At 64.1% G+C, this 54,008-nt stretch carries 64 protein-coding genes (2 of these 64 cut by a window edge); 36 read left to right on the top strand and 28 right to left on the bottom strand.

All coding sequences use genetic code 11. From position 1 onward, the window contains the following. The 4 genes in view from QUG03_RS01655 to QUG03_RS01640 are tightly spaced (at most 2 nt apart) and all read right to left on the bottom strand, a layout consistent with a single transcriptional unit that may run on beyond the window. Positions 1-1,427: the 5' portion of a SulP family inorganic anion transporter gene (locus QUG03_RS01655; protein ID WP_488905440.1), read on the bottom strand. Its footprint begins 298 nt before the window's first position; the window shows 1,427 of its 1,725 coding nt (coding positions 1-1,427); its start codon is at positions 1,425-1,427; its stop codon lies off the left edge, out of view. Then, entirely contained in the window at positions 1,424-1,852 is a 429-nt protein-coding gene (locus tag QUG03_RS01650; protein WP_227105642.1) for a DUF6691 family protein, read from the bottom strand. The genes QUG03_RS01655 and QUG03_RS01650 overlap by 4 nt, the downstream gene beginning before the upstream one ends. 2 nt (positions 1,853-1,854) lie before the next feature. Next, a complete protein-coding gene (locus QUG03_RS01645) occupies positions 1,855-2,286 on the bottom strand; it encodes a YeeE/YedE family protein (protein WP_500819216.1) in 432 nt (143 codons plus the stop codon). Next, positions 2,286-2,600 carry an ArsR/SmtB family transcription factor gene (locus QUG03_RS01640; protein ID WP_043589439.1) on the bottom strand — a complete coding sequence of 105 codons (315 nt, stop codon included), beginning with the start codon at positions 2,598-2,600 and terminating at the stop codon, positions 2,286-2,288. The genes QUG03_RS01645 and QUG03_RS01640 overlap by 1 nt, the downstream gene beginning before the upstream one ends. A 159-nt stretch (positions 2,601-2,759) precedes the next feature. Between QUG03_RS01640 and QUG03_RS01635 the strand changes: the two genes are divergently transcribed. From QUG03_RS01635 to rlmH, 5 genes are all read left to right on the top strand, one after another. Continuing rightward, a complete protein-coding gene (locus tag QUG03_RS01635) occupies positions 2,760-3,797 on the top strand; it encodes a DUF2804 domain-containing protein (protein WP_486636101.1) in 1,038 nt (345 codons plus the stop codon). 255 nt (positions 3,798-4,052) lie between these two features. Further along, entirely contained in the window at positions 4,053-4,631 is a 579-nt protein-coding gene (locus QUG03_RS01630; RefSeq protein ID WP_500819215.1) for a beta-class carbonic anhydrase, read from the top strand. Positions 4,632-4,635: 4 nt separating this feature from the next. Then, positions 4,636-5,274 carry a nicotinate-nucleotide adenylyltransferase gene (gene nadD / locus QUG03_RS01625; RefSeq protein WP_500819214.1) on the top strand — a complete coding sequence of 213 codons (639 nt, stop codon included), beginning with the start codon at positions 4,636-4,638 and terminating at the stop codon, positions 5,272-5,274. A 173-nt stretch (positions 5,275-5,447) separates the two neighbouring features. Further along, on the top strand, positions 5,448-5,816 hold the full coding sequence (gene rsfS, locus QUG03_RS01620; protein WP_019101317.1) for a ribosome silencing factor: 369 nt from the start codon (positions 5,448-5,450) through the stop codon (positions 5,814-5,816). A gap of 75 nt (positions 5,817-5,891) precedes the next feature. Further along, positions 5,892-6,362 carry a 23S rRNA (pseudouridine(1915)-N(3))-methyltransferase RlmH gene (gene rlmH, locus QUG03_RS01615; RefSeq protein ID WP_227105648.1) on the top strand — a complete coding sequence of 157 codons (471 nt, stop codon included), beginning with the start codon at positions 5,892-5,894 and terminating at the stop codon, positions 6,360-6,362. Between the two features lie 15 nt (positions 6,363-6,377). Here rlmH and QUG03_RS01610 read toward each other — a convergent pair whose 3' ends face one another. Then, positions 6,378-6,536, bottom strand: a complete 159-nt coding sequence (locus QUG03_RS01610; protein WP_158274379.1) for a hypothetical protein — start codon at positions 6,534-6,536, stop codon at positions 6,378-6,380. Further along, a complete protein-coding gene (locus QUG03_RS01605) occupies positions 6,533-6,829 on the bottom strand; it encodes a DUF2325 domain-containing protein (RefSeq protein WP_107801047.1) in 297 nt (98 codons plus the stop codon). The genes QUG03_RS01610 and QUG03_RS01605 overlap by 4 nt, the downstream gene beginning before the upstream one ends. Positions 6,830-7,165: 336 nt before the next feature. Between QUG03_RS01605 and QUG03_RS01600 the strand changes: the two genes are divergently transcribed. Together QUG03_RS01600 and QUG03_RS01595 are read left to right on the top strand one after the other, a co-directional pair. Further along, positions 7,166-8,479 (top strand): Na+/H+ antiporter family protein, encoded by a 1,314-nt coding sequence (locus QUG03_RS01600; protein ID WP_500819213.1) that lies wholly within the window; start codon positions 7,166-7,168, stop codon positions 8,477-8,479. Positions 8,480-8,489: 10 nt separating this feature from the next. Further along, positions 8,490-8,711 (top strand): SlyX family protein, encoded by a 222-nt coding sequence (locus tag QUG03_RS01595; protein ID WP_107802046.1) that lies wholly within the window; start codon positions 8,490-8,492, stop codon positions 8,709-8,711. A 165-nt stretch (positions 8,712-8,876) separates the two neighbouring features. Here QUG03_RS01595 and QUG03_RS01590 read toward each other — a convergent pair whose 3' ends face one another. Further along, positions 8,877-9,452: a GNAT family N-acetyltransferase gene (locus QUG03_RS01590; protein WP_500819212.1), complete on the bottom strand. Its 576-nt coding sequence runs from the start codon at positions 9,450-9,452 to the stop codon at positions 8,877-8,879. Beyond that, a complete protein-coding gene (locus tag QUG03_RS01585; RefSeq protein ID WP_019101310.1) occupies positions 9,449-10,363 on the bottom strand; it encodes a DMT family transporter in 915 nt (304 codons plus the stop codon). Before QUG03_RS01585 ends, QUG03_RS01590 begins: the two co-directional genes overlap by 4 nt. A gap of 58 nt (positions 10,364-10,421) precedes the next feature. On the opposite strand from QUG03_RS01585, the gene dapC reads away from it, so the two are divergent. From dapC to QUG03_RS01540, 9 genes are all read left to right on the top strand, one after another. Continuing rightward, a complete protein-coding gene (gene dapC / locus QUG03_RS01580; protein ID WP_235085811.1) occupies positions 10,422-11,624 on the top strand; it encodes a succinyldiaminopimelate transaminase in 1,203 nt (400 codons plus the stop codon). An 84-nt stretch (positions 11,625-11,708) separates the two neighbouring features. Further along, complete coding sequence (dapD, locus tag QUG03_RS01575; protein WP_235089870.1) at positions 11,709-12,530, top strand: 2,3,4,5-tetrahydropyridine-2,6-dicarboxylate N-succinyltransferase; 822 nt, start codon at positions 11,709-11,711, stop codon at positions 12,528-12,530. Between the two features lie 380 nt (positions 12,531-12,910). Further along, on the top strand, positions 12,911-13,729 hold the full coding sequence (locus QUG03_RS01570) for an ABC transporter ATP-binding protein (protein ID WP_199225948.1): 819 nt from the start codon (positions 12,911-12,913) through the stop codon (positions 13,727-13,729). After that, positions 13,722-14,507, top strand: coding sequence for a lipid asymmetry maintenance ABC transporter permease subunit MlaE (gene mlaE, locus QUG03_RS01565; protein ID WP_107801053.1), 786 nt, complete (start codon positions 13,722-13,724; stop codon positions 14,505-14,507). Before QUG03_RS01570 ends, mlaE begins: the two co-directional genes overlap by 8 nt. A gap of 11 nt (positions 14,508-14,518) precedes the next feature. Beyond that, entirely contained in the window at positions 14,519-14,992 is a 474-nt protein-coding gene (gene mlaD, locus QUG03_RS01560; RefSeq protein ID WP_107801054.1) for an outer membrane lipid asymmetry maintenance protein MlaD, read from the top strand. Positions 14,993-15,081: 89 nt separating this feature from the next. Continuing rightward, positions 15,082-15,708 (top strand): MlaC/ttg2D family ABC transporter substrate-binding protein, encoded by a 627-nt coding sequence (locus QUG03_RS01555; protein ID WP_107801055.1) that lies wholly within the window; start codon positions 15,082-15,084, stop codon positions 15,706-15,708. Next, the gene (locus tag QUG03_RS01550; protein WP_107801056.1) at positions 15,708-16,001 is read left to right on the top strand and encodes an STAS domain-containing protein; all 294 of its coding nucleotides are present in this window, start codon (positions 15,708-15,710) and stop codon (positions 15,999-16,001) included. The genes QUG03_RS01555 and QUG03_RS01550 overlap by 1 nt, the downstream gene beginning before the upstream one ends. Positions 16,002-16,017: 16 nt before the next feature. Beyond that, on the top strand, positions 16,018-16,800 hold the full coding sequence (locus QUG03_RS01545) for an MlaA family lipoprotein (RefSeq protein WP_107801057.1): 783 nt from the start codon (positions 16,018-16,020) through the stop codon (positions 16,798-16,800). Between the two features lie 65 nt (positions 16,801-16,865). Beyond that, positions 16,866-17,201, top strand: coding sequence for a zinc ribbon domain-containing protein YjdM (locus tag QUG03_RS01540; protein ID WP_107801058.1), 336 nt, complete (start codon positions 16,866-16,868; stop codon positions 17,199-17,201). Between the two features lie 214 nt (positions 17,202-17,415). Here the strand turns inward: QUG03_RS01540 and murA are convergent, their stop codons facing one another. The 5 genes from murA to QUG03_RS01515 form a co-directional block, all read right to left on the bottom strand. After that, positions 17,416-18,669 carry a UDP-N-acetylglucosamine 1-carboxyvinyltransferase gene (gene murA / locus QUG03_RS01535; protein ID WP_253313867.1) on the bottom strand — a complete coding sequence of 418 codons (1,254 nt, stop codon included), beginning with the start codon at positions 18,667-18,669 and terminating at the stop codon, positions 17,416-17,418. A gap of 6 nt (positions 18,670-18,675) precedes the next feature. Next, on the bottom strand, positions 18,676-18,924 hold the full coding sequence (locus tag QUG03_RS01530) for a BolA family protein (RefSeq protein ID WP_048407933.1): 249 nt from the start codon (positions 18,922-18,924) through the stop codon (positions 18,676-18,678). A gap of 20 nt (positions 18,925-18,944) precedes the next feature. Beyond that, positions 18,945-19,700, bottom strand: a complete 756-nt coding sequence (locus QUG03_RS01525) for an ABC transporter permease (protein ID WP_107801060.1) — start codon at positions 19,698-19,700, stop codon at positions 18,945-18,947. Beyond that, complete coding sequence (locus tag QUG03_RS01520; RefSeq protein WP_107801061.1) at positions 19,697-20,602, bottom strand: ABC transporter ATP-binding protein; 906 nt, start codon at positions 20,600-20,602, stop codon at positions 19,697-19,699. The genes QUG03_RS01525 and QUG03_RS01520 overlap by 4 nt, the downstream gene beginning before the upstream one ends. Positions 20,603-20,671: 69 nt before the next feature. Beyond that, a complete protein-coding gene (locus QUG03_RS01515; RefSeq protein ID WP_107801062.1) occupies positions 20,672-21,337 on the bottom strand; it encodes a TetR family transcriptional regulator in 666 nt (221 codons plus the stop codon). A 197-nt stretch (positions 21,338-21,534) separates the two neighbouring features. On the opposite strand from QUG03_RS01515, the gene QUG03_RS01510 reads away from it, so the two are divergent. The 3 genes from QUG03_RS01510 to QUG03_RS01500 are packed head-to-tail and all read left to right on the top strand — an operon-like array spanning position 21,535 to position 27,284. Further along, positions 21,535-22,725 carry an efflux RND transporter periplasmic adaptor subunit gene (locus QUG03_RS01510; RefSeq protein WP_227105658.1) on the top strand — a complete coding sequence of 397 codons (1,191 nt, stop codon included), beginning with the start codon at positions 21,535-21,537 and terminating at the stop codon, positions 22,723-22,725. A 19-nt stretch (positions 22,726-22,744) separates the two neighbouring features. After that, a complete protein-coding gene (locus tag QUG03_RS01505; protein ID WP_107801063.1) occupies positions 22,745-25,891 on the top strand; it encodes an efflux RND transporter permease subunit in 3,147 nt (1,048 codons plus the stop codon). Then, positions 25,884-27,284, top strand: a complete 1,401-nt coding sequence (locus tag QUG03_RS01500; RefSeq protein WP_500819211.1) for an efflux transporter outer membrane subunit — start codon at positions 25,884-25,886, stop codon at positions 27,282-27,284. The genes QUG03_RS01505 and QUG03_RS01500 overlap by 8 nt, the downstream gene beginning before the upstream one ends. A gap of 43 nt (positions 27,285-27,327) precedes the next feature. Here the strand turns inward: QUG03_RS01500 and QUG03_RS01495 are convergent, their stop codons facing one another. The 11 genes from QUG03_RS01495 to QUG03_RS01445 all read right to left on the bottom strand — a co-directional run bounded on the left by QUG03_RS01495 (position 27,328) and on the right by QUG03_RS01445 (position 36,050). After that, positions 27,328-27,555 (bottom strand): hypothetical protein, encoded by a 228-nt coding sequence (locus tag QUG03_RS01495; RefSeq protein WP_500819210.1) that lies wholly within the window; start codon positions 27,553-27,555, stop codon positions 27,328-27,330. A gap of 10 nt (positions 27,556-27,565) precedes the next feature. After that, positions 27,566-28,285 (bottom strand): hypothetical protein, encoded by a 720-nt coding sequence (locus QUG03_RS01490; protein ID WP_500819209.1) that lies wholly within the window; start codon positions 28,283-28,285, stop codon positions 27,566-27,568. Positions 28,286-28,487: 202 nt separating this feature from the next. Then, a complete protein-coding gene (locus QUG03_RS01485; RefSeq protein WP_500819208.1) occupies positions 28,488-28,787 on the bottom strand; it encodes a hypothetical protein in 300 nt (99 codons plus the stop codon). Positions 28,788-28,798: 11 nt separating this feature from the next. Then, positions 28,799-30,022 carry a right-handed parallel beta-helix repeat-containing protein gene (locus QUG03_RS01480; protein ID WP_500819207.1) on the bottom strand — a complete coding sequence of 408 codons (1,224 nt, stop codon included), beginning with the start codon at positions 30,020-30,022 and terminating at the stop codon, positions 28,799-28,801. Between the two features lie 308 nt (positions 30,023-30,330). Continuing rightward, on the bottom strand, positions 30,331-31,017 hold the full coding sequence (locus QUG03_RS01475; protein ID WP_500819206.1) for a phage tail-collar fiber domain-containing protein: 687 nt from the start codon (positions 31,015-31,017) through the stop codon (positions 30,331-30,333). Then, positions 31,014-31,670, bottom strand: coding sequence for a phage tail protein I (locus QUG03_RS01470; protein WP_500819205.1), 657 nt, complete (start codon positions 31,668-31,670; stop codon positions 31,014-31,016). Before QUG03_RS01470 ends, QUG03_RS01475 begins: the two co-directional genes overlap by 4 nt. Further along, positions 31,663-32,808, bottom strand: coding sequence for a baseplate assembly protein (locus QUG03_RS01465; RefSeq protein ID WP_107801561.1), 1,146 nt, complete (start codon positions 32,806-32,808; stop codon positions 31,663-31,665). The genes QUG03_RS01470 and QUG03_RS01465 overlap by 8 nt, the downstream gene beginning before the upstream one ends. A gap of 109 nt (positions 32,809-32,917) precedes the next feature. Continuing rightward, positions 32,918-33,490 carry a hypothetical protein gene (locus tag QUG03_RS01460; protein ID WP_500819204.1) on the bottom strand — a complete coding sequence of 191 codons (573 nt, stop codon included), beginning with the start codon at positions 33,488-33,490 and terminating at the stop codon, positions 32,918-32,920. Then, on the bottom strand, positions 33,487-34,908 hold the full coding sequence (locus QUG03_RS01455; protein WP_500819203.1) for a phage tail protein: 1,422 nt from the start codon (positions 34,906-34,908) through the stop codon (positions 33,487-33,489). The genes QUG03_RS01460 and QUG03_RS01455 overlap by 4 nt, the downstream gene beginning before the upstream one ends. A 30-nt stretch (positions 34,909-34,938) precedes the next feature. Beyond that, complete coding sequence (locus QUG03_RS01450) at positions 34,939-35,670, bottom strand: phage tail protein I (RefSeq protein ID WP_500819202.1); 732 nt, start codon at positions 35,668-35,670, stop codon at positions 34,939-34,941. Next, positions 35,667-36,050: a GPW/gp25 family protein gene (locus QUG03_RS01445; RefSeq protein ID WP_107801567.1), complete on the bottom strand. Its 384-nt coding sequence runs from the start codon at positions 36,048-36,050 to the stop codon at positions 35,667-35,669. Before QUG03_RS01445 ends, QUG03_RS01450 begins: the two co-directional genes overlap by 4 nt. Positions 36,051-36,423: 373 nt before the next feature. Here QUG03_RS01445 and QUG03_RS01440 point away from each other — a divergent pair, with 373 nt between their 5' ends. Further along, positions 36,424-36,873 (top strand): hypothetical protein, encoded by a 450-nt coding sequence (locus QUG03_RS01440; protein ID WP_227106316.1) that lies wholly within the window; start codon positions 36,424-36,426, stop codon positions 36,871-36,873. A gap of 361 nt (positions 36,874-37,234) precedes the next feature. On the opposite strand, the gene QUG03_RS01435 is transcribed toward QUG03_RS01440, so the two are convergent. Next, on the bottom strand, positions 37,235-38,047 hold the full coding sequence (locus QUG03_RS01435; RefSeq protein WP_488905280.1) for a nucleotidyltransferase domain-containing protein: 813 nt from the start codon (positions 38,045-38,047) through the stop codon (positions 37,235-37,237). Between the two features lie 224 nt (positions 38,048-38,271). Here QUG03_RS01435 and QUG03_RS01430 point away from each other — a divergent pair, with 224 nt between their 5' ends. From QUG03_RS01430 to QUG03_RS01385, 10 genes are all read left to right on the top strand, one after another. After that, entirely contained in the window at positions 38,272-40,254 is a 1,983-nt protein-coding gene (locus QUG03_RS01430) for a methyl-accepting chemotaxis protein (RefSeq protein ID WP_500819201.1), read from the top strand. Positions 40,255-40,402: 148 nt separating this feature from the next. Beyond that, entirely contained in the window at positions 40,403-40,780 is a 378-nt protein-coding gene (locus QUG03_RS01425) for a DoxX family protein (RefSeq protein ID WP_500819200.1), read from the top strand. 165 nt (positions 40,781-40,945) lie between these two features. Further along, positions 40,946-41,596 (top strand): MBL fold metallo-hydrolase, encoded by a 651-nt coding sequence (locus QUG03_RS01420; protein ID WP_227105681.1) that lies wholly within the window; start codon positions 40,946-40,948, stop codon positions 41,594-41,596. 6 nt (positions 41,597-41,602) lie between these two features. After that, a complete protein-coding gene (locus QUG03_RS01415; protein WP_488905279.1) occupies positions 41,603-41,935 on the top strand; it encodes an MGMT family protein in 333 nt (110 codons plus the stop codon). Between the two features lie 191 nt (positions 41,936-42,126). After that, entirely contained in the window at positions 42,127-42,909 is a 783-nt protein-coding gene (locus tag QUG03_RS01410; RefSeq protein WP_227105685.1) for an outer membrane protein OmpK, read from the top strand. Between the two features lie 230 nt (positions 42,910-43,139). Continuing rightward, positions 43,140-45,161 carry a 2,4-dienoyl-CoA reductase FMN-binding domain-containing protein gene (locus QUG03_RS01405; protein ID WP_500819199.1) on the top strand — a complete coding sequence of 674 codons (2,022 nt, stop codon included), beginning with the start codon at positions 43,140-43,142 and terminating at the stop codon, positions 45,159-45,161. A 245-nt stretch (positions 45,162-45,406) separates the two neighbouring features. Beyond that, positions 45,407-46,141, top strand: a complete 735-nt coding sequence (locus tag QUG03_RS01400; protein WP_199225953.1) for a GntR family transcriptional regulator — start codon at positions 45,407-45,409, stop codon at positions 46,139-46,141. Between the two features lie 76 nt (positions 46,142-46,217). Continuing rightward, complete coding sequence (locus tag QUG03_RS01395) at positions 46,218-47,486, top strand: MFS transporter (protein WP_107801180.1); 1,269 nt, start codon at positions 46,218-46,220, stop codon at positions 47,484-47,486. A gap of 39 nt (positions 47,487-47,525) precedes the next feature. Next, positions 47,526-47,789, top strand: coding sequence for a hypothetical protein (locus QUG03_RS01390; RefSeq protein WP_107801181.1), 264 nt, complete (start codon positions 47,526-47,528; stop codon positions 47,787-47,789). Positions 47,790-47,800: 11 nt separating this feature from the next. Continuing rightward, the gene (locus tag QUG03_RS01385) at positions 47,801-48,649 is read left to right on the top strand and encodes an amidohydrolase family protein (RefSeq protein ID WP_500819198.1); all 849 of its coding nucleotides are present in this window, start codon (positions 47,801-47,803) and stop codon (positions 48,647-48,649) included. Here the strand turns inward: QUG03_RS01385 and QUG03_RS01380 are convergent. After that, a complete protein-coding gene (locus QUG03_RS01380; protein WP_107801183.1) occupies positions 48,603-48,974 on the bottom strand; it encodes a cupin domain-containing protein in 372 nt (123 codons plus the stop codon). The two genes, QUG03_RS01385 and QUG03_RS01380, sit on opposite strands and share 47 nt — an antisense overlap. 391 nt (positions 48,975-49,365) lie before the next feature. Between QUG03_RS01380 and QUG03_RS01375 the strand changes: the two genes are divergently transcribed. After that, a complete protein-coding gene (locus QUG03_RS01375) occupies positions 49,366-50,163 on the top strand; it encodes a hypothetical protein (RefSeq protein ID WP_107801184.1) in 798 nt (265 codons plus the stop codon). Positions 50,164-50,549: 386 nt separating this feature from the next. After that, positions 50,550-50,834, top strand: coding sequence for a hypothetical protein (locus QUG03_RS01370; protein WP_146176757.1), 285 nt, complete (start codon positions 50,550-50,552; stop codon positions 50,832-50,834). Between the two features lie 71 nt (positions 50,835-50,905). Here QUG03_RS01370 and thiE read toward each other — a convergent pair whose 3' ends face one another. Then, the gene (thiE, locus tag QUG03_RS01365) at positions 50,906-51,532 is read right to left on the bottom strand and encodes a thiamine phosphate synthase (RefSeq protein WP_500819197.1); all 627 of its coding nucleotides are present in this window, start codon (positions 51,530-51,532) and stop codon (positions 50,906-50,908) included. After that, positions 51,516-52,358, bottom strand: a complete 843-nt coding sequence (gene thiD, locus QUG03_RS01360; RefSeq protein WP_107802057.1) for a bifunctional hydroxymethylpyrimidine kinase/phosphomethylpyrimidine kinase — start codon at positions 52,356-52,358, stop codon at positions 51,516-51,518. Before thiD ends, thiE begins: the two co-directional genes overlap by 17 nt. 108 nt (positions 52,359-52,466) lie before the next feature. Between thiD and QUG03_RS01355 the strand changes: the two genes are divergently transcribed. The 4 genes from QUG03_RS01355 to QUG03_RS01340 all read left to right on the top strand — a co-directional run. Next, positions 52,467-52,631 carry a rubredoxin gene (locus QUG03_RS01355; protein WP_039756174.1) on the top strand — a complete coding sequence of 55 codons (165 nt, stop codon included), beginning with the start codon at positions 52,467-52,469 and terminating at the stop codon, positions 52,629-52,631. Between the two features lie 88 nt (positions 52,632-52,719). Further along, on the top strand, positions 52,720-53,538 hold the full coding sequence (locus tag QUG03_RS01350; RefSeq protein ID WP_227105698.1) for a M48 family metallopeptidase: 819 nt from the start codon (positions 52,720-52,722) through the stop codon (positions 53,536-53,538). Between the two features lie 2 nt (positions 53,539-53,540). Continuing rightward, a complete protein-coding gene (locus QUG03_RS01345) occupies positions 53,541-53,897 on the top strand; it encodes an MmcQ/YjbR family DNA-binding protein (RefSeq protein ID WP_107801188.1) in 357 nt (118 codons plus the stop codon). Next, a protein-coding gene (locus tag QUG03_RS01340; RefSeq protein ID WP_107801189.1) for a VOC family protein crosses the window boundary here: on the top strand, positions 53,894-54,008 show its start. Its footprint extends 275 nt past the window's final position; the window shows 115 of its 390 coding nt (coding positions 1-115); it begins with the start codon at positions 53,894-53,896; its stop codon lies off the right edge, out of view. The genes QUG03_RS01345 and QUG03_RS01340 overlap by 4 nt, the downstream gene beginning before the upstream one ends.

The raw sequence follows: 54,008 nt of genomic DNA, 5'->3' as shown, positions 1-54,008 counted from the left end.
CGCACTTGGCGGGCATTGCCGAAGAACAGGCTTTCGTCCACGCGCAGAAACAGCGCGCCGGGCAGGCGCTCCACCGCGAAACGCAGCCGATTGCGGAAATGATGACTGCCCGGCAGCCGGCCCAGTTCGGCGATATGCGGCCGGCTGCTGCGCCACAACATGGCCGCCAGCGACATCAGCACGCCGGCGACGATGCCGGAGTCCACCCCCAGCCACAGCACCAGAACAAAGGTCAGCGCGAACGCCGCCGCATCGGCGCGATCGACGCGCCAGGCCAGGCGCAGGCTGTCGAAACGTATCATGGCGCTGACCGAAGCGATGATCATCGCCGCCAATACCGATAGCGGCAGCAAGGCCAGCGCCGCGGCGGCGAAGCCGGCCAGCAGCATGAGACCCAGGGCGGCGATCACCGAGGCCAGTTGAGTCTGGGCCCCGGCCTCGGCGTTGACCATGGAGCGGGTCAGCCCGCCGGTGACCGGGAAGCCGCCGGACAGGCCGGCGCCGATATTGCACAGGCCCAGCGCCAACAGCTCCCGGTCCGGATCCACCTCGTCGCCGCGGCGCTGCGCCAGCGCCTGGGCCACCGCCAGGCTCTGCACGTAATTGATCAGCGCGATGAAAAAAGCCGGCAGCGCCAGCTGCGACCACTGCTCCAGGCTCAGCCCCGGCCAGGTCGGCGCAGGCAGGCCCGGCGGGATCTCGCCCACCACCGGCAAGGCGGAGCGCAAATCCAGGCCGGCCACCAGCCCCATGCCCAGCAGCACCGCCAATAGCGGCGCCAGCCGCAGCCATAATTGCCGCGCCGGCGCGCTCAGGCCGCAGCGGCGCAGCAGCGGTTCGCCCAGCCAACGCGCCAGCAGCAGCAAGGCCAAGGCCGGAGCGCCGAGCAAGAGCGCGGCGGAATTGAACCCTTCGGCCGCTCGCCACAGCCCGGCCAGCAGCTGCGGCAAGGACGCGCCGCCGGCCTGCACGCCCAGCAAGGGCGCCAGCTGCGACAACACGATCAGCAAGGCCGACGCCGAAGTGAAGGCCGCCAGCACCGGCTCCGACAAGAGGTCGGCGACGAAGCCCAGCCTCAGCAGGCCCAGCGCCGCCAGCATCGCGCCGGACAACAGCGCCAGGCCGATGGCCAGCGCCAGATAATCTCCTGAACCCGGCTCGGCCAGCCGCGACAGCGTGGCCGCCACCAATAAGGAAGTCATCGCCATCGGCCCCACCGACTGCGCGTGGCTGCGGCCGGCCAGCGCGTAAATCAGCAAGGGCGCGATGCTGGCGTACAAACCCGCCTGCGCCGGCAAGCCGGCCACCAGCGCGTAAGCCAGCCCTTGCGGCGCCAGCAGCAGGGTCACCACCAGGCCCGCGCCCAGATCGCCCGGCAAGTAGGCGCGCCGGTAGCCGCGCAGCCAGGCAGGCAGCCAGAGCCTCATCCGCGCCGCTCCAGTCGTCCCGCCAGCCACAGGCCGGCCGCCATCGCCGGCAGGAAGGACGCGCTCTGCGGCGACAACATGCCGCCCAGCAACAAGGCCGGCCCCGGACAGATGCCGGCCAGACCCCAGCCAATGCCGAACAACAGGCTGCCGCCTATCAGCCGGCGCGTCAGCGGCGTCTTGGCCGGCCAAGACGCCGGCTCGCCCAAGAACGCGCGCGGGCGGCGCTCGGCCAGACGGAAGGCCGGCCAGGCCGCGACGACGGCGCCGGCCATCACCAACGCCAGGCTGGGGTCCCAAGCGCCGCCCAGATCCAGAAAGGCCAGCACCTTGGCCGGATTGGCCATGCCGGACAGCAACAGCCCCAGGCCGAACAACAGGCCCGCGCCCGCCATCGACAATAAGCGCTTCCACTCCGCCGCCATCTTCACGCCCCCCAATGTCTGAACACGGCCACCGCCACGAAGCCGGCGAACATAAAGGCCGCCGTCGCCGCCAAGGAGCGCGGCGACATGCGCGCCAGCCCGCAAACGCCGTGGCCGCTGGTGCAGCCGGAGCCCAGGCCCGCGCCGAGGCCCACCAGCAAGCCGGCGGCCAGCAAGCGCATGCCGCCGGCCTCGATCTTGACGACGGGCAATTCGCCCGCCGCCAGCCACCACAGCGCCGGCGCGGCCGTCAGGCCCAGAAGAAAGGCCAAGCGCGCGCGCCAGTCCGCCCGCCGTCCCAGCAGGCCGGCCACCATGCCGCTGATGCCGGCGACGCGGCCGTGCGACAGAGCCAGCCAGCCCGCCGCCGCGCCTATCAGCACCCCACCCGACAGGGCGGACCACGGCGTGAACGCCGCCCAATCCACGGCCATCACGCCGCCCCTGCCGGCTGGTCGGCGCAGAACAGCGCATGCAAGGCGTTCAGCAAGGCCAGGGCGTCGGCGCTGGCCACGCTGTAATACACCCATTTGCCTTCGCGCCGCGTCGCCACCAGACCCTCATTGCGCAATACGCCCAACTGCTGCGACAAGGAGGGCTGACGGATGCCGGTCAGACGCTCCAGCTCCGACACCGATTTCTCGCCGTCCACCAGCTGGCACAGCAGCAGCAGCCTGTCCTCGTTGGCCAGGCCCTTCAACAATAAGGCGGCGCGGCCGGCATTGGCGCGCAGCATGTTCAAATCCATATTCGTTCTCCCGCCGCCGCGATCCGGCGTCGCAAACATTATGTTTTATAATATAATGTAAATCAACTAACTGTTACCGCCTCGCCACACTGTCCGCCCGTCGCCACATGGCCTATCAGTCACCATCGCACCGGGAAAAACTGTTGTAGACTCAAGGCCATGAACCTATTTCCAGCCGCGGCGCCGGCCCGGCCCAGCACCGCCATGGCCTCCACCCTCCTCCCGCCCGCCCCCAGGCAACTGGTGCACGAGCGCGGCATTCCCGCCTTCGGCGTGTACCAGGGCATCATCGAGCGGCTGGACTGGCGCGCGCTGAAAACCACGCCTTACCAAAGGCTGACGCGCCGGCTGCATCACAAGCGCTGGCAATACGCGGCCATCGCCCATCCGGCCTTTTTCATCGGCGTCGCCATCGTCGACGTCGGCTGGACCGGCACCGCCTTCGCCTATCTGTTCGACCGCAAGAGCGGCGAAGTCATCGCCGCCGCCAGCGCCAACGGCCTGCCCGGCCTGTCCACGCGAATCGAAGACCGCGCCTTTGGCGACGCCGCCTTCCAGGCCGGCCGCTGCCGGCTGAGCTTCCACCGCGACGGCGAGCGGCTGGAACTGGCGGTGGACTCGCCGCAGTTGAAGCTGGCCGCGCACATTCAATTGACGGACATGCCGCCGGTGCTGGCGGTGATCGCGCCGGCCAACTGGCTGGCCCACTCCACCCATAAAAGCGGCGGCCTCAGGATCAGCGGCTTCGCCGACTGCCAGGACCGGCGCTACTCGCTGGACGGCGCGGTGGCGGCGCTCGACTATTCCAACGGCCTGCTGGCGCGGGAAACCCGCTGGCGCTGGGCCAGCGCGCATTCGCTGGAACTGGGCTTCAATCTGCAGCAAGGCTATATGGGCGACACCGAGAACGCCGCCTGGCTGCGCGGCAAACTGATCCGGCTGGGGCCGGTGCGCTTCGACTATCAGCCGGAGGATCCGCTGCTGGGCTGGCGCATGCAGAGCGACAACGGCTTGCTGGACCTGAGCTTCGCCCCTGAGGGGGCGCGCCGCGAAGACAAGAATCTGCTGATCGCCGCCAGCCGCTATGTGCAGCCTATCGGCCGCTTCAACGGCCAGATCCGCGACCCGGACAACGGCGCCGTCCATGTGGTCGACGACTTGCTCGGCGTGACCGAGGACCATCTGTCGCGTTGGTGAGCGTAGCCCGCTCGATGCGGCGCGCCAGCGCCCATTCGCCGCCATTGTCTGGAGTTCATCGAAATTCCCTGCTGTAGTCAGGGAAATCCCTGGTTTGCGAAAACACAAGACCGGCCGGAACAACAGTGGTAGGATGCGCCCGCAACCGAGTATTTTCTCTAAACGACCCAATGCAGCTTCAGAGCCTGTCCATGATCCTTTTGCGTCTCCGCGCCAGAACGCTCATGAACAGACTCTCAGTAGGAGATTGCCATCATGGATAGATTAAGCGCTCTGCTCGAACACAACCGCCACTTCGTGGAAAACCGCGAATACGAGCAGTTCAAGACCGACAAATTCCCCGGCAAAGGCCTGGCCGTCCTGGCCTGTATGGACGCCCGGCTGGTGGAACTGCTGCCCAAGGCCATGGGCCTGAAGAACGGCGACGCCAAGCTGATCAAGAACGCCGGCGCGCTGATCACCCACCCGTGGGGTTCGGTGATGCGCAGCCTGATCATGGCCGTATACGAACTGCGCGCCGACGAGATCTGCGTGGTCGCTCACCGCGACTGCGGCATGCGCGCGGTCGATCCGCAGCGCGTGCTGGACCATGCGTTGGAACGCGGCGTGTCGGAAGACACCATCGCCACGCTGCGCGCGGCCGGCATCGACCTGGACGGCTGGCTGAAGGGCTTCGACAACGTGTCCGACAGCGTGCGCCACACCGTGCACACCATCCGCAACCATCCGCTGATGCCCAAGGACGTTCCGGTGCACGGCATGGTGATCCATCCGTCCACCGGCCGGCTGGAAGTCATCGTCGACGGCTACCAGAACGACGACGCTCCGGAGTAAGCCGGTGCGTCTGGGCCTGTTCGGCGGCACCTTCGACCCCATCCACAACGCCCACCTGCGCATGGCCGACGCCTTCGCCGCGGAGCTGGCGCTGGACGAGGTCAGGCTGATTCCGGCCGGCCGGCCCTATCATCGCAGCCACGGCCCGTACGCCGCGCCGGCCCAGCGCCTCGCCATGGCAGAGCTGGCGGCGGCGGATCATCCGCGGCTGACGGTGGACGAGCGCGAAGTGCGCCGCCCCGGCGCGGCCTACACCATAGACACCCTGGAAGAACTGCGCGCCGAGCTGGGCCCCGCCGCCGAATTGTGGTTTTTGATCGGCGGCGACTCGCTGGCCACGCTGCACACCTGGAAGCGCTGGGACGAACTGTTGCGTTTCGCCAACCTGGCCGTAGCCTTGCGCCCCGGCTTCGATCCCGCCTCGCTGCCCGCGCCGGTGCGGCCCTTGTGGCGCGCCCGGCAAGTCTCTGATTTTTCAAATCGAACCGCATCCGGTACAATCCGCCCCTTGGCCTTGCCGCCGGTGGACATCGCGGCCACCGACATCCGCCAGCGCCTGGCGCGCGGCGACGCGGTGGACGATGTGCTGCCGCCCGCGGTACTGGCCTATATCCGCCAACACCGGCTATACCAGACAGTGTAGCCGCCGTGTCCGGCCACTTTCCGCCAGGCCGTCAGCAGACGGCCGGCAGCGATTCACTTTAAAAGCAATACGGCGGGTCTGCCGGCCGCTTGCGCGCGCCGGCCCGCCCGCCATTTTGCGGCCGCTTTGCGCCGGCTCTGGCCGACGCGGACCCCGCATAGGAAAAGGACATTATGGAAGTGCAAGACATTGCCAAGCTGGCGATCGAAGCCCTGGAAGACGTCAAGGGCAAGGACATCATCGAACTGGACACCAGCAAGCTGACCTCGCTGTTCCAGTGCATGATCGTGGCCACCGGCGACTCCAACCGCCAGGTCAAGGCGCTGGCCAACAGCGTGCACGTGAAGCTGAAGGAAGCCGGCGTGGACATCGTCGGCAGCGAAGGCCACGAAAGCGGCGAATGGGTGCTGGTGGACGCCGGCGACGTGGTGGTGCACGTGATGCTGCCCGCGGTGCGCGACTACTACGACATCGAAGCGCTGTGGGGCGGTCAGAAGCCCAGCTTCCTGCCGGCCGGCGGCCGTCCGTGGTCGGCGACCTGATCCGGCTGCGCTAAGCCGCCATCAAGAACGGGGACGCAAGTCCCCGTTTGCGTTTTACTTCCTGGCTCACACACGATGAAAATCACTATTCTCGCCGTCGGCACCAAGATGCCGCGCTGGGTCGACGAAGCCTACGGCGATTACGCCAAGCGGTTTGGCCGCGACATCACGCTGGAACTGAAGGAAATCAAGCCGGAGAAACGCGGCGGCGGCGTCACCGCCGAAAAAGGCATTGCCGCCGAACACGAGCGGCTGCTCGCCGCCCTTCCGCCGCGCGCGCGGCTGGTGGTGATGGACGAGCGCGGCAAGAACTGGACCTCGGTGCGGCTGGCCGAAGGCCTGAAGGAATGGATGGCCGGCGGCGACGATGTGGCCTTCATCATCGGCGGCGCCGACGGCCTGGCCGCGGAATTGAAACAACGCGCCGACGTGCTGCTGCAACTGTCCGCGATGACGCTGCCCCACGGCATGGTCCGGGTGATGCTGGCCGAGCAGATCTACCGCGCCTATTCCATTCTCAACAACCACCCCTACCATCGCGAATAGACGGACGCTGGCGGATCAAGCCGGCGGCGAGGCCTGGGCCGCCAAGGGCGGCGGCAAGGGCGGCGGCGCCAATCCGGCCCACTCCACCGTGACGGAATCCTCGCGCAGCGGCAGCGCCGAGCCCTCGGCGCGCGCCAGGCTGTCCAACCAATTTTCATTGCCTGAAAAAATCATGGCAGCTTCCTCCAGCCCTCATATTGCAAACGCCGCTCCACCGCGGTGGCGGATCGGCGGCAGGCCACCACCGGAATGCCCAGCGCGTGGGCGCTGTCCCGGTAATTGCGCATCACATTGTGTCCCAGGAAATCGGTGAGCAGGATCAACAGATCCGGCTTGCCCGGCAGCGGCGCCTTGCGCTGATGCGCGACGTTGCGCCCGCAGATGTGGCGGGAAATCCGGATATCGTAGCTTTGCAGAACCGCCGGAATATTCCCCAAGCTGTCCGCGCCTATCAGCAGAGCGTTCATCAGCCACCTCCTTCTCGCGCGGCGCGGCACGCCGCCTTGACATGTCCTCACTCTAAGCCGATGTAATGGCGCAGTAAAGATATATAAAATTAGTTTTTTATTTCCAATAAATATATAAATGCCGCAGCGGTCCCATCGCGTCATCCTCCGCGACGATGAATCGGCAAACCTTTGAAATCTCTAGGTAAAACAAGACGCCGCCTCCGCCGCCACGGCGGGCCTCATCTCGCGCCCCTCCCCCCGTCCTTGCCAGCAAAACTATCGACAGAAAAACCGAAACCCGCTACGCTGCGCGCCCTCGGCCTATCCGCCCAACCTATTGATCTGTATATACAAATGAACGCAGTTCTTCTGGCCGTCATCGTCATGCTCGGGCTGGCGCTCTTGCGCACCCACGTCGTCATCAGCCTGCTGCTCGGCGCCTTGATCGGCGGCCTTAGCGGCGGCCTGTCCCTGTCCCGCACGCTGGAAGCCTTCAACAACGGCATCACCGGCGGCGCCGCGGTGGCCTTGTCCTACGCCCTGCTGGGCGCCTTCGCGCTGGCCATCGCCAAATCCGGCCTGCCGCACGCGATGGCGGATCTGGCGATCAAGCGGCTGGAACGAGGCGGCGCGCAAGGCAAACTGAAATGGGCCTTGATCCTGTTGCTGGCCCTGGTCAGCGTCGCCAGTCAGAACCTGGTTCCCATCCACATCGCCTTCATCCCGCTGCTGGTGCCGCCGCTGCTCTATGTGATGGCGCGGCTGCATCTGGACCGCCGCCTGGTCGCCTGCGTGATCACCTTCGGCCTGGTCACGCCCTATATGGTGTTCCCGGTGGGCTTCGGCGATATCTTTCTGAAGCAGATCCTGCTCGGCAACATCGCCAAATCCGGCATGGACGTGCGCGGCGTCAATGTGATGCACGCGATGGCGATACCGGCTCTGGGCATGCTGGCCGGCCTGCTGTGGGCGGTGCTGGTCAGCTACCGCAAACCGCGCCAGTACGCGCTGGGCAAGATAGAAAACGCCGAGCGCACCCGCGCCAAGGTCAGCCGCAAATCGCTGGCCACCGCGCTGCTGGCGATCACGCTGGCCTTCGCGGTGCAGCTGTATACCGATTCGATGATCATGGGCGCGCTGGCGGGCTTTCTGCTCTTCCTCGCCACCGGCGTGGTGAAATGGAAGGACGCGGACGGTTTGTTCAACGAGGGAATGAAGATGATGGCGATGATAGGCTTCACCATGATCACCGCCCAGGGCTTCGCGGAAGTGCTGAAGGCCACCGGCCAGGTGGGCGCGCTGGTGACCGCCAGCGCCGGCCTGTTCGCCGGCAATCAGGGCATGGCCGCCTTCGCCATGCTGCTGGTGGGCCTGGTGGTGACCCTGGGCATAGGCTCGTCCTTCTCCACCGTGCCCATTCTCACCGCCATCTACGTGCCCCTGTGCATGCACCTGGGCTTCTCGCCGCTGGCCACCGTGGCCATCATCGGCACCGCCGGCGCGCTGGGCGACGCCGGCTCGCCGGCTTCGGACTCCACGCTGGGCCCGACTTCGGGCCTGAACGTGGACGGCCAGCACGACCATATCCGCGACACCGTGCTGCCCACCTTCCTGCACTACAACCTGCCTGTGCTGGCGGCCGGCTGGATCGCGGCCATGGTGTTGTAGAATGGCCGGCATGGATGATCAAATCGATGCCCGCCTGGCCGAAATGGAAGTGAAGCTCGCCTTCCAGGACGAACTATTGGACGCGCTGAACGCCACCGTGGCGCGCCAGCAAAAAGACATGGAGTTGCTGCAACAGCAGATGCGTCTGCTCTACCAGCAATTCCGTCAGGCCCAGCCGGACGACGCCGCGTCCGGCCTCAGCCTGCGCGACGAGGTTCCGCCGCATTATTGAGCCGGCGGCGGCTTAGAAGCGGTTCAACGTCTCGCGAGCTAAGGCGAGACCAGGCGAAAACCGCTGAGAAAGCGGAATGCGCACGTGGCGCATGAGCATTTCGAAGCGGTTTCAACACCCTGTATCTCATTATCCCGCCGATGCGCAGCAGGCTTGGAACAGGCGCTAGCGGTGGCCCTTGCGACGCGACACCGTCGCCTCGATATTCTTGCGGCCGATCAGCGGCGCCTGTTCCGGCATGTCCGGCGCGGCGTCGCCCAACCATTTGTACATCACCAGACAGTCCACCAGACCCAGCCGCGCGTGACGATAGGCGCGCGGCAAACGCCCCACCTGCTCGTAGCCCAGCTTGCGCCACAAGGCCACCGCCACCTCGTTGCTGGCCACCACGGAATTGAACTGCATCGCCAGGAAGCCGCTGTCGCGCGCCAATTGCTGCGAATGCTCGCACATCAGCCGCGCCACGCCCTTGCCGCGCGCCGCCTCGGCCACCATATAGCCGCAGTTGCAGACATGGCCGCCCGGTCCGGCGGCGTTGGGCTTGAGAAAATACGAGCCCAGCAGCGCGCCGTCCTCCTCCGCCACCAGCGTCTGCAAAGGCAGCCGCAGCCACAGCTCGCGCGCCTGCTCCCGCGTCATCTCCGGATCGAAGGCGTAGGTTTCCCTGGCCGCCACCACCGCGTGGAACACCGGCCAGAAACGCTCGAAATCGTCGTCGTTCATCGGTCTGATCGTAATCATGCTGCCTCCTGTTTCAATTGCGCCGTCCCCGGCTTCCTAGTCATGCGTCCGGACAACAGGCTGGCGCTGGCGATCAAGGCGCCGCCCGCCCATTCGCGCGGCGTCATCGCCTCGCCGGCCAGCAAATAGGCCGACGCCGCCGCGAACAACAACTCCATCAGCATCAACGTCATCGTCTGCGTCGCTGGCAGAATGGAAACCCCGTGCTGCGATATCACGCTGGTGCACAGCAAGGTGACGCCCAGGATGCCCAGCACCAGCCAGCTTTGCGGCGGTATCTGCAAAATGCCGCCCAGCTGCCCGGCCAGCGCCAGCTTGATCGCGCCGATGGACGCCACGCCGAACCAGATCGACGCCGATTTAACCGGCACCGGAATGGACTGGGCGCCGCGGCTGATCACATTGCCCAGCGCGAAGGCCATGCCGCCGGACAAGGCCAGCCATTCGTAGCGATGGCTGAGCGGCAGCTCCCCGGCGAACAGGCCGGGACGATAGATGAAGATGAAGCAGCCGAGCAGCGACAGGGCCACCACCAGCCAGCCGCTGCGGGTCAGGCGCTCCTTCAGGATCAGCCGCGACAGGAACACCGTCCACAGCGGCGACAGGTAGAACAGCAGCAAGACCCGCATCACTTGTCCCTCGGACACGGCCCAGGTATAGCTGTAGTTGCACCAGCCGAACACCGCGGTCAGCACCAGCAACACCGGCTGCAGCCGGAATTGGCGGCGGTAGACGTCGAAAAAGGTGATCACGCCCAGGGTGATGGCCACCAGATAGACCACCAGCGAGGTCATCGCCACGCTGACTCCGCTTTGATTGAGGCTGCGGAAGGGATACCACATCAGCCCCCACACCAGCGCGGTGGTCAGAATGCCGGTGGTGGCCAGAAACTTTTGTTTTACAGGTGTCATTGCTGTTCTTAAGATGTTCGCTGTTCGTTTGCTTGCGCCCGCTTTCCTGGAGATACCCGTGAACCCTCGCCTGGCCCAATTGCAGCCCTATCCGTTTCAACGCCTGCGCGCCCTGCTCGCCGGCGCGACGCCGCCCGCGGACAAGGCGCACATCAACCTGTCGATAGGCGAACCCAAGCACCCGACGCCGGCGCTGGTGGAACAGGCGCTGATAGCCAATCTGGGCGGCTTGTCGCAATACCCGGCCACGCTGGGCAGCGAAGCGCTGCGCCAGGCCTGCGCCGCCTGGATGCGGCGGCGTTATGATCTGAACCTGGATGCGCAAAGCGAGATACTGCCGGTCAACGGCAGCCGTGAAGCCTTGTTTGCTTTTGTGCAGACGGTGATCGACGCAAGCGCGGAGCCGGCGCCGGTAGTGATATCCCCGAATCCTTTTTACCAGATTTACGAAGGCGCGGCACTGTTGGCCGGCGCCGAGCCCCACTATGTCAACTGCCTGGCCGAACAGCGCTTCCAGCCGGACTGGAGCCAGGTGCCGGAATCGGTGTGGGCACGCACCCAGCTGGTGATCGTGTGCAGCCCCGGCAACCCCACCGGCGCGGTGATGTCGCTGGCCGATTGGGAAACCCTGTTTCAGCTGTCCGACCGCTACGGCTTCGTCATCGCCAGCGACGAGTGCTATTCCGAAATCCACTTCGGCCGGCCGCCGCTGGGCGGGCTGGAGGCGGCGAGCAAGCTGGGACGCGGCTTTGAGCGGCTGCTGATGTTCACCAGCCTGTCCAAGCGCTCCAATGTGCCGGGCATGCGCTCGGGCTTCGTCGCCGGCGACGCGGCGCTCCTGGCGAAATTCCTGCTCTACCGCACCTACCACGGCAGCGCGATGAGCCTGACGATACAGGCGGCCAGCGTGGCGGCCTGGAACGACGAGGATCACGTAGAGTCCAACCGGGCGCAATACATCGCCAAGTTCGACGCGGTCACCCCGCGGCTGGCGATGGGGCTGGAAGTGCGCCGCCCGGACGCCGGTTTCTACCTGTGGGCCAAGGTGCCGGACGGGAATGATGTAGACTTCGCCAAGGCGCTGTTCGCCGAAGAACACGTCACCGTGCTGCCCGGCAGCTACCTGGCGCGCGAGGCCCACGGCGTCAATCCCGGCGCCGGCTATGTCCGCGTCGCGCTGGTGGCCACGCTGGAGGAATGCGTGGCCGGCGTCGAGCGCATCGTCGCCTTCGCCGAGCGCCGGCAGCGCCAGACCCCCTGAATCCACGCGGCCCGCCTCCGGCGCGGCCGCTTGAAAGCGAATTGAATGACGACTTCCATCCACATTGCCAAAGGACTGAACACCATGCATCCGATCCAGACCCTGATCGAAGAAGCGTTTGAGAAGCGCGCCGAGATCACGCCCGCCACCGTCTCCGCCGAACTGAAGGCCGCCATCGGCCAGGTGATCGCCGAGCTGGACACCGGCCGCCTGCGCGTGGCGGAAAAACAGGGCGCCGACTGGGTGGTGAACCAATGGGTGAAGAAGGCGGTGCTGCTGTCTTTCCGCATCCGCGACAATGAAATCTCCGACGACGGCGTCAACCGCTACTTCGACAAGGTCGACACCAAGTTCGCCGACTGGAACCCGGCCCGCTTCCAGGAAGCCGGTTTCCGCGTGGTGCCGGGCGCGGTGGCGCGCAAGGGCAGCTTCATCGCCAAGAACACCGTGCTGATGCCGTCCTACGTCAATATCGGCGCCTACGTCGACGAAGGCGCGATGGTGGACACCTGGGCCACCGTCGGCTCCTGCGCCCAGATCGGCAAGAATGTTCACCTGTCCGGCGGCGTCGGCATCGGCGGCGTGCTGGAACCGCTGCAGGCCAACCCCACCATCATCGAAGACAACTGCTTCATCGGCGCGCGTTCAGAAATCGTCGAAGGCGTGATCGTAGGCGAAGGCTCGGTGATCTCCATGGGCGTCTACATCGGCCAATCCACCAAGATCTACGACCGCGAAACCGGCGAAGTCAGCTACGGCCGCGTGCCGCCGGGCTCGGTGGTGGTGTCCGGCAACCTGCCCAGCAAAGACGGCAGCCACAGCCTGTACTGCGCGGTGATCGTCAAGAAAGTGGACGCTCAGACTCGCAGCAAGACCAGCATCAACGAGCTGCTGCGCGGCGTGTAAGGCCCCGCCGTCCGCCGGCTCGGGCGGACGGTCGGCTCGCCCGCCGTCCGCCTTTTCTCCCCTCCGTCGTCGCCTCTCGGCGTCTCCGGCCGCATTGCAATGCAGCATATTTGCATCGCGAATGCTGTTGAAATTTGGCTAGTCCACGACAAGTCTATAAAATCTCCAGTTCGAAAAGAATCGGCAAAAAAGCGGCCGCTCTCCAAGCACCGCTCAGCCCAGGCCGCGAAGCGCCGCCAGCCAAGGCGCAGCGCAACGCCAGGGCTTGGGCGACGGGCTTCAAGAGCCGCTTTGCCTGAACGGCCCGCCATCGCACCGCTCCGGGTCCGCCGTTTCAACCGAAGCCGTCCGCGGCTTCACGCATGCTATCTGGAAAACTTGTGTCTTCTGACAATTTCATCGAGTTCAGAAACGTCAGCTTCGCCTATGGCGAACGGCCCATTCTGAAAAACCTCAACCTCGCGATTCCGCGCGGCAAGCTGGTGGCCGTCATGGGCGGCAGCGGCAGCGGCAAGACCACGCTGCTGCGGCTGATCTCGGGCCAGAACCGGCCGCAAAGCGGCGAGGTGCTGGTGGACGGCAAGAGCGTCGCCAAAATGAGCGCCGCCGAACTTTATCAACACCGCCGCCGCATGGGCATGTTGTTCCAGTTCGGCGCGCTGTTCACCGATCTGTCGGTGTTCGACAACGTCGCCTTTCCCATTCGCGAGCACACCAAGCTGCCGGACAGCATGATCCGCGACCTGGTGACCATGAAGCTGGAAGCGGTTGGCCTGCGCGGCACCCAGCAGCTGATGCCGGCCGAACTGTCCGGCGGCATGGCGCGCCGGGTGGCGCTGGCGCGCGCCATCGCGCTGGACCCGCAGCTGATGCTGTACGACGAGCCCTTCACTGGCCTGGACCCGATCTCGCTGGGCGTGATCGCCCACCTGATCAAGAAGCTCAACCACGCGCTGGGCACCACCGCGGTGATGGTCACCCACGACGTGCACAAATCGCTGGAGATCGTGGACCACGTGCTCTTCGTCGCCGGCGGCGAAATCGTCGCCCAGGGCACGCCGGACCAGGTGCGCAATTCGGATTCGCCATGGGTGCACCAATTCATCTGGGGCGAGGCCGACGGCCCGGTGCATTACGCCTATCCGGCGGAGCGCTCGCTCGCCGACGACCTGGGACTCAACGGAGGCCGCCATGCTTGACCTGATCGCCGCGCCCTTGCGCAGACTAGGCCATCTCGCCATCAACGCCGTCTGGCGGCTGGGCTTCGCCTGCCGCTTTCTGGTGGCCATCCTGCGGGGCAGCGGCCAAAGCCTGCTGCGGCCGCAGCTGACCATACGCGAGGTCTACTTCGCCGGCGTGATGTCCTTGATCATCATCCTGGTGTCCGGCCTCTTCGTCGGCATGGTGCTGGGCCTGCAGGGCTACAGCACCCTCGCCAAATTCGGCTCCTCCGACGCGCTGGGCGCGGTGGTGGCGCTGGCCCTGCTGCGCGAATTGGGCCCGGTGCTGGCCGCGCTCTTGTTCGCCAGCCGCGCCGGCAGCGCGATGACGGCCGAAATCGGCCTGATGAAAACCACGGAGCAACTGGACGCGATGAGCGTGATGGCGGTCGATCCGATCGCCCGCGTCGTGGCGCCGCGCTTCTGGGCCGGCGTGATCTCCATGCCCATCCTGGCCGCGCTGTTCAACGTGGTCGGCATCTTCGGCGGCTACCTGGTGGGCGTGGTGATGATAGGCCTGGACGTCGGCACCTTCTGGTCGCAGATGCAGGCCAACGTCGATCTGCATTTCGATGTGGTCAACGGACTGATCAAGAGCCTGTGCTTCGGCGTCGCCGTCACCCTGATCGCCGTGTTCGAAGGCTATGACGCCACTCCGACGGCCAGCGGCGTGTCCGCCGCCACCACCCGGACCGTGGTCACCTCCGCATTGGTCATCCTGGCGCTGGATTTCATCCTGACCGCCTTCATGTTCTAGGAAAAACCCGAATGAAACGCTCTACTATTGACTTGTGGGTAGGCATTTTCGTGGCGCTGGGCATTGCCGCCGTCACCTTTCTGTCGCTGAAAGTGGCCAATCTGGTCCCGCAAAGCGCCAACCAGACCTATGTGCTCTACGCCGACTTCGACAACGTCGGCGGACTGAAGGTCAAAGCGCCGGTCAAGGAAGCCGGCGTGGTGATCGGACGCGTGGCCGACATCCGGCTCAACCCGAAAACTTATCGCGCCCGCGTGACTCTGAATATTGACAAGACCTATCAGATCAGCGACGACGCCAGCGCGTCCATCCTGACCGCCGGCCTGCTGGGCGAACAATATATCGGCATGCTGCAAGGCGGCTCGGAAACCAATCTGGCCCCGGGCGGCACCATCACCATCACCTCCTCGGCCATGGTGCTGGAACAATTGATCGGCAAGTTCATAACGGGCTTTACCGATAGCAACAAGAGCGCTGACAAATAGCGCGGCACAAAGACGGGGCACCCCGCAACACACTGCCGGCCGGCGCGCTGCCCGCGCCGCCGGCTCACTCGCAATCGATTGGAAAAAAGATGAAAAAACTGCTCGCATTCTGCTGTCTGCTGTTCGGCCTGTCCGCCGCGGCCCAAGCCGCCGGCGACACCCCCACCGACGTGATCAAGGACGCTTCCCGCCAGGTGCTGGAAGTGCTGAAACAGGACAACGGCAAGAACACCAAGCAAATCCGCCTGCAGGCGGAAGCGGTGGCGGTGCCGATGTTCGACTTCCCGCGCATGACCGCGCTGGCCGTGGGCCTGGGCTGGCGTCAGGCCAGCGCCGAACAGCGCGCGCAACTGACCCAACAATTCCAGACCCTGCTGGTGCGCACCTATTCCGCGACCATGACCCGCTTCAAGACCGCCCAGGTCGACGTCAAGCCCAACCCGCTGATGAGCAACGGCGACCGCGACGCCACCGTGAAAACCACGGTGACCCTGCCGGGCAACGCCAACCCGGTGGCGGTGGACTATTCGCTGAACAAGGGCGCGCAAGGCTGGAAGATCTATAACGTTAGCGTGGAAGGCGCCAGCCTGGTCACCGTCTATCGCAACTCCTTCAACGAAGAAGTGCGCAAAAGCGGCGTGGACGGCCTGATCAAGCTGCTGCAGAACAAGAACGCGGCGCCGGCCGCCGCCGCGCCCGCCAAGGGCAACGCCTGATGCTGGAACGCACCGCCCCCGGCCAGGCCCGGCTCAGCGGCCAACTGAACATGGACAGCTGCGGCCCCTTCGCCGCGCCGCTGGCCAAGCTCGCCGGCGAAGCGCCCTTGCGCCTGGATCTGTCCGGCGTGACCGGCGCCGACTCGGCCGCGCTGGCCCTGCTGCTCGGCGCGCGCCGCGCCGCCGACGCCGCCGGCCACGCCCTGTCGCTGGAAAACTGGCCGAGCGGGCTCAGCGCCTTGCTGGACCTTTACTCGCTGGCGGAGCTGCTGTCCGCCCCGGCGGCGGATTGATATGCGGAGAGGATTTATGTCGTCCCTGAAACCCGCGCTGACCGGCTTGGCGCTCTCGCTGCTGCTGGCCGGCTGCGCCAGCAACCCGACGGTGCCTTACGACCGCTTCGAGCCCTATAACCGCGCCATGTACCAGGTCAACGACACCGCCGACCGCTACGTGATCAAGCCGGTGGCCGAGGGCTACAAGGCCGTCACGCCGTCGCCGGTGCGCACCGGCGTCAGCAATTTCTTCGACAATCTCAAAGACGTCTACAGCGCGCTGTCCAACGCCTTGCGCGCCGAGCCGGAAAAAGCGCTGAACGACGTGATGCGAGTGGCGATGAACACCGGCTTCGGCCTGTTCGGCCTGATCGACATCGCCAGCCAGGCCGGCCTGAAGAACAACAAGACCACGCTGGGCGACACCTTCGCCGCCTGGGGCTGGCACGACAGCAACTATCTGGTGCTGCCCTTCTTCGGCCCCTCCACCGTGCGCGACGGCGCCGGCCTGACCGCCTCGCTGGCCGGCCCGGGCCCGGAAAAAATGTTCTACGACACCACCTGGCAGGCGGTGGGCTTCTACGGCCTGTACGGCGTGAACACCCGCGCCCGCTACCTGGGCGTGGAAGCCATGCTCAGCACCGCGGCGCTGGATCCGTACAGCTACACCCGCGACGCCTATATGCAGTTGCGCGCGCAGCAGCTGGGCCTGCCCAACCCCACCCAGCCGGCGGACACCTTCAGCCTGGACGAACTGGTCGACTCGCCCGCCGCGACGGCGCCCGGCGACAAGACAGCGGCCTCCGCCGCGCAGTAAACCCACCTCTCCGCCGCCGGCCACTGGCCGGCGGCCTTCCTTTTTACTTATCAACAGGAAACGCCATGAGCAATCTGCCAGCCTGTCCGCAATGCAAATCCGAATACACCTATCAGGATGGCGCGATGTATGTCTGCCCGGAGTGCGCGCACGAATGGAACGAGCAGGCCGCGCCGTCCGAAGAGGCCCGCGTGATCAAGGACGCCAACGGCAATGTGCTGCAGGACGGCGACAGCGTCACCGTGATCAAGGATCTGAAAGTCAAAGGCTCCTCCCTGGTGGTGAAAGTGGGCACCAAGGTGAAGAACATCCGCCTGGTCGACGGCGACCACGACATCGATTGCAAGATCGACGGCATCGGCGCGATGAGCCTGAAGTCCGAATTCGTCAAGAAAGCGTAAATCCCGCGCGCCAAAACAAAACGCCACGGCCTGAGCCGTGGCGTTTTTCATTGCAAAAGCAAGCTTATCGCTTAGAGCCTGTTTACGATCTCGCGAGCTAGAGCGAGACAAGGCGAAAACGGCTGAGAAAGCGGAATGTACATTCGGTACATGAGCATTTCGAAGACGGTTTCAACGCCGTATCGCCGACGCGCAGCAGCTCGTAAACAGACTCTTAACTGATCCGTTCGATCAGCGCGCCCACCGCGCCCAGCTTCTTCTCGATATGCTCGTAGCCGCGGTCCAGGTGGTAGATGCGATCGACGATGGTCTCGCCCTCGGCCACCAGGCCGGCGATCACCAGGCTGGCCGACGCGCGCAGATCGGTGGCCATCACCGTGGCGCCGGACAGCTTCTCCACGCCCTTGATGATGGCGGTGTTGCCTTCCACTTCGATATTGGCGCCCATGCGGTTCAGCTCGGGCACGTGCATGAAGCGGTTTTCGAAAATGGTTTCAGTCACCACGCCGGCGCCCTCGGCCACGCAGTTCAGCGTCATCAGCTGAGCCTGCATGTCGGTGGGGAAAGCCGGGTAAGGCAAGGTGCGGAAGTTCACCGCCTGCGGACGGCGCTTCATGTCCAGCGAGATCCAGTCGTCGCCGCACTCCACCACCGCGCCGGTTTCGGCCAGCTTGTCCAGCACCGCTTCCATGCTCTTGGGCGCGGCGTTGCGCAGCACGATGTGGCCGCGCGTCATCGCGCCGGCCACCAGGAAGGTGCCCGCCTCGATGCGGTCCGGCATCACCGCGTAATCCGCGCCGTGCAGACGCTCCACGCCCTCGATCACCAGCCGGTCCGTGCCGATGCCGCCGATCTTGGCGCCCATGGCCACCAGACAGTTGGCCAGATCGGTCACTTCCGGTTCGCGCGCGGCGTTTTCCAGTACGGTGGTGCCCTCGGCCAGCGTCGCCGCCATCAACAGGTTCTCGGTGCCGCCCACGGTCACCATGTCCATGATGATGCGCGCGCCGCGCAGGCGGCGGGCCTTGGCCTTGACGTAGCCGTGCTCGATGCTGACCTCGGCGCCCATCGCCACCAGGCCCTTGATGTGCTGATCCACCGGCCGGCTGCCGATGGCGCAGCCGCCCGGCAGCGACACCGTGGCCTCGCCGAAGCGCGCCAGCGTCGGGCCCAGCACCAGGATGGACGCGCGCATGGTCTTCACCAGATCGTACGGCGCCACCAGGCTGTCCAGATGGCCGGCGGTGATTTCCATCTCGTGCACATTGTCCGTCATCACCCGCACCCCCATGCCTTGCAGCAGCTTCTGGGTGGTGGCGATGTCGCGCAACATCGGCACATTGGTGAAGCGCATGGTGTCGCCGGTCAACAGACTGGCGCACAGAATGGGCAGGGCGGCGTTCTTGGCGCCGGAAACGCGGATCTCGCCGTTGATCGGACCGTTGCCGATGATTTTCAATTTATCCATGACGGATCAGCCTTGCAGTTTTTGCCATTCGTCCGGCGTGGCGGCCTTGACGATGGACAGAGCGTGAATTTCATTGCTGGCCAGGCGGGTGGCGATCACCTCCTTGACCAGGCGGTGGCGGTCGATCAGGCGCTTGCCCTCGAAAGCCGCCGACACGATGGTGGCGTAGAAGTGGTGGCCGTCGCCTTCCACTTCCAGATGGGTACAGGCCAGGCCGGCCTCGATGTACTGTTTGACTTGTTGCGGAGTAATCATGAGAAATCCCGTGGATGCGCTCAATGGCGCAGTTTATAGCCAGATTTGATCAGCCAGAGCGTCAGGCCCGACAAGACGGCGAAGCTGCCGCCCACCACGCCGGCCGACAACCAGGGGCTGACGTCGGCCTGGCCGAAGAAGCCGTAGCGGAAGCCGTCTATCATGTAGAACACCGGGTTGAGATGAGACGCGGCGTACCAGAACGGCGGCAGGCTGTTGATCGAATAGAACACGCCTGACAGGAAAGTCAGCGGCATGATCAGAAAGTTCTGGAAGGCGGCCAGTTGATCGAACTTTTCCGCCCAGATGCCGGCCAGGATGCCCAGCGCGCCCAGCACGCCGCAGCCCAGCACGGCAAAGGTCAACGCCCACAGCGGCTGAGCCGGCAGCGGCAGGCCGAACCAGCCGGTGATCAGCAAGACCCCGGCGCCGACGGCCAAGCCGCGCACGACGGAGGCCAGCAGATAGGCGCCGAAGAATTCCAGCGCGGTCAGCGGCGGCAGCAGCAGGAACACGATGTTGCCGGTGATCTTGGACTGGATCAGGCTGCTGGAACTGTTGGCGAAGGCGTTCTGCGCCATCGACATCATCGCCAGGCCCGGAATCAGGAAGGCGGTGTAGCTGATGCCCGGATAGGCCTCGACATGGCGCGACAACACATGGGCGAAGATCAGTTGATACATCAACGCGGTCAACACCGGCGCGGCCACGGTCTGGAACGCCACCTTCCAGAAGCGCACCAGCTCTTTCTTGAACAGGGTCATGAAGCCGGTCATGGCTGCGGCCCTCCATTCATCATCTTGACGAACACGCTTTCCAGATCCGTCTCCACCACGTTCAGTTCACGCACTTCCACCGCCGCTTCGCGCAGCGCGGTCAGCACCGCTTCCAGCTGGCCCAGATGCTCCAGCTGCAACACCACGCGGCGGTCCTCGTCGCGCAGCTTCAAAGGCAGCAAGGCCGCCGGCAAATCACCGGACAGCAGCAAGGCCACTTCGCGGCGCGCGCTGTGCGCCAGCAGCTTGTCCTTGTTCTCCAGCGCCACCAGCCGGCCCTTCTTCAGCATGGCGATGCGCGAGCACAAGGCCTCGGCCTCCTCCAGATAATGAGTGGTCAGCACGATGGTGTGGCCGGCGCGGTTCAGTTCCTGCACGAACACCCACAGGCTCTGGCGCAGCTCCACGTCCACGCCGGCGGTGGGCTCGTCCAACACGATGACCGGCGGGCGGTGCACCAGCGCCTGGGCCACCATCACCCGGCGCTTCATGCCGCCGGACAGGGCGCGCATATTGCTGTGCGCCTTGTCCGCCAGGCCCAGCTTGAACAGCAACTCGTCGATCCAGTCGTCGTTGCGGCCCAGGCCGAAGTAGCCGGACTGGAAGCGCAGCGTTTCGCGCACCGACAGGAAGGGATCGAACACCAGTTCCTGCGGCACCACGCCCAGCGCCTTGCGCGCGGCGCGGAAATCGCCGACCACGTCGTGGCCCATGATGCGGATGCTGCCGCTGTCCGGCCGCGACAAACCTGCCATCGCGGAAATCAGCGTGGTCTTGCCGGCCCCGTTGGGGCCGAGCAGGGCGAAGAATTCGCCCGGTGCGACGGTAAAGCCGACCTGGTCCAGCGCCTGCAGCTGGCCATAGCGCTTGCTCACCGCCTGAATTTCAATAGCCTGGGGCATGAGAGAGGTAACACCGACAACGCCGCGCGGCTGAAGCCGCCAACGGCGCTAATGGTTTGACAAAAAAGGTCAATTATAGCGCTGGGCTACGCTTGAGGGGGAGAGTTCTTCCATCACTTCCGGCAGGAATATTCCACGGTAGACATATTGCAACAGTTGCGTGGCATTCTCGCCCAGATTGGTCTGGCTGCCGTCCGCCAGCCAGCGGTTGATCAGGCCGTGATGCATGGACTGCAACACCTCGGCCACCGTCTCCGGCGTCACGTAGGGCAAGGTCTGGCCGGCATCCACCGCCATCTGCACCACCAGGGTCAATTGCTCGCGGGTTTCTTGCATATGCGCAACACACTCGTCGTGAATGGGAGCCAGTTCGCCGACATGCTCGCTACGCATAAACAGAATGAGTAATATACGACGAACCTGTTGGTTCTCCCCAATCATGGTCAGCAGCCGGTGGCTATGGTTCCACAAGGCCAGAGCCGGACTCGAGTGTGCCGTTCTCAACAATTGCTCGCAGATGTCATCAAACTGCCCGCCCATCCTGTCCAGCATCGCCCGGTACAAGTCCAGCTTGTTCTGGAAATGCCAATACACCGCGCCGCGCGTCAATCCCGCCGCGCTGGCGATGTCTGCCAGTGTCGTTTTAGAGACACCCTTCTCGCTAAAAAGCTGCTCCGCCGTATCCAGCAGCAGATGCCGCGTTTGTTCGGCTTCTTCCCGGGTTTTGCGTGCCATGTTGAACGTATCGCTGATCAAAGGGGTCTGTCGGAAGCCCGCACCATAACACAATGCGTCGCTGGAAGCATTTTACATACGTACACGCATGTATGTAAAATGTCGCGACTCAAGATCGATCAATTCCCACTATCAAAGAAAAATTGCAGTACCTTTTACTTATAACACTCATACCCCCACATTCCTGAGGACATCCCATGAAGATGCAAGGAAACACCTTCGCCCAGAAAGGCGGGCACTGGCTGTTGCTCACCGCTCTGGCCGCCAGCCTGATGGCCTGCGGTCAAAAAAACGACCAGCACGCCGGCGCCATGCCGCCGGTGCCGGTAGGCGTGATTGAAATCACCCCTAGCGATGTGCCGGTCTCCTTCGAATTCGTCGGCCAGGCGGCAGGCTCGCGAGAAGTGGAAGTACGCGCCCGTGTGGGCGGCATTCTGCTCAAGCGCGCCTATACCGAAGGCAAGCCGGTCAAACAGGGCGACTTGTTGTTCCAGATCGATCCGGAGCCGTTGAAGGCGACGCTGGACCAGGCCCAGGGCAATCTGCAAGTGCAACAGGCTCAGCTGGTGCGCACCAAGCAGGACTTCGACCGCATCAGCCCGCTGTTCAAAGAGAACGCGGTCAGCCAGAAAGACCGCGACGACGCGGTCAGCGCTTATGAAGCCGCCAAGGCTTCCGTCGCCGCCGCCCAGGCCCAGGTGCAGCAGGCCAAGATCAATCTTGGCTACGCCCGCGTCACCGCGCCGATTTCCGGCATGACCAGCCAGGAAACCCGTTCCGAAGGCAGCCTGGTGTCCACCAGCGCCGACGGCAGCCTGCTGACCAAGGTATCCCAGCTGGACCCGGTCTACGTCAATTTCAGCATGTCCGACAGCGACATGATGAATCTGCGCAAGATGCAGGACTCCGGCCAATTGAAGCTGGCCTCCAACGGCCACTTCAACGTGCAGCTGAAGCTGACCGACGGCTCCACCTACGGCAAGAGCGGCCGGCTGAACTTCACCGACAGCCTGGTGGACGCCAGCACCGGCACCATCCGTTCGCGGGCCACCTTCGCCAACCCGGACGGCAGCATTCTGCCCGGCCAGTTCGTGCGCGTGATCCTGCAAGGCGCCCAACGCAGCAACGCCATCGCCGTGCCGCAGCGCGCGGTGCTGACCTCGCAGCAGGGCAAGATGGTCTGGGTCGTCGGCGCCGACAACAAGGTGCAGCCGCGTCCCATCACCGTGTCCCAGGACGTGGGTCTGAACGTATTGGTGGAAAGCGGCCTGAAAGCCGGCGACAAAGTGGTGGTGGACAACATCATCAAGCTGCGCCCGGGCGCCGATGTGAAGCCGCATCCGTTCAAGGCCGACGCCAGCGCGCCCGCCGCCGCGCCCAAACAATAAGGCAAAGGGGTAACCATCCATGTTTTCCGCCTTTTTCATCAGGCGGCCCATCTTCGCCAGCGTGATCTCCATCGTGATCACGCTGGCCGGCTTGGCCGCCCTCAAGGCATTGCCCATTGAGCAGTACCCGGAAATCGTGCCGCCGATGATCTCGGTGAGCGCGAGCTACCCGGGAGCCTCCGCCGAGGTGATCGCCAACACCGTCGCTTCGCCGCTGGAACAGGCGATCAACGGCGTGGACGACATGCTCTATGTGCAGTCCACCAGCTCCTCCAGCGGCAAGCTGTCGCTGAGCGTGACCTTCAAAATCGGCACCGACGCCGACCAGGCCACCATCAACGTCAACAACCGCGTGCAGTCGGTGTTGTCGCAGCTGCCGGAAGAAGTCCGCCGGCAAGGCGTCAACGTGACCAAGAAATCCTCGGCCTTCCTGCAGGTGATTTCGCTGTTCTCGCCGGACAAGACCTACGACACCCTGTTCATCAGCAACTACGCGCTGTTGAACGTGGTGGACGAGCTCAAGCGGGTGCCGGGCGTGGGCGACGTGATCAACTTCGCCGGCCAGGACTACTCGATGCGCGTCTGGCTGAAGCCCGATCGCCTGGCCCAGCTCAAGCTGACGCCCAGCGACGTGGCCGCCGCCATCCGCGAGCAGAACGCTCAGTTCGCCGCCGGCAAGGTGGGCGCGGAGCCGGTCAAAGGCAAGCAGGACTTCACCTACACCGTGACCACCCAGGGCCGCCTGTCCGAACCGGAAGAGTTCGAGAACATCATCGTGCGCTCCAACCCGGACGGCTCCGCCGTGCGGCTGAAAGACGTGGCGCGCGTGGAACTGGGCGCCTTGTCCTATGACTTCACCGGCACGCACAACGGCCGGCCCACCATCCCGATCGGCATCTTCCTGGCGCCCGGCGCCAACCAGCTGGCCACCGCGCAAGCCGTGGAACAGACGATGCAGAAACTGGCGGTGAGCTTCCCCAAAGGCCTGAACTACGCCATCCCTTACGACACCACCAAGTTCGTGGAAGTGTCGATCAAAGAGGTGTACTCCACGCTGGCCGAAGCCATGGTGCTGGTATTCCTGGTGGTGTTCCTGTTCCTGCAGAACTGGCGCGCAACCCTGATTCCCTGCCTGGCGGTGCCCGTCTCCATCATCGGCACCTTCGCCGGCATGTACGCCTTCGGCTTCACCATCAACACCCTGACGCTGTTCGGCCTGGTGCTGGCCATCGGCATCGTGGTGGACGACGCCATCGTGGTGCTGGAAAACGTCGAACGCCTGATGACCCAGGAAAAGCTGTCGCCGCTGCAAGCCAGCTTCAAGGCGATGGATGAAGTGTCCGGCGCGCTGGTGGCCATCGTGCTTGTGCTGTGCTCGGTGTTCATCCCGGTGGCCTTCCTCGGCGGCATCGCCGGCCAGATGTACAAGCAGTTCGCCATCACCATCGCGGTGTCGGTGTCGATTTCCGGCCTGGTGGCCCTGACCCTGACCCCGGCGCTGTGCGCGCTGCTGTTGAAGGAAGGCCATCAGCATCCGGCCCGCTTCTTCGTCTGGTTCAACAACTGGTTCGATCGCCTGACCCAGGGTTATTCCCGCGGCGTGGTGTTCCTGATCAAGCGCAGCGCGGTGGGCATCCTGCTGTTCGCCGGCCTGATCGCCATCTGCGTTGGCCTGTTCCGCATCATCCCGTCCAGCCTGGCCCCGGACGAGGACCAGGGCTACATCATCGCCGCCGCCTTCCTGCCGGACGGCGCGTCGATGCAGCGCACCTCGGCCACCATGACCAAGCTGGACGCGATGACCAGCAAGAACCCGGCGGTCCAGGACGTGATGAGCTTCGCCGGCTTCGACATCCTGACCGGCGGCAACAAGACCAACGCTGGCGTGTCCTTCATCACCCTGAAACCGTGGGATGAGCGCAAAACGCCCAACCTGTCGTCTCAGGCCGTGGTGGGCGACACCTTCGCCAAGGGCATGATGGGCATCACCGACGGCATCGTGCTGGCCTTCAACCCGCCGCCGATCTCCGGCATGTCCAACACCGGCGGTTTCGAGGCCTATGTGCAAAGCCGCGGCGGCGCCAGCTCCGTGGAACTGGGCGAAGTCACCAAGAAACTGGTGGCCGCGGCCGCCAAACGCCCGGAACTGAAAGGGGTGCAAACCACCTTCTCCGCCAGCGTGCCTCAGATCTACGTCAAGCTGGATCGGGCCAAGGCCAAGTCCCTAGGCGTGCCGGTCAACACCGTGTTCGACACCATGCAGAGCACCTTCGGCGCGCTGTACGTCAACGACTTCAACAAGTTCGGCCGCACCTTCCGCGTGCAGCTGCAATCGGAGGCGGATTTCCGCACCCGGGTTGAAGACCTGCGCAATATCTATGTGCGTTCGCAGGACGGCAATATGATCCCGCTAACGGCGCTGGTGACCATCAAGCACACCACCGGTCCGGAAAGCCTGGAGCGTTTCAACATCTTCCCGGCGGCCAAGCTGGTGGGCGGTCCCGCGCCCGGCTTCAGCTCCGGCGAGGCGTTGAACGTGCTGGAAGCCGTGGCCAAGGACACCTTGCCCGACGGCTACACCCTGGCGTGGACCGGTTCCGCCTTCCAGGAGAAATCCACCAGCGGTTCTTCCGCCGTGGTGTTCGGCTTCGGCATGATCATGGTGTTCCTGATCCTGGCGGCGCAGTACGAACGCTGGAGCCTGCCTATCAGCGTGCTGATGGCGGTGCCTTTCGCCATGTTCGGCGCGCTGATGGCCAACTGGATGCGCGGGCTCGCCAACGACGTCTACTTCCAGGTGGCCTTGGTGACGCTGATCGGCCTATCGGCCAAGAACGCGATCCTGATCGTGGAATTCGCCGTCCAACAAATGGAAGAAGAAGGCCTCAGCGTGGTCGAAGCCGCCATCGAGGCCGCCAAACTGCGCTTCCGCCCCATCGTGATGACTTCGCTGGCCTTCGTGCTGGGTTGCATGCCCTTGGCCATCTCCAGCGGCGCCGGCTCCGCCAGCCGCCACTCGATCGGCACCGGCGTGGTGGGCGGCATGTTGGCCGCCACCTTCATCGCCACCTTCTTCATCCCGATGTTCTTCATGCTCATCATGAAGTTCAGCAAACCGAAACAGCCTCAGCCCGCGGCCGAGGCAGGAGACAAGGCCGATGCTTAAACGCGCCCTGATTCCCTCATTGGTGGCGCTGGCGCTGACCGCTTGCGCGGTCGGCCCCGACTACAGCCGCCCCAAACTGGAGCTGCCGGACAGCGCCCAAGCCCAGAACCCGGCCATCGCCCTGGACTGGTGGAAGCAGTTCAACGATCCGGTGCTGGATCAGTTGATCGCCCAAGCCCTGGAACACAACCAGGACCTGGCCGCCGCCTCCGCCCGCGTCGACGAAGCCGCGGCCCAGGCCGGCATCGCCCGCGCCCAGCTGCTGCCGGCGCTGAACGCCAACGCCGGCTATCAGCGTGGCCGCGCTTCCAGCGCGACAAGCACACCGGGCGCGCCGCTGGTCAGCGACGTGCGCAACGCCAACCTCACCGCGTCTTGGGAACTGGACCTGTGGGGCAAGCTGCGCCGCGGAAACGAAGCGGCCCGCGCCGACTTCGCCGCCAGCCGCTTCGCCCGCGACAGCTCGAAGCTGGCGATCGCCGCGCAAACCGCGCAGACCTATTTCCAGCTGCGCGCCTACGACGCCCAGTTGGACATCGCCAAGCGCACGCTGCAAAGCCGCGAGGAATCGCTGAAGCTGCAGACCAAGCGCTTCAAGGGCGGCTTGATCTCGGAACTGGACCAGCAGCAGGCCGAGGCCGAGGCGGCCTCCGCCCGCGCCAAGGTGCCGCAGATCGCCAGCGCGCTGGAGCAGACCGAAAGCGCGCTGGGCGTGTTGCTCGGCCACTCGCCCAAGCAGCTGGTGGCCGGCGGCATCCAGCGCGGCCAAAGCCTGGACGCGCTGTCCGCCCCGCCGGAAGTGCCGGCCGGCCTGTCCTCCAGCCTGCTGGAGCGTCGGCCGGACATCGCCGCCAGCGAGCAGCAACTGGTCGCCGCCAACGCCCGCATCGGCGTGGCGCGCGCGGCCTACTTCCCCAGCATCAGCCTGAGCGGGGCGCTGGGTTCGCAAAGCCTGTCGCTGGACACCCTGTTCACCGGCCCGACGCGGACCTGGAGCTTTGTCGGCAATCTGGCGGCGCCGGTGTTCAACTTCGGCCAGACCGGTTACGCGGTGGACGCGGCCAGCGCGCGGCAGAAACAGGCGCTGGCGCAGTATCAGAAGACGGTGCAAAGCGCGTTCAAGGACGCGCTGGACGCGCTGTCCGGCTACGGCGCGGCGCGGGAGATCCAGGCGGCGCAGACCACGCAGTTCCAGGCCTTGAACAAATCGCTGCGCCTGGCCAATCTGCGTTACGACAACGGCTACGCCAGCTATCTGGACGTACTGGACGCGCAACGCAACAGCTTCCAGGCGGAGCTGGGCCTGGTGAGCGCCAAGCTGGACCAACTGAATGCCGTGGTGGGCCTGTACAAGGCGCTGGGCGGCGGCTGGGAAGCCCCGGCCAAGTCCTGATCCGCTATGTGCAAAGACAAACCCCGCCTTGGCGGGGTTTTTTTTAAGGCTTTATTTTTTCCAATGCTGCCGGATTGGCTTGCTCGCCTTTACTCCATTCTCGGCATGCATCGATAAACTGACCCATGGCAGCAATTTCAGCTTGGTTTCCGACCCTCAGGATATTCAGTTGACGATGTATCGGATAAATCGCCTCTATATAGGCCTTTGCCAAATTCTGACAATGCTCAGCAGGCCAGTGATACGCTTCCGTCAAGATATTATCTTTCATTGCCATGTCCTCAAATTGAAATATCAAAGTTGCTCTGACTAGCTCGATGGTCAAACCATCCCCAGCTCGGTTCTTCCTTATTCAATGGAAAATAGCCAGCCACTGCCGCGGGCCAAATCAACTCGACCTCGCCTTCATCGGACAGGCAGTGAGGGTGGCAATGAGCATAGGCCCCAGGGCGGCCGCGTGCCACATATTCACCACACAAGCTCCAATCGGACCCAGCCCCTTGCAAATAATAGCCACTTACGCTGCCTCTTAAAATTCGAGCATAACTTGCGACCGTATGCCCCGTTCTCATTGGAAGCACTTGAAAGGGTAGCAGCGTATTTTTTGCCCCTGGGTTTTTCTTCCATGTCAACTTCAATATCCGAATCATGGGCTGAAAATACTGTTCACCAGCCATCCCCATCAGAGTGAGGATTTTTTTCTCTTCTTCGTCTCTCGTACTCCATACCGCCCCGGAAACGATATCTCTTCGTGCCGATATGGTGACCGAGGTGCCCGCATCTACACCCCAACCCACCAAAGCATTATCAAGCACATTACCAAATTGATTCCTGGTCATACGCAACACAGGAAATTCATCACGGGCCTGATTGCGCCAACTTTCCAATTCCGCCACCTTAGTCGCGACACGTCGATCGATATCGGCAATCTTGCCGTTTACCGTGCCGGTCAGCGCGTTCGACGCCTGTACCAGTTCCGCGATATTGCTTTCCAAGCTCATCATGCTCTCCAATAGTTCATCACAGAGTTCGGCCGGAACCCAGGGTCCGACCATGCTTTTCGTCCACAGCAAGAAATGTATGAACGAACTCGAGACTGACAAGGAAGCATTCTGGCACTGGCAAAATACGCTGTATCTTAAAACATTTTAAAAAATCAAAGGAAGCCACCTCCCCAAGTGGCTTCTTATTCATCCCTTCCAATCAGGGTTGAATTTTCTCAAGCTCGTCAAAATCTGGGTTGGCACCACTTCTCCAAGCCAGAACCGCATCGATGAATGTGCCCATTGCTTCGACCTCCTCCTTTTTTCCTCTACGCACGATGTTCAACTGTTGTTGGATGCTATAGGCGCTAAGGATTTTCCCCTCCGCCGCTGCCCGCAGATAATGATCAGCATCCACCTCCGGCACCTCGGTGCCTTCTGCATAATCAAACCAGCCGCCATCCAAACTCAGGCCAGCCGCTTCTTCATCAAATTCATTAACATTTTCAATATGATCCATGACATTCCTCCTTAACTAAAAACGATGGTCGCGTTGGCATTACCTGCCACACCGCTACTCGCCGGGGAGTACTTGACTTTGTTTTCTATTGATTTGGCAGAGCTGCCTGTCGCATCAATGAATCCCCCCTTGATCGCCTCGTAGGCAATAAGCGAACAATAGCTAGCGGAGCTACCCACTACATGAGCGAGGCCAGCCAGGTCAACATAGAAACCCTTCTCAACATTTTGAATCACAATATTGTTGCCAAATACCGCCCCTTGATACCGTGCCCCAATCCCCACCTTGCAATCCTTGATGGTACAAGGCTCCCCATCATTTGGGTGAATCTGTACTTTTGAACCAGAACTGCTGTATATGCCATAGTTAGCGCAGCTTTTAATTAATGCCCCATAAGCATATATCACACTATTATTTCCAGCTCGCAGCCCATTATCACTGCACAGGCTAATACTAACTCCATGTGCTTCCACCAAAGAGCTTTGTTCTGCCCTCAATCCCGTTGACGCCACCTTCACGCCATTGGTGTAAGTCATTAAAAACTGCTTTCCCTTGCCAGAAAAAACGGCATCATTGATATAAGCTCGAGAAGCATGATGCGCCCTTAGCCCATCATAACCGAATCCCATACCACGCAAACCATGACAAACATATAGACTCCCCTCCGTCATTTCTATACCATGATTTACATTTTCAATTTCAATTGACTTATTATCCGACACCACATACGCGCCCCTTTGCAAAAGGATACCGCGCCAAGTGAAGTTTTTGTCGACATCCATCTCTCCAATGATTTTGAACCCACTAAAATTAACACCGCGTACCCCGTTAAAAATCACCCCATGAGAACGGTTAGCGCTATCCGGCACGAACTTAAGCACGCATGCTTCTGGATTTTTGATATTGCCTTCAATCCTGATCCGATGCGCATAGGGCTGCCCTCTCAAATGAATTGAAGTACTGGTGTGCACCCCGTCACTCACTTTAATTTTCACATCATGTCGCAATACCTTGCCACTCAAGGATGTCCACGCCTCATAAATCGTCTTGAAGGGCTTGCCCGGTCCCACTTCCAGAACCTGGCTCGCCGTGGTTCCCCAATTAGCCATCGTGCTGTCCATTTTAGCGACTTGAGCATCCACCCTTTTATCAATAGCGCCGATCTTGCCATTGACAACTCCAGTCAGTGCATTTGCTGACTTGACCAGATCTGCAACATTGCTTTCCAAGCTCATCTCTTTCTCCTTAAAGTCAAACAACAACACACAGCCATTTCGGCTGATATCAAAACCGCCTTTACCAACACTCTTCCATGACAATCCGACAATTAATGAATATTTAAATTAATAGATTCAATAAATGCCGAACTAAACAGCGAATAACCGTATTCATGAGATAGGCGGGGAAACCCTGCGACAAGTGCTGGATGCTGTCTTTTTACCGCATGCGATGTGCCAGCAACATCAGCACAGCTCGCCTAGACGGCTCAAAATAGTTTCATCCTCAACGCTTGGCTGCTCGCCGCCCCCCACGATCCGTTGGCTCAAATGCCCAGATGTTGTTTCACGAACAAATGCTGGAGACTGACGATGGCCGCCGCGTTGGCAGTGACCAGTTCCAGGCCAGCGCGTTTATCGGCGGCATGCTCCTGCTCCAATGCTCGGCTTTGGCTTTGCAGGGCGGCCACCTGCGGTTCCAGCGCCTGCTGCTTGTCCGCCTGCGCGCGGATGCGATCGTCGCGCTCCAAACCGCGGGTGGCCTCGCTGATCTGAGCGGCGGCCAAAGCCGCCAACTCGCTGGCCAGACTCAAATTGAGACCGGCGCCGCTGGACTGGATGGTGACGCTGTCCGGCGGCAGCGCGTTCAAGGCCAGGTCATAGGCCAGCAGCAATTGCACATCGGCGGCCTTATAGGCCAGCGCCGCCTTCGGGTCCGACCAGACCGCCAGCAAAGTGCCGTCCGCCAGAATGAAGCCGATCTCGCGCACCCAAAACGCCTTGTCGTCGTCGGCGATGGCGGTCAGATGGATCTGGGTATTGCCCAGCCGTTCGCCGCCGGCGATAGGGTAGCGCGCCTGCTCGCCGCGCAATTTGGTCTGGCTCTGCGCAGGCGCGTAAGCGCCGTCACCCAAGGCGATGTGAGTGATCTGCGCGGACACGCCGTCATTGCTGGCGCGCCAGATCGCGGCCAGGCCGGCGGCGGTGATAAGAGGTGCTAAAGGGGTGCTCACAACGATGCCTCCATGGTGACGTGGACCACGCCATAGATCTGCGCGGCGGATGAAAGGGTCAGCAGCTGCTGCGGCGCCAGCCGCATCGGCGCCGTCTCGGCGCTGCGGCGGATCAACGCGCGCGCCTGAGCGGCCGAAGCCAGGCCCAAGCGGCCGTTGAAGCGCGCGCCCAGCTTGAAGCGATAAGTGCTGCGCGCCGGCTTGGCGAGCTCCACCATGCGCCGCAGCCGGCGGTAAAGCTCGGGATTCAACAAGGCCTGGCCGGGCAACAGATTGTCGTTGGCCCAGGCGGTCAATTCGAAGGTATAGGGCGCGGCCGGCGGCTGGCGCTGCCACCACTCCTCCAGTTCCACCGTCACTCCGAGGATGCGGAACACTTCGCGCAGCGCCCAGGACGTGCCCTTGTGTCGGTGCAGTTCTATGCTCTGCTTGATCAGATCTCGGCGCTGCCGCTCGCTCTGGGTCAGCAGCCAGCCTTCATCGCCGTCGATATGGAACTGCTCAGCCAACAGGGGCAACAACTCCGGCTTGGCCGCGTCCACCAGATAGACCAGCAAGCCGCCTGGATCGATGTCGCCCAAGCGTTCGCTCAGCCGGGCCAGCGGGCCGAAGCGCGCGTCGCGCGCCAGCAGATTGGGAGTCACATCAGCCATCCTGGCCTCCGGTCATTTCCAGCTGAATGCCGGTGCAGTGCGACCAGCCCTGCGGCGGCACCACCTGGGTGGCGGCCGGCTCCAGCAAAGTCACCTGGTAAACGCCGGACACCGACAGCGTGGCGATCAGCTGCGACGGCACGATGTCGCGGCCCAGCCGCTCCGCCTGCGCCTGCACGAAAGCGCCGACGGCGGCCTGCGCCTGCTGTTGCACGGTTTTGGGATCGACGTCGCGATACGGCGTCAGCCGCGCGCGCACCCGGTAGCCGTAATCCTCCGGCGGCAAGACCTCCACCAGATCGGTCAGCGGCCGCACCCGGTCAGCGCTGCAGGCGGCGGCCACCACGCTGAGCAGGCTGTCCGGCGGCATGCCGGTCTTGGTAAGCGGGTATAGCCGCACCACGCCGGGCGGCACCTGATTGGCGCTTTGCAATTCGCCGTTCTGCTGTTGCAGACTGGCGCTGATCACCGCCACGTCGGCGATGTCCTGATGCGCGCGCAGCGCGTGGTGACGATAGGAGGCGGCGCTGCCGGCCACGCTGAACGACTCCGGCGCCAGCCTAATCCGCGCGCGCAAACGCTCGTCATCCTCGGCGTCGGCGCCGCCGGCGCTGGTATCGATATTGACCACGCTGGCGTCCACGTCCAGTTCATCCACCAGAGCGTTGATCTGGCCCGGCACAAAGCCGTTGCCGGCGGCACCGGCCTCCACCGCGCTGACCGGCACGTCGACGCTGCTGCTGCCGGCGGGCGCAATCTGGCTGGCCAGCGTTTGGAACTGCACGCCGCCGCCGGCCACCAGGGTCTGCGCCGGAATCAGCTGCGCCAGCGCCAGCGGCTGGGAGAAGGCGATGCGTACCGTGCAGCGCGCGTGCTGGGCCGGCAGCCGGCTGACGCCGACCAGTTCGCCCAAGTAGTCCAGCATCGGCGCGCGAGCGAAGGCCACCAGGTTTTGACGGCCGGCGTCGTTGAAGGCGGCGCGCACCACGCTTTCGCGGTAGGCGATCAAATCGATCAGCAAACGCTCCACCTGGCCGGGATAGAGCGTCTTGCCGCTCATCTTCTGGTAGGCGTCGATCAGCTCGGCGGTGACGAGATGCGGATCGTCATCAATGAACTTGGGCAAGTCTGGGGTCATGGAAGAACGTCCTTGAATGGGGAGCGACGGCGGCCAGGCTCGGCCGCCGCGGAGCGCCGAAGAGGAAGCGGATGGCGAAATGATCCGCCATCATGCTCCCCGCCGGCTTTTAAAGCCGTTTGGAAAAGAACTTGAACAGACTGCCGGCGCGGCCGGCTTCGGCTTCCGGCAAGGCGGCGGCGAAATTGCCGGCGGCCAGCTGCTGCAGCCGGGACACGGCCTCGTCGGTCGCCGCGCGCGCCGCCGTCTCGTCCGCGGCCTGACGCACCGCCTCCTTGCCCTTCAGCCGCGCGTCGCGGATCGCGTACAGCGCCTGTTCGCAGGCGGCCGCCTTGACCAGGATGCTGTCCGCCGCCTGCTGGCCGTCCCAACTCTTGGCTTCGGCCCAGGAGCGCACCGCCGGCGGCGCCTCGCCCTTGTAAGCGGCGTCCTTGAACGCCTGCGCCTCGGCGGCGGCGCGCTGGTATTCGGCCAGACGCGGCGGCGAAATCGCATGCCAGTTGGCAATCGCGTCCGCCTCGGCGTCCAGGCGCGCGCACTGCGCCAATTTATGCTGCTCCAGCCGCTCGGCTTGCAAGGCGGCGTCAAATCGCCATTCCGCACCGGTCCACACATGATTGTCGGAAGGCTGCGCCGGACGCAGCTCGCCATCGTAAGACAGCAGGTTTTCCACCATTCTCATCGCACCACCTCCCAAGTCAGCAAGGCATTGACGCAGTTGCTGTAACTGATGGCCAAGCCGTTGTCGTAATCGGCGGGCAACAGGTTCTTGGTGCCCTCCCCCATCAAATGCTCATCGCCGTTTGCGCCCGTGGCGTCGCCGATTTGATGCTCCATCTGCAAGACCTGCCACATCGACTTGCCGGCGATGTGCTCGAACATGCCGGTGCAGGTGGACACCACCATATCGCCCACCACGTTATTGGACGTGATGAGCACGGCGGCGGGGCCCGTCCAGTTCGAGTAACTGGACATGTTCGCCGTACCGCCGCCGGTGCCGGTAGGGCAGCCCAACCAATAGGCGGCGCCCGTCCAGCCCCCGCTGCCATGGCTAATTTGCGAAATTTGCGTCGGATGCGGCGTGATCGTCGACGCGGTGATCCGCCCGGTTTTGATGAAGGGATCGAACGGCAGATAGACGGTGCCGGAGCCATTCATCGTCGCGGACCAGCTGCTTGCGCCGCGATTGATCACTTTTTGCACAACGGGCGCGCTGCCGGCCGCGCCGGTGATCACCCTGGCCAAACAGATATCCAAGGCCGTGGAGAAAAAACCGCCTCCCGCCGCGCCATTGGCGGCCCCCTTCAAGGACGCCGGCGCCGCGTCCGTCAACGCCCCTTTCTGCACATAGCAAGTCAAGGTGCCGGACACAATCTGGCCGCGCAGGAAGTACTCGCTGCCGGGCGCCAATACCGGGCTGGTCCAGGCGCTGGTGACGAAGGTCCCCGCTTTGCCGGCGCCGGATTGAGTGTCCTGCCCCAGGCTGATGGCGATGCCGGCCGGCACCGACACCGTGCCGCCCTGGCCCGCCACCGCTGCCGCGGTCACCGCCATCCGGTTGTCCGCCGTCGCCACGCAGGGCAGCGGCAAGGCGGTCAGGGGCAAGTCCCGCTTCGCCAACTCCTCGGCGATGCGCTGCTCCACCGCGGAACGCGTGGCCAGCACCACGCTGGGGTCCACCAGCAGGGTGACCGCCGCGGTGTTGGACACTTCCAGAATCATCCGTACATAGAGCTGCTTGTTGGAGCCGGCCGCCAGCAGCGGCTTGTAACTCTCGGGAAATTTGCCGACGGCGATCAGATCGCCGCGGCTGTCGAACAGGCCCACCTCGCGGATGTAAAAACCGCCCACCGTATCCGGCAGCACCGCCTCCGCCACCACCCAGTTGGGGTTGTTCGGGTCCACCGCCAGGTGGTTGAGCGCGCCGCGCCAGGTTTCGTGCTTGAGCGCGGTCTGGCTCTCGCTGGGCGTGTAATACCCGCCGTTGTCGCCGTCGCCCACCGCCATCTGGCTGATCTGCAGCGGCGCGCCGTTGGCTTGCGCCGCCGCCAGCTTGGCCTTGCCGCTGGCGGTGAGAAGCGTGAAAAACTCATTGGCCATCGATTGCTCCTGGAAAAGATTCAAGGGGTCTCATGCTGCGGGATAAAGCGTGACCGTCTCGACGCTGGCGTGCGCCAGGCCCAGCGTCACCGGCGCCTGCTGCCGCAGCGCCGTCGTCTGAAACGGATAGACAGTAGTGGCCTCCACGCTGCCGATCGCCAGCGCGGCGTTCAAGCTGGCGCGCTGCTCCAGTGACACCGGCTGGAACGGCAGCACGGTGGCCAGTTCGCCGGCCTGGGTGGCCAAGGCCAGCACCGGAACGGCGCTGCGGTTGCTCAACACCAGCGCCAGCCGCTCCAGCACCGAGCGGGCGTTCTTGTACTCGTTGATCATCGCCTCCAGCGCCGCCAGCGTGGCGGCGTCTATGCCGCGGGCGGCCAGGTCGATTTGGATTTTGAAGTGATAAGGCTTGCCGCCGTATTCGAACCATTCGCTGATCTGGCCGGACAAGGCCAGCGTGGCCAGCACCTGTTGCAAGGACCAGCGCGTGCCCTTGCTGCGGTGCAGATGGATGGACTGTTTGATCAACTCGCGCCGCTGGCGCTCGCCCTGGCTCAGCCGCCAGCCCTCATCGCCGGCGACATGGAATTGCTCGGCCAGCGCCGGCAGCCAGCCGGCGTCCACCTGATCCACCAGATAGACCAGCAAGGTGCTCAGATCGGCGTCGCCCAAGCGGGTGGTGAGCTGCGCCAGTTGGCCGAAGCGTTCGTCCTTGGCCAAAATATTGGGTACGGTTCCGCTGCCCGTAGCCGCCGCGCTCATAGCCGCAACTCGGTTTCGCGGATCACGCCGTCGGCCAGCCGCCATTGCACGCTGAGCCGCGCGTCGCCGTTGCCGCCCACGCTGTAGAACACTCGCGCCACGGCTACGCGCGGTTCGCCGTACAAGGGGTGGCTGATCGCCTCCACCGCCTCGCGCACCACATGCGGCCGGGCCCGATCCACCGGGTAATCCAGGTAACGGAACAAATCGCTGCCAAACTCCGGCCGCAGCGGATCGCTGCCCTTGGGCGTGCCCAAGATGATGCGCAAGGCCTGATGGATGTCGTCGAGGTTTTCGACGATGTCAGCGGGGGATGCCTGATCGCGGGCCTGCAAGGCCGGCTGCCAGTGCAAGGAGGAGATGTCGGATATGCGGGTCATGGGCCTATGATGCCTCAAGGCCCGCCGCGGGGCTTTTAAAGCCGGTTAGGGAAACAATTGAATTACAAGGACAATTTCGCGGAGGCCACCGCATCCGGCGCAAGCCTTGCCTCCATGCCTTGACCCTCCGCACCCGGTCGGCAACAATCCCCCCGTTGCCGCCCACATGCGGCACACGGGATTGGCGTCCCGTTGCTATGAAATTACGCAAGCAGTACACCCATGGCTCTACCAACTTGGCAGGCGTGTGGTGGGAGAGTGCTATGCACTCGCCGGTTTCATAGCTCGGTACGCCAATCCTGCCACGCGCCTGCCCAATACCTCAGCCTTCCCCGGCAGGTGGTTTATCTTGTGTCACAGCAGGAGAAACACCATGCATCACGCTCAAAACTTCCCCCGTCGCCGCCGCTACAAACTGCACTCGCTGGAACAGCAGGAAGCCCTGCTTCCCTTTGTTCGTCTCTGCCCCGGCCGCACCTATCGGCATTACTGGCAAATGCCCACGCCCAGCAAGGATCTCCTCGCCGACCACGCTTATGGCCGCGAATGCGCGGCTCACCTATTGCAATGGCTGAAGGACAATCGGGAATACGTCGGCAAAGGCCTGCTCAGCCGCGTGGCGCGCGACATCGATTTTGACGACCGCGCCGGACGCGGTCAGTGGATGGGTTTCTTCAACTATCTGGAAATCATGATGCTGCTGGGCGCCGACCGGGTCCGGGTCTACCGCCATGTCGATAGCCAGCACCAGATCTACCTGGCGCTGGGGCAGCGCTTCAGCCTGGAAGCGCGCTTCCGCCGCATCCGCCTGCGAAACCGCTAAGCGTCTTGCGGTGGGTATCGCTACGCTCCACCCACCCTACGGTGGCTGGTTTGTCGGGGTATTTGTAGGGAGGGTGGAGCCGATAGGCGATACCCACCAAACCCCGCCGCCAAGGCCCAAGAATCGATCCCATCACGTTTCCGCGTGGGTATCGCTCGCCCCACCCACCCTATGATGGATGGTCTTGTAGGGTGGGTGGAGCCGCAGGCAAACCCACCAAACCCCGCCGCCAAGATCCAAGCATCGGTCCCATCGCGTTTCCGCGTCGGCATCGCCGCGCTCCGCCCACCCTAGGGCAGGAGGTTTGTCGGACGGATGGCGCCTTCAGAAACGGGCTGTTGAAACCAAGGCCTCCGCCTGTTCAAGCACCGCAGGCCAGGCGCACTTGCTCCAGCAATGCGTCCGCCCGCGCCCAGTCGCTGTAGCGGCTCGGGCGCGCCGCGGCCTCGTAATCCCGCATGGCCTCATCGATATAGTCTTGCAGGCCCGGCGTGGCCGGGCCGTACTCCGGCGCGCCGCCGGCGGTTTTCAAGGCCAGCAGGCCAGCCAGCTCATCGCGCAGCCGGACATCGTCCAAAGTCCCAGCGACCAATTCCGCCAGCGCCAGCGGCGGCATGCCGCGCCGCGTCTTCACCCATTGCGCCGCCAGCAAGGGCCGCAGCACGTACAGGTATTTTTTCAGTCGCAGTTGTTGCTCAAGCTTGCGGCCGCGGTAGTTCTTGCGCGCCACGGACAGATAATGCCAATAGGCCGCCTCGCCGGCGAAGTGCTCCGGCCCCAGATCCCGCAAGACCCGGCAGGCCGCCGGGTGCTGGCGGTAGACCTGCGGCGAGGCCAGCCACTCCAGTAGCGCGGCGTTGCCGCCCAGGCTCAGCCGCAGCGCCTTGCGCAGCTCCCAGCCGCTGATGTCCAGCCCGTCGGCCAGCGGCAGTTCGATCACGTCGCGCCGGTCGCCGGTCTCGTACCACGCATCCGGATGCAGGTAGACGAAGCGCACATCGTAATCGCTGTCCGGCGCGGCGTAGCCCCAGCAGCGGCTGCCGCCTTCGGCCGCGTAAAGGATGCGCACGCCGTGGCTCGCCTCCACTTGTTCCAAGCGCGCCAGCACCAGCCGCCGCGCGGCCTCCGCCGGGCGCTCGGCATGGTCCGGGCGGGTGCATGCTTCCATCGACATGCTTCGATTCTCCCTGTCTCGCCGCGGCGCGCCGGAAGATGGCGCGCCGTCCCGCCGATTGCAAAATTTCCCTTTACCCCATTTAAGCTATTTAATACAAATGGCGGCATGCCGTTGGAAACCGATGCCGCCGGCGGGCCCACACCATAATAACCGGGCCGGGAACCGGCGTCCGCTCGCAACGGCTTTTGGGGAAGAACACATATGAAGCGATGGGGACAACCATGATCACCACCATCAAGGGCAAGATTCTGGCCAGTTCCGGCCTGCTGATCCTGATCGGTTTTTGCGTGCTGGCCGGCGTCAATATCTACGCCAGTTATCAGAGCGCGGAGAAGGCGGTGCTGGACAACGCCAAGCTGTTGGCCGAAAGCGAGGCCGGCCAGGTGCAACGCTTGCTGGGCAAGACTTACGATTCGGCCCAGGTGGTGGCCGAGTCCGCGGTGGCGGTCAAGCACAATCTGCCGCCCAACGCCCGCCAGCTGGTATCCGACATCGTCAAAGGCCAGTTGCCCAATAATCCGGATGCGGTCGGCTATTGGGCGATCTGGGAGCCCAACGCGCTGGACGGCCGCGACGCGGAGCTGGCCGGCAAGGAGCACAACGACAAGACCGGCCGCAGCGGCGTGTACTGGTATCGCAAGAGCGGCAAGATCGACGTGGTGTGGGGCGGCGAGGGCGTGGACGACAGCGCCTACTACACCGAGCCGCGCAAAACCGGCAAGCCGATGCTGACCGAGCCTTACGTCGATCCCGACATCAAGATCCTGATGGGCACCATTTCCTTTCCCCTGTCGAGCAACGGCAAGGTCTTGGGCGTGGCCGGCTGCGATATCGCGCTCGGTCATTTGCAGGAGCTGGCCACCAAGGTCAAGCCTTACCAGAGCGGCTTCATGAGTTTGTATTCCAATAGCGGCGTGCAGCTGGCCGGCCGCGATCCGGCGCTCAACGGCAAGGCGGACGCCGGTCTGCCGGCGGCGGCCAAGACGGCGATCAAGGGCGGCCAGCCGGCGGAGTACGACAGCGACGACGGCTTCCGCCACTTCATCATGCCCATCACCGTGGGCGAGGCCGGCATGCCGTGGGCGGTGCGCATTTCCATCCCTTTGAGCGAGGCGTTCGCGCCGGTGCGCGCGGCCAGCTGGCAGTCGGCCTTGATCAGCCTGGGCATTCTGGCGCTGATCCTGTTGCTGCTGGGCGCCACGCTCAGCCAGTTGCTGCGCCCGCTGGGCCGGCTGCAATCGGCGATGAGCGAGCTGGCCTCAGGCAGCGGCGATCTGACCCGGGCGCTGCCCATCGCCAGCCGCGACGAGATCGGCCTGGCCGCCGGCGCCTTTAATACCTTCACCGGCTCGCTGCGCACGATGATGCTGGACGTGCGCCGCCACGCCGGCGATGTGCTGGGTTCGGTGCGCCAGTTGTCCGGCGACGTGGATCAGATCCGCGGCAGCTCGGCGCGCCAGTCCGAGGCCGCCAACGCCACCGCCGCCAGCGTGGAGCAGTTGTCGGTCAGCGTCAGCCACATCGCGGAATCGGCGCGAGTGGCGGAGCAGCGCGCGCGCGAGGCCGATACGCTGTCCAGCGAGGCTTCGGCCAATGTCGACGCCACCGTGCGCGAGATCGGCCGCATTTCGCAGACGGTGCGCGAGCTGGCCGAGGTGCTGAGCGGCATGCAGCAGCGCTCGGACCAGATCAGCGGCATCGTGTCGGTGATCCGCGACATCGCCGACCAGACCAATCTCTTGGCGCTGAACGCGGCGATCGAGGCGGCGCGCGCCGGCGAGATGGGCCGCGGCTTCGCGGTGGTGGCGGACGAAGTGCGCAAGCTGGCCGAGCGCACCGCTCAGGCCACGCTGGAAATCTCCGGCGTGATCCAGACCATGCAGCAGGACACCACCAAGGCCTCCGACAGCATGGACGGCGCGCTGCGCCAGGTGGACCAGGGGGTGAAGCTGGCCGAGGAATCGGCGCAATCGATCCAGCAGATCAGCGGCCACGCCCAGCAAGTGGTGGAATCCGTGGGCGACATCGCCGCCTCCACCTCCGAACAGTCCAGCGCCAGCCAGGAAATCGCCCGCCACATCGAAAACATTCACGGCATGTTGCTGCAAACCGACGAATCCATCAGCCAGGCGCAGCAGGCGACCACTTTGTTGGCGCGCCTGGGCGAGGAGCTGGATTCCCTGATTGGAAAATTCAAGCTGTAGCCGCGGCTTGGTCGGATTTTTTGATCGACTCTTGCGGTTTTTTGCGCTTTTTTCGCACCGCCCCGGCCCGTATAGTCCGTTCATGGCTGGCCGCCCTCCGCGGCCGGCGTCATCAATCAAGGCCGGCGCGCCGGCAGGAGAACGCAAGATGGACAAATGGATCGCATTGCTTGCCCGCGTGCTGTTGGCTCAGGTCTTCATCCTGGCCGGGATAGGCAAACTCGGCGCCGGCTACGCCGCCACCCAGGGTTATATGGCCGCGATGGGCGTGCCCGGCTTCTTGCTGCCGCTGGTGATCACTTTGGAAATCGGCGGCGGTCTGGCCTTGGCGCTGGGCGTGCGAGCGCGCTGGGTGGCCTTGCTGCTGGCCGGTTTCTCGGTCGCCTCGGCGCTGCTCTTCCACTGGGAACCGGGCAATAGCCAGCAAATGATCCAGCTGACCAAGAACCTGGCCATGGCCGGCGGCCTGCTGATGGTGTTCGCTCACGGCGCGGGCAAGCTGTCTTGGGACGGCCGCAAGGACTGAAAGCCGGCTCAAAATGTGCCGCGCGTCGGCGGGAGAGTGAGGCAGGAGCGTTGAACAGGCTCTGAGGCGGCTTGGACTCTGCACCGGCCCGGGCCGCGACGGCCCGCCCTCCTCTTGCCCGCCGACTCGTGCCACAATGCCGCATTGCATTGAATCGAGCGCGCCATGTCCCTGCATTTCCACGTGATTCCGGTCACGCCGTTTGCCCAGAACTGTTCCATCCTGTGGTGCGACGCCAGCGGCCGCGCCGCGGTGGTGGACGCCGGCGGCGATATCGAACGCATCGCCGACTGGACCGCCCGCCAGAACCTGACGGTGGAAAAACTGCTGCTGACCCACGGCCATATCGACCACGCCGGCGGCGCCGCGCGCCTGGCCGAGCAACTGGGCGTCAAAATAGAAGGCCCGCAGCGCGCGGAAAGCTTCTGGCTGGATCAACTGCCGCAGCAAGGCCATATGTTCGGCTTTCCGCGCAGCGAGGCGCTGACGCCGGACCGCTGGCTGGAGGAAGGCGACACTGTCAGCGTGGGCGAGGAAAGCCTGAACGTGATCCATTGCCCCGGCCACACCCCCGGCCATGTGGTGTTTCACAGCCCAAGCGCGCGGCTGCTGATCGCCGGCGACGTGCTGTTCCAGGGCTCGATCGGCCGCACCGACTTTCCAATGGGCAATCACCAGCAACTGATCGACGCCATCCAGCAAAAGCTGTTCCTGCTGCCGGACGACACCACGGTGGTGCCGGGCCACGGCCCTTTGACCACCTTGGGCGAGGAAAAGCGCAGCAACCCCTATGTGGCCAACCCTCGCTACCGCTGAGCCGCGATGCCTCCCGAATTTGAACGCAAGGTGATCGCGCTGCTGCTGGCGCTGCCGCCGGGCCGGGTCACCACTTACGGCGCGCTGGCGGAGCAGGCCGGCTATCCGCGCCATTCGCGCCACGTCGGCCGTTTGCTCAGCCATTTGCCGGAAGGCCTCAGCGTGCCCTGGTTTCGGGTGCTGGGCGCCGGAGGGCGCATCTCGCGGCCGGGCAGCGAGCAGGCCGACTGGCAGCGCTTGCTGCTGGAAGAGGACGGGGTGGAATTGAGCGCGGCCGGCAAGGTGGATTTAAAGCGTTACGGCTGGCCGGACGCGCATTTTTGTAGCAAAAAACTGTAGTTCCACAACATTTAATGTTTCATGCCAAATATCTATAGCTCAAAATACATCGCATTTACATAAAATGACAAAAATGCGACAGGCGCATTGTAAATACTTTGCAAACGAATATTTCTGAGCTAGTCTGCGCCCGCGCCGACAGGTCTGTCCGCGCGCACTACACGCTACACGCACAATATTCTGGTGAAACAATGAAAACTCGCAATCTGCTGCTGGCCCTGGCTCTGGTGGGCGGCTGTACCCTGGCGCAAGCCGGTGATTACTCCTTCGGCAATGTCAGCTTCAACCAGCTGAACTGGTCACCGAGCACCTTGGATCGCACGCAAGCCGGCCCGTTCGGCGCCAAGCGCAACTTCCAATACCTGGAAGCCGAAGGCGGCATCGGCCGTTCCTGGGGCGATGTTTACGGCTTCTTCGATCTGGAGAACTGGAACCGCAACGACAAGGAAATGCCGGCAGGCGATCGTCGCTACACCACCAAGGTAGTTGCGCGTTTCAACCTGGCTGAAGTCGGCGGCGTGCCGGTCAAGCTGTACACCCACGTATACGATACCCGCGGCCACAATTTCTTTGACCAGAACCGCGTAGTGGGCCTGGGCACCGACCTGAGCTTCGGCAAAGTCTGGTTCAAGCCTTTCCTCGGCTTCCACCAGGAACTGAAATATGGCGTTGGCGCCAATATGAACGGCTATATGGCCGGTTATGTCGCCGGTTTCGACTTCACCGCCTTCGGCCAGCCGTTCTCGGTGACCCAGTGGCACGAAACCGAATTCGACCGCGCCAAGGAATACACCACCCTGGCCACCCCGAACGGCGTAAGCGAACGCCGCACCGGCCAGAACGGCGCCATCGGCCTGTGGTGGACCCCGGTCAAATCCATGACCGCCGGTCTGCAGTACCGCTACGCCGTCAACAAGCTGGGCGTGGCCGGCAACGAAAACGCCGTCATCTACTCGCTGAAATACAACTTCTAAGCCCTATCGGCCTGGAAATGAAAGCCACCCTTCGCGGTGGCTTTTTTTATATTGGCCTTCTCCCGCGGCAAGCTTGGCCTCAAGGCCGATTGACACCTTACTTACTAGTAAGTATCTTCAACGCCAACACCGGCAAGCCCAAGCAATCAAACACTTGCCCGCCGCGCTGGCGCCGGACGACGGCCGCGGCCACAATGATCTGCGCGAGAAATCTACACGAGGATGAAAACATGACGGCATACCCGCACCTGTTGGCCCCGCTGGACCTGGGCTTCACCACGCTGAAAAACCGCGTGCTGATGGGCTCGATGCACACCGGCCTGGAAGAGGCCCCGCAAGGCTTTGAGAAAATGGCGGCCTTTTACGCCGAGCGCGCCCGCGGCGGCGTGGGCTTGATCGTCACCGGCGGCGTCGGCCCCAATCCGGAGGGCTGTGTCGCCGAAGGCGCGTCCATGCTGGCCGACGAGGCCGAAGTGCCGCACCACAAGCTGGTCACCGACGCGGTGCACGCCGCCGGCGGCAAGATCGCGCTGCAAATCCTGCACTCCGGCCGCTACAGCTTCCAGGAAAAATGCGTGTCCGCCTCGCCGCTGATCGCGCCGATCAACTTCTACAAGCCGCGCGAGCTGTCCGACGCCGACGTCTGGCAAACCATCGCCGACTTCGCCCGCTGCGCGCGGCTGGCACAGCAGGCCGGCTACGACGGCGTGGAGGTGATGGGCTCGGAAGGCTATCTGATCAACCAGTTCATCGCCCGCGCCACCAATAAGCGCAGCGACGACTGGGGCGGAAGCTTTGAAAACCGCATCCGCTTCGCCATCGAAACCGTGAAAGCGGTGCGCGCCGCGGTGGGCAGCGATTTCATCATCATCTACCGGCTGTCCATGCTGGACCTGGTGCAGGACGGCAGTTCCTGGGACGAGGTGGCGCATCTGGCCAGAGAGATCGAGAAGGCCGGCGCCACGCTGATCAATACCGGCATAGGCTGGCACGAGGCGCGGGTGCCCACCATCGCCACCATGGTGCCGCGCGGCGGCTTCGCCTGGGTTACCAAGAAGCTGATGGGCAAGGTGAAGATTCCGCTGATCACCACCAACCGCATCAACACCCCGGAAGTGGCCGAAGAAATCCTGGCCGGCGGCTGCGCCGACATGGTGTCCATGGCGCGTCCCTTCCTGGCCGATCCGGACTTCGTCAACAAGGCCGCCGCCGGCCGCGGCGACGAGATCAACACCTGTATCGGCTGCAACCAAGCCTGTCTGGACCACATCTTCCAGGGCAAGCTGACCAGCTGCCTGGTCAATCCGCGCGCCTGCCGCGAGACTGAACTGAACTACGAAAAAACCGCCCAGGCCAAGAAACTGGCCGTGGTTGGCGCCGGCCCGGCCGGCCTGGCCTTCGCCACGGTGGCGGCGGAGCGCGGCCATCAGGTGACCTTGTTCGACGCCGCGGCGGAAATCGGCGGCCAGTTCAACGTGGCCAAGCGCATTCCCGGCAAGGAGGAGTTCTACGAAACCCTGCGCTACTTCAAGCGCAAGCTGGAACAAACCGGGGTGGAGCAGCGGCTGAACACCCGAGTGGCCGCGGCGGACCTGGCCGGCTTCGACGAAGTGGTGCTGGCCACCGGCATCGCGCCGCGCACGCCGGAGATTCCCGGCGTGGACCATCCCAAGGTGCTCAACTACCTGGACGTGCTCAAGCACGGCAAGGCGGTGGGCAAGCGCGTCGCCATCATCGGCGCCGGCGGCATCGGCTTCGACACCGCGGAATTCCTGACCCACGAAGGCAAGTCCAGCTCGCTGGACACCGCCGCCTTCATGCGCGAATGGGGCGTGGACATGGCGGTGGAGCATCCGGGCGGCCTCAGTCCGCAAGGCCCGCAGCCGCACCCCAGCCCGCGCGAGGTCTACCTCTTGCAGCGCAAAACCAGCAAGGTGGGCGAAAGCCTGGGCAAGACCACGGGCTGGATTCACCGCGCCAGCCTGCAGATGAAGCGGGTGCGCATGCTGTCCGGCGTCAGCTACGACAAGATAGACGACGCCGGCCTGCACATCACGGTCAAAGGCGAGGCTCAGCTGCTGCCGGTGGACAATGTGATCATCTGCGCCGGCCAGGATCCGCTGCGCGAGCTGCAGGCGCCCCTGCAGGCCGCCGGCAAGAGCGTGCATTTGATCGGCGGCGCCGACGTGGCGGCCGAACTGGACGCCAAACGGGCGATCGATCAAGGCTCGCGCCTGGCCGCCCGCATCTGATTCCCGCCCGCCCTCTCGCCAGCCGGCCATGCCGTAAAGACATGGCCACCGGACTGTCCTAAGCAGGCTCTCAGGCCCGGCTCCGCCGGGCCTGTACGCTGCCCCCGCCGTTCCCGCCCGCGCGTCCCCGCGCAAAACACCGTCCTTTAGTACAGATCGGCCCTGATAAAACGTTTTAGCTCTTGTTTGACGTTCATTAATTTGTCATCGTTGCGGCCATCGAATTAATTCATATATATGACCATATGACCGACATGCGTCAGGCGGACCTCCGCCTGCCTCTGTACCAGCAAGTGCGCGACGCTTTGGCGCGCGACATCGCCAACCGGGTATGGAAGCCCGGCGAAGCGATTCCCACCGAGGCGGAGCTGGTGGGACGCTTCCACACCTCCATCGGCACCATCCGCAAGGCGGTGGATCAATTGGTGGCCGACGAGATGGTGGAACGCCGCCAAGGCAAGGGCACCTTCATCAAACCGGCCAACTTCCAATCCTCGCTGCTGCGCTTTTTCCGCTTTCACGACGCGGCGGGCAATTACCGCATCCCGGAAGCGAAAATCCTGCACCGCGAACAATTGACGCCGCCGCCGGCCATCGCCGACAGCCTGCAGCTATCGCCGGGCGCACAGGCCATCCACCTGACCCGCTTGCGCTATCTGGACCGCGAGCCCTTGCTGGCCGAGTCCATCTGGCTGCCGGCGACGCGTTTCCAGGCGCTGCTGGCCATTCCGCTACCCAGTTTCGGCGACCTGCTCTATCCGCTGTACGAGGATTGCTGTCATCAGGTGGTGGCCTCCGCGCGTGAAATCCTGACCGCGGAAGCCATCGCCTCGCCGCACGCGGAACTGCTGCAACTCGCGCCCGGCACCCCGGCCATCGTGCTGGAGCGGCTGGCCAAGGCCTATGACGGCAGCCCGCTGGAATGGCGCAGCGTGCGCGGCCGCGCCGATAAATTCCGCTATCAGGCGGACATCCGCTGATTCCGCGCCGCCCGCGCCGTGGCAGCGGCGCGCGGCGACGCATCGACAACAAGCAAGAACCATAAAGGGCAGCATCATGTTGCATTGGTATAAGCAGGTTTCGCCGGGCGAACGCAAGACCTTCTGGGGCTGTTTCGGCGGCTGGGCGCTGGACGCGCTGGACGTGCAGATGTTCAGCCTGGCCATCCCGGCGCTGATCGCCGCCTTCAGCCTGAGCAAGGCGGAAGCCGGGATGATAGGCAGCGTGACCCTGGTGGCCTCGGCGCTGGGCGGCTGGATCATGGGCGCGGTGTCGGACCGCGTCGGCCGGGTGCTGGCGCTGCAAATCACCATCGTCTGGTTCTCGCTGTTCACCCTGCTGTCCGGCTTCGCCCAAAGCTATGAGCAATTGCTGGTGTTCAAGGCGCTACAGGGCTTCGGCTTCGGCGGCGAGTGGGCCGCCGGCGCGGTCCTGATGGCGGAGATCATCCGGCCGGAACACCGCGGCAAGGCGATGGCCTCGGTGCAAAGCGCCTGGGCGGTGGGCTGGGGCGCGTCGGTGCTGCTGTACTCGGCGATCTTCCTGCTGTTCCCGGCGGAAATCGCTTGGCGCGTGATGTTCGGCATCGGCATCCTGCCGGCCTTCTTCATCATCTATATCCGCCGCCACATTCCGGAACCGCCGCGCCGCGAGCGCCAGGCCGCGCCCGCGGTGCCGCTGCTGGACATCTTCAAACCCGACGTGCTGCGCATGACCCTGATCGGCTCCTTGATCGGCGTCGGCGCGCACGGCGGCTACGCCGCGCTGATGACCTGGCTGCCGATGTTCCTCAAGACCGAGCGCCACTTGTCCATTCTCGGCACCAGCGGCTATCTGGCGGTGATCATCGTCGCCTTCTGGTGCGGCTGCATGGCCAGCGCCTACCTGCTGGACCGCATCGGCCGCCGTCTCAACCTGCTGCTGTTCTCCGTCTGTTGCGTGGCCACGGTGCTGATCTACGTGTTCGCGCCGCTGAGCAATCCGCTGATGCTGTTCCTGGGCTTTCCGCTGGGCTTCTTCGCCGCCGGCATTCCCTCCAGTCTGGGCGCGTTGTTCAACGAGCTCTACCCCAGCGGCATGCGCGGCGCCGGCGTGGGCTTCTGCTACAACTTCGGCCGCATCCTGTCCGCCGGCTTTCCCTTGCTGGTCGGCTATCTGAGCGACAGCTGGACCCTGGGTGCCTCCATCGGCGTCAGCGCCGCGATGGCTTACGCCATCGTCGCGCTGGCCGTGTTCTGCCTGCCGGAAACCAAGGGCAAGCCGCTGAACGACACGCTGCCGGACCCGCGCGGACCGGAAGCCCGCGACGCCCGCGCCTCGGCCTGAACGGCGGACGCGCCATTTCATTGAAATTGTGAGGTCACCATGGCATTAGACGAAATCGCCAACCAGATCACCGATGACGAGTTCGCCCTGGACACCATCCAGGGCGAGCGGGTCATCATCACCTCGCCCATCATCCTGGGCACGGCCGGCAGCGAATGGGAGGGCTCGCCGATTTTCCGGCGCGACTACCTGCTCGCCCTCTTGTCCCACAGCATCCGGCATAAAGTGCTGGACGCCGCCGACATCGATGCGGCGCTGGACCTGGGCGCCGTGCGCGGCGGTGCCTGTCAGGCCTGCGGCTGAACCCGGCGCCGATGATAGACGGGCACGCCCACATCTTTCTGCGTCAGCTGATAGGCACCGCCCCGCTGCGCTACAAGCCGTACCGGGACGCCCCCTTGCAAGCCTATCTGGCTCAGCTGGATCAGTTCGGCATCGCCGGCGGCGTCCTGGTGCAACCCAGCTTTCTGGGCACGGACAACTGCTATTTATTGCAGGGGCTGCGCGAGAGCGAGGGGCGGCTGCGCGGCATCGCGGTGATCGCCCCGGACTGTCCGCTGCCGGCCATGCGCGCGATGGACGACGCCGGCGTCGTCGGCCTGCGGCTGAACCTGATCGGCCGGCCGCTGCCGGACCTGCACTCGCCGGCGTGGCGCCGCTGTCTGGCGCATGCCGCCAGCCTGGACTGGCAAGTGGAGGTGCACCGCGCGGCGCAGGATTGGCCGGTCTTGCTGCCGCCGCTGCTGGACGCCGGAGTCAAGGTGGTCATCGACCACTTCGGCCGGCCGCATCCTGCTTTGGGGGTGGACGATCCCGGCTTCCGCCGCATGCTGGACGCCGGCGCGGCCAGCGGCCGCGTCTGGGTCAAGATTTCCGCGGCCTATCGCAACGGCCTGGCCGGCCGCGGCGAGGACATCGCCCGCGCCGCGCTGCCGCTGCTGGACAGCGCGCTGGGGCCGGGGCGGCTGCTATGGGGCAGCGATTGGCCGCATACTCAGTTCGGCTCCATCCGCTACGCCCGCACGCTGGAGCTGTTGGAACAGTGGCTGCCGGACGCGGAACGCCGCCGACGCATCACTCACGATACGCCCGCCCGGCTGTTCCGCTTCGACGCGGCTACAGAAAGTGGCGATCCTCCGCCAGATGACTGGCCGGACAGCTGAACATCAACACCAGCGGCGCGGCGCCGGTATTGCTGAGTTGATGCTGGGTATTGGCCGGCACCACGAAGGAGCTCCGCTCCGCCACCTCATGAGCGCGCGCCGCCCCGGTGGCCACATCCACCAGCCTCATCTCGCCTCGGCCGCTGACGATATGGTAGTGCTCGTCGCCATGACGATGATAATGACCGTTGATGGCCACCCCGGGGGCAATTTCGGTTAAATACGTGCTGAAGCCGGCGTCGCCGGCCAATTTCAAAATCTTGATGCCCACGCTCTTGTCGTAAACGCCGTTTTCAAGTTCCAACTGCCAATCAATCACCTTCATGATATTCCTAACAAACCGTAATAGCGGACAAAACAAACATTAAAAGCGAGCTATTATTTCAAACCTGCGCGCCTTATGCGCCTTCTCCGTGCGCCTTAATCCTTTAGTACAGTTAATCAAGGCCAAACGGCCATTCGCATTGACACTATCGGAACAAAAAATCTATAAGTGCCCAGCTTAGAGCCTGTTCAAAGCTTAGCGAACAAGAGCGAGACACGGCGTTGCGGCCTTCGGAACGCGCGCGCATACGGCGCGCCGCGTTTCAAAACCGGTTTCAACGCCATTCCAAGCATCTCGCCAACGCTCAGCAACCATTGGACGGCGGCCGACGCGACAGCGAGGCCAAGACAGCGCACCCCGACATGACCAACCTCCGCACCAGGCGCACATTATGGACTATCAGCTCGTCTCCCCTGAACGCTTCACCGAAGAGCAAAGCGAATTCGTGGCTCAGTTCCGCCAATCCGTCACCCAGATCTCCGGCCAGACCGACATGATCGTCGGCGCCAAAGACGCCAACTCCCGTCATCTGGCGTCCAGCGACGCCTACGCCAGAATCGTGGCGCTCAAGCGCGGAGACGACGTGGTGGACCGTCTGGACAAGGAAATGCCCTGCGAAGGCACCGCCCAGTTCGCCGATTGCTATGTGCAGGAAGACTTGGCGCTGATGCAAACCTGCGATCCGACACGCAAGGTCTCCATCCTCAACGTGCATGAATACGGTGACGGCCTCAAGGCGCGGGTGTTCTCCAAGCATCTGCTCAAGCACGAGGCGACGCGCTCCATCCTGGGCACCATCTATTACGCGCATGAAATCGAGATCGCCAACTTCATCAACCTGATGCCCAATTACATTTTGGAATTCGGCGCCGGCTGCAGCATAGAACAAGTGCAGGGCGAATTGAAACTGCTCGACGTGGAATTGACGGAATACGAACAGGAAGTCTGCTTCCTGATGCTGCTGAATTGGGACTTCAAGCAAATCGCCGACTTCATGAACAAATATCGGCCCAAGCCCAAAACCCGGGTGGCGGATTCTATTATCAAGAGCAAAAACTATATCTGCGAAAAACTGGGCCTGCCCTCGCAACGACGCGCCGAATTATGCGATGCGCTGATTGCCGCCGGCATGCACCGCAAAATGCCGACCTCGCTTTTTAGCCGGCTGATCGGCTCCAAACAGCTGTGATATCCAACTGGGTATTCTCCATTTTTCTGGAGTTACCCCATAAGCATAAAAACGCTATGCTCTGAGCCTGGAGCGGTACACCGCGCGGCCGGACTGCCATCCCATGCCGATATCGCCGGCCCATCACGCGGCGAAGCCGGGCGGCCGACGCATCTCGCCGGTTCGCGCCTCAAGCGCGACGCCGCGACGCACTATCGGGATGCCGGCCGCTCGACAATAAAAAAACTTGAAACGCCGCCAAATCCAGCCCTTGCGCAACGCCAAGCGCCTCCCGCCTGCGCGCCGCCTCAGGCGGGCGTCGCAAGGCGACGCCAGGACGGCGAAGCGGCGGCCATTTCAAGATCAACGCGGGCCAAAGAGAAACCATGATGCGACAGGAGTCAGCAATGAGCATACGCGCCTTGAATTATGGCAAGCATTCTGCAAGATCCTTATCGGGAATCGCCAGAAACGTGGAGGCCTTCGCGCTGGACACGATAGACGGCGAACGCGTGATCATCACCCTGCCCGCCATCCAGGGCGAGCAAGGCAGCGAATGGGAAGGATCGTTGATTTTCCGTCACGACTACCTGTTGGAGCTGCTGGCCTACAGCGTGGAACACGGCATCATCAAGCCCGGCGAGGTCAGCAAGGCCTTGATCGACGGCAGTTCGCGGCCCAGCCAGGTCTAAGACCGCGAACAGACGCCAAACCCGAACCCGAGCATCCTCCAACCGCCGCGCCCTGCGCGGCGGTTTTGCTTTCAGCGGCCGCCCCGGCGGCATATCGCCGCCAGTTCCCCGGCCGCGGCGGCCGGGTCCGCCGCGCCGAACACGCCGCCTATCACCGCGATCGCATCCGCGCCGGCCGCCAGCGCCTGTCCGGCGTTGCCGGCATGAATGCCGCCTATCGCCACCAGGGGCGCGCCCAAGCTGCGCGCCTCGGAAAACAGACCCAGCCCTGCGCGCGCCGCGTCCGGCTTGGTGCCGGACGGAAACACCGCGCCGAAGGCGAGGTAGCTGGCGCCGGCCTCCGCCGCCCGGCGCGCCCGCTCCAGGCTGTCGTAGCAAGACGCGCCTATCAGCGCGCCGGCGCCCAGCCGCCGCCGCGCCGCGCTCAGGGCGGCGTCGTCGCGGCCCAGATGCACGCCGTCGGCCCCGACGCGCGCCGCCAGCTCCACATCGTCGTTGACGATGAAGACCACGCCCTTGCGCCGGCACAGCTCGGCCAGCGCCTGCGCCTGCTCCAGACGCAAAACCGCGTCCACGCTCTTGTTGCGGTATTGCAGGATGTCGATGTGCGGCGCCGCCGCCTGCGCCAGGCTCAGCAGCCGCGCGCTGTCCTCGGTGTCCGGCGTGATCGCGTACAGCCCCTTAAGCCTGTCCGGCATCGTCGTCCTCGTCGTCGCCGCGCGCCCAGAACATCCGATCCGGCAGGAACTGGCCCATGCCGGGCCGGAAGCCGTTGATCAAGGATTGATAGGTATACTCCTGCGCCTCCCGCACCGCTTCCGGCAACAGCAGGCCGGTGGCCAGCATGCCGGCGATGGCCGAGGCCAGCGTGCAGCCGGAGCCGTGGTAGCTGCCCGGCAGACGCTCCCAGGCGTCGGAGCGCACCAGGCCGCCGGGACCGTACAGCTGGTTGACCACTTCCTTGGTGTTTTCGTGGGTGCCGGTGATCAGCAGGTGCGGGCAGCCCAGCGCCAGGATGCGCTGCGCGCACTGCTCCAGCGTCAGATCCTCGTCCTCGTCGGCGTCGTTGCTGGCGATGCGCCGCGCTTCTATGCTGTTGGGCGTCAGGATGGACACCTGCGGAATCAGCATGTCGCGCATCGCGGCGATCAAGTCCTCGTCGGCCAACTCGTGGCCGCCGCCGCTGGCCAGCACCGGATCCAACACCACCGGGATGTCCGGGTAGTCCGCGATCAGCTGCGCCACCACCGCCACGTTTTCCACACTGCCCAACATGCCGATCTTGAAAGCGGTGACCGGAATGTCTTCCATCAGAAAACGCGCCTGGTCATTGACCCAGTCCGCGTCCAGCACCATAAAGTCATTGATGCCGACGGTATCCTGCACCGTAATCGCGGTGATCACCGACAAGGGATGGCATCCCAGGCTGGCCAGCGTCAGAATGTCGGCCTGGATGCCGGCGCCGCCGGAAGGGTCCGAGCCCGCCAGGGTAAGGACCACGGGAGGAGTGGGCTGAGTGGTCAAGACGGAAACCTCTTCGTTCTGTATATGGGCGGAGCGGCCGGCGGGCGCATTGTCAGTGTCGCGGACCACTCTTAGAATAACTGTTTTACTCGATCACAAGGTGATGCGATGCGTACTTGGATGTGTCTGATCTGCGGCTTTATCTACGACGAGGAAGCCGGCCGTCCGGAGGATGGTATCCCGCCGGGCACCAAGTGGGAAGACATTCCGCCCAACTGGACTTGCCCGGATTGCGACGCGCGCAAAGACGATTTCGAAATGGTGGAAATCTGAGCCGGCGCCACCCGCGTCCGCCGCGATTTCCCGCCGCGCCGCAGCTCGCCGTCCAGGCGGCGTCCGGCGCTCAAGAGGCCATACCGCAATGAAAAGTTTCTGGAGCAAAACCCTGGCCGGCCTGCTGGTCGCCGCCGCCCTCGCCGGCTGTGCCCAGGTCAACACCACCCAGGGCGGCGCCGTCGGCGTCAACCGCGGTCAAACCATGCTGCTGTCCAGCCAGGAAGTGGAGCAGATGTCGGCCAAATCCTATGCCCAGCAGCTGGGCAAGGCGCGCGCCGGCGGCCAGCTCAACGCCGACGCGGCGATGACGGCGCGGGTGCGCAAAATCTCCCAGCGCCTGATCGCCCAGGCGCCGGTATTCCGTCCCGACGCGGCCAAATGGCGTTGGGAAGTCAATGTGATGCGCAATGACGAACCCAACGCCTACGCGATGGCCGGCGGCAAGATCATGGTCTACTCCGGCCTGATCACCAAGCTCAAGCTGAGCGACGCCGAACTGGCGGCCGTCATCGGCCATGAAATCTCGCACGCATTGCGCGAGCACTCGCGCGAAAGCATGAGCCAGGCCTACGCGCAGCAAGTGGGTCTGTCGCTGGTGGGCGCGGTGGCCGGCCTCAGGCAGAACCAGCTGGACATGGCGGCGATGGCCGCCGACGTGGCCTTGTCCAAGCCCAACAGCCGCACCATGGAATCCGAGGCCGACATCATGGGCCTGGAACTGATGGCGCGCGCCGGCTACGACCCCAACGCCGCGGTCAACGTCTGGAACAAAATGCAGGCGGCCGGCAATGGCGGTGGCGTGGAATTCCTGTCCACCCACCCGTCCGGCCCCACCCGCATCCACGACCTGCAGCAGCGCATCCCGCAAGTGATGCCGCTGTACCAGGCCGCGAAGAAAGGCTGAACATGCCCTTGCGCAAAGAGGATATGGACGCGCTGCTGGCCCAGGCCCGCGCCTTGCCGGGCGCCCAGTTCGACATCAAGTGGGAAACCCGGCGCGTGCTCAGCCTGGAAAGCAAGATGTTCGCCCTGTTCAACGACGACACGGTGATGTACAAGGTGGCCGACGACGATTTTCTCGTCCTCAGCGGCCTGCCCGGGGTGCGGCCGGCGCCGTATCTGGCGCGGGCGCGCTGGATAGAAGTGTCGTCGCTGGAGGCGCTGAGCCTGGAGCAGTTGCACGACGGCCTCGCCGACGCGCGGCGCCTGGTGCTGGCCAAGCTGCCCAAGGCGGTCAGACAGCGCTACGAGGCCAGCGCATGAGCGCAGCCGGGCCCATCGCCGCGGTGCTGATTCACGTCGCCGATTGGCGCGCCGGACTCGCCTGGTATCAACGGGCTTTTCCAGCGGCGCAAGCCGTAGACCTGCCCGATT

Source organism: Chromobacterium sp. CCUG 30098 (assembly GCF_059916605.1).
The sequence above is the reverse complement of the archived record's forward strand: the minus strand, read 5'-3'. Positions and strand labels throughout refer to the sequence as shown.

Bases quoted from the DNA above. Each gene is read 5' to 3' on its own strand.
- QUG03_RS01650 (WP_227105642.1), bottom strand. From the start codon at position 1,852: ATGGCGGCGGAGTGGAAGCGCTTATTGTCGATGGCGGGCGCGGGCCTG.
- QUG03_RS01645 (WP_500819216.1), bottom strand. From the start codon at position 2,286: ATGGCCGTGGATTGGGCGGCGTTCACGCCGTGGTCCGCCCTGTCGGGT.
- QUG03_RS01640 (WP_043589439.1), bottom strand. From the start codon at position 2,600: ATGGATTTGAACATGCTGCGCGCCAATGCCGGCCGCGCCGCCTTATTG.
- QUG03_RS01635 (WP_486636101.1), top strand. From the start codon at position 2,760: ATGAACCTATTTCCAGCCGCGGCGCCGGCCCGGCCCAGCACCGCCATG.
- QUG03_RS01630 (WP_500819215.1), top strand. From the start codon at position 4,053: ATGGATAGATTAAGCGCTCTGCTCGAACACAACCGCCACTTCGTGGAA.
- rsfS (WP_019101317.1), top strand. From the start codon at position 5,448: ATGGAAGTGCAAGACATTGCCAAGCTGGCGATCGAAGCCCTGGAAGAC.
- rlmH (WP_227105648.1), top strand. From the start codon at position 5,892: ATGAAAATCACTATTCTCGCCGTCGGCACCAAGATGCCGCGCTGGGTC.
- QUG03_RS01610 (WP_158274379.1), bottom strand. From the start codon at position 6,536: ATGATTTTTTCAGGCAATGAAAATTGGTTGGACAGCCTGGCGCGCGCC.
- QUG03_RS01605 (WP_107801047.1), bottom strand. From the start codon at position 6,829: ATGAACGCTCTGCTGATAGGCGCGGACAGCTTGGGGAATATTCCGGCG.
- QUG03_RS01600 (WP_500819213.1), top strand. From the start codon at position 7,166: ATGAACGCAGTTCTTCTGGCCGTCATCGTCATGCTCGGGCTGGCGCTC.
- QUG03_RS01595 (WP_107802046.1), top strand. From the start codon at position 8,490: ATGGATGATCAAATCGATGCCCGCCTGGCCGAAATGGAAGTGAAGCTC.
- QUG03_RS01590 (WP_500819212.1), bottom strand. From the start codon at position 9,452: ATGATTACGATCAGACCGATGAACGACGACGATTTCGAGCGTTTCTGG.
- QUG03_RS01585 (WP_019101310.1), bottom strand. From the start codon at position 10,363: ATGACACCTGTAAAACAAAAGTTTCTGGCCACCACCGGCATTCTGACC.
- dapD (WP_235089870.1), top strand. From the start codon at position 11,709: ATGCATCCGATCCAGACCCTGATCGAAGAAGCGTTTGAGAAGCGCGCC.
- mlaE (WP_107801053.1), top strand. From the start codon at position 13,722: ATGCTTGACCTGATCGCCGCGCCCTTGCGCAGACTAGGCCATCTCGCC.
- mlaD (WP_107801054.1), top strand. From the start codon at position 14,519: ATGAAACGCTCTACTATTGACTTGTGGGTAGGCATTTTCGTGGCGCTG.
- QUG03_RS01555 (WP_107801055.1), top strand. From the start codon at position 15,082: ATGAAAAAACTGCTCGCATTCTGCTGTCTGCTGTTCGGCCTGTCCGCC.
- QUG03_RS01550 (WP_107801056.1), top strand. From the start codon at position 15,708: ATGCTGGAACGCACCGCCCCCGGCCAGGCCCGGCTCAGCGGCCAACTG.
- QUG03_RS01545 (WP_107801057.1), top strand. From the start codon at position 16,018: ATGTCGTCCCTGAAACCCGCGCTGACCGGCTTGGCGCTCTCGCTGCTG.
- QUG03_RS01540 (WP_107801058.1), top strand. From the start codon at position 16,866: ATGAGCAATCTGCCAGCCTGTCCGCAATGCAAATCCGAATACACCTAT.
- murA (WP_253313867.1), bottom strand. From the start codon at position 18,669: ATGGATAAATTGAAAATCATCGGCAACGGTCCGATCAACGGCGAGATC.
- QUG03_RS01530 (WP_048407933.1), bottom strand. From the start codon at position 18,924: ATGATTACTCCGCAACAAGTCAAACAGTACATCGAGGCCGGCCTGGCC.
- QUG03_RS01525 (WP_107801060.1), bottom strand. From the start codon at position 19,700: ATGACCGGCTTCATGACCCTGTTCAAGAAAGAGCTGGTGCGCTTCTGG.
- QUG03_RS01520 (WP_107801061.1), bottom strand. From the start codon at position 20,602: ATGCCCCAGGCTATTGAAATTCAGGCGGTGAGCAAGCGCTATGGCCAG.
- QUG03_RS01515 (WP_107801062.1), bottom strand. From the start codon at position 21,337: ATGGCACGCAAAACCCGGGAAGAAGCCGAACAAACGCGGCATCTGCTG.
- QUG03_RS01510 (WP_227105658.1), top strand. From the start codon at position 21,535: ATGAAGATGCAAGGAAACACCTTCGCCCAGAAAGGCGGGCACTGGCTG.
- QUG03_RS01505 (WP_107801063.1), top strand. From the start codon at position 22,745: ATGTTTTCCGCCTTTTTCATCAGGCGGCCCATCTTCGCCAGCGTGATC.
- QUG03_RS01500 (WP_500819211.1), top strand. From the start codon at position 25,884: ATGCTTAAACGCGCCCTGATTCCCTCATTGGTGGCGCTGGCGCTGACC.
- QUG03_RS01495 (WP_500819210.1), bottom strand. From the start codon at position 27,555: ATGAAAGATAATATCTTGACGGAAGCGTATCACTGGCCTGCTGAGCAT.
- QUG03_RS01490 (WP_500819209.1), bottom strand. From the start codon at position 28,285: ATGAGCTTGGAAAGCAATATCGCGGAACTGGTACAGGCGTCGAACGCG.
- QUG03_RS01485 (WP_500819208.1), bottom strand. From the start codon at position 28,787: ATGGATCATATTGAAAATGTTAATGAATTTGATGAAGAAGCGGCTGGC.
- QUG03_RS01480 (WP_500819207.1), bottom strand. From the start codon at position 30,022: ATGAGCTTGGAAAGCAATGTTGCAGATCTGGTCAAGTCAGCAAATGCA.
- QUG03_RS01470 (WP_500819205.1), bottom strand. From the start codon at position 31,670: ATGGCTGATGTGACTCCCAATCTGCTGGCGCGCGACGCGCGCTTCGGC.
- QUG03_RS01465 (WP_107801561.1), bottom strand. From the start codon at position 32,808: ATGACCCCAGACTTGCCCAAGTTCATTGATGACGATCCGCATCTCGTC.
- QUG03_RS01460 (WP_500819204.1), bottom strand. From the start codon at position 33,490: ATGAGAATGGTGGAAAACCTGCTGTCTTACGATGGCGAGCTGCGTCCG.
- QUG03_RS01455 (WP_500819203.1), bottom strand. From the start codon at position 34,908: ATGGCCAATGAGTTTTTCACGCTTCTCACCGCCAGCGGCAAGGCCAAG.
- QUG03_RS01450 (WP_500819202.1), bottom strand. From the start codon at position 35,670: ATGAGCGCGGCGGCTACGGGCAGCGGAACCGTACCCAATATTTTGGCC.
- QUG03_RS01445 (WP_107801567.1), bottom strand. From the start codon at position 36,050: ATGACCCGCATATCCGACATCTCCTCCTTGCACTGGCAGCCGGCCTTG.
- QUG03_RS01440 (WP_227106316.1), top strand. From the start codon at position 36,424: ATGCATCACGCTCAAAACTTCCCCCGTCGCCGCCGCTACAAACTGCAC.
- QUG03_RS01435 (WP_488905280.1), bottom strand. From the start codon at position 38,047: ATGTCGATGGAAGCATGCACCCGCCCGGACCATGCCGAGCGCCCGGCG.
- QUG03_RS01430 (WP_500819201.1), top strand. From the start codon at position 38,272: ATGATCACCACCATCAAGGGCAAGATTCTGGCCAGTTCCGGCCTGCTG.
- QUG03_RS01425 (WP_500819200.1), top strand. From the start codon at position 40,403: ATGGACAAATGGATCGCATTGCTTGCCCGCGTGCTGTTGGCTCAGGTC.
- QUG03_RS01420 (WP_227105681.1), top strand. From the start codon at position 40,946: ATGTCCCTGCATTTCCACGTGATTCCGGTCACGCCGTTTGCCCAGAAC.
- QUG03_RS01415 (WP_488905279.1), top strand. From the start codon at position 41,603: ATGCCTCCCGAATTTGAACGCAAGGTGATCGCGCTGCTGCTGGCGCTG.
- QUG03_RS01410 (WP_227105685.1), top strand. From the start codon at position 42,127: ATGAAAACTCGCAATCTGCTGCTGGCCCTGGCTCTGGTGGGCGGCTGT.
- QUG03_RS01405 (WP_500819199.1), top strand. From the start codon at position 43,140: ATGACGGCATACCCGCACCTGTTGGCCCCGCTGGACCTGGGCTTCACC.
- QUG03_RS01400 (WP_199225953.1), top strand. From the start codon at position 45,407: ATGACCGACATGCGTCAGGCGGACCTCCGCCTGCCTCTGTACCAGCAA.
- QUG03_RS01395 (WP_107801180.1), top strand. From the start codon at position 46,218: ATGTTGCATTGGTATAAGCAGGTTTCGCCGGGCGAACGCAAGACCTTC.
- QUG03_RS01390 (WP_107801181.1), top strand. From the start codon at position 47,526: ATGGCATTAGACGAAATCGCCAACCAGATCACCGATGACGAGTTCGCC.
- QUG03_RS01385 (WP_500819198.1), top strand. From the start codon at position 47,801: ATGATAGACGGGCACGCCCACATCTTTCTGCGTCAGCTGATAGGCACC.
- QUG03_RS01380 (WP_107801183.1), bottom strand. From the start codon at position 48,974: ATGAAGGTGATTGATTGGCAGTTGGAACTTGAAAACGGCGTTTACGAC.
- QUG03_RS01375 (WP_107801184.1), top strand. From the start codon at position 49,366: ATGGACTATCAGCTCGTCTCCCCTGAACGCTTCACCGAAGAGCAAAGC.
- QUG03_RS01370 (WP_146176757.1), top strand. From the start codon at position 50,550: ATGAGCATACGCGCCTTGAATTATGGCAAGCATTCTGCAAGATCCTTA.
- thiE (WP_500819197.1), bottom strand. From the start codon at position 51,532: ATGCCGGACAGGCTTAAGGGGCTGTACGCGATCACGCCGGACACCGAG.
- QUG03_RS01355 (WP_039756174.1), top strand. From the start codon at position 52,467: ATGCGTACTTGGATGTGTCTGATCTGCGGCTTTATCTACGACGAGGAA.
- QUG03_RS01350 (WP_227105698.1), top strand. From the start codon at position 52,720: ATGAAAAGTTTCTGGAGCAAAACCCTGGCCGGCCTGCTGGTCGCCGCC.
- QUG03_RS01345 (WP_107801188.1), top strand. From the start codon at position 53,541: ATGCCCTTGCGCAAAGAGGATATGGACGCGCTGCTGGCCCAGGCCCGC.